The organism is Pseudomonas sp. PARCl1 (assembly GCF_947311875.1).
GTDB classification, from domain to species: Bacteria; Pseudomonadota; Gammaproteobacteria; order Pseudomonadales; family Pseudomonadaceae; genus Aquipseudomonas; species Aquipseudomonas juntendi.
Window position 1 is genome coordinate 56,635 of the sequence record NZ_CAMZMX010000015.1, and the last position, 55,863, is coordinate 112,497.

Genomic DNA, 55,863 nt, shown 5'->3' on the forward strand with positions numbered 1-55,863 from the left:
GGTTGGCCAGGTCCAGTTGGGCGTGGCGCAGGTCGGCGTCGCGCAAGTCGGCGCCGGCCAGGTTCATCTTGCGCAGGTCCTGGTTAGCCAGGTTGGCGCCGCGCAGGTTGGCACCCGGGCACTGGCTGGCTTCGGCGATGACGCAGCCGTTGATGGTCAGTGGGGCATCGTCGCCAGCGTCTTCGGCCTGTGCGGCCAGGGCAGGCGAGAGCGCCAACAGCAGGGCAATGGGCAGGTAGTTCATGGCGAATGGCTCTCGTGGGTGTAAGCACCAGGTGAAGGGGCCGCAACGCGGCCCCGGGTATACGCCACCTCAGGCGATCACCGCTGGGCGGTCTTGTTGTCCCAGCTCGGGATCTTGAACACCCAGAACGAGCCACCCTGGGCAACGGGCTTGGTCAGTTCGGCCATGTCGCCACCCCACAGCGGCACCGCACCGCCGTAGCCGACCGTCACGCCGATGTACTGCTCGCCATCCTGCTCCCAGGTGATGGGCGGGGATACGATGCCGCTGCCGGTCTGGAACTTCCACAGCTCCTTGCCCGTCTTGGCGTCGAAGGCCTTGAAAAAACCATCGCCGGTGCCGGTGAACACCAGGTTGCCCTTGGTTGCCAGCACGCCTGCCCACAGTGGCAGGTGCTCTTTGTGTTCCCACACCAGTTTGCCGGTGGTCGGGTCCATGGCGCGCAGGGTGCCGACGTGGTCGTCGTACATGCGCTTGATGCGGAAGCCCATGCCAAGGTAGGCCGAGCCTTTCTTGTAGTTCACTTCCTCGGTCCAGTATTCCTCCTTCCACTGGTTGCCGGGGATGTAGAACAGGCCGGTGTCCTGGCTGTAGGCCATGGGGTTCCAGTTCTTGCCGCCGAGGAATGGCGGCGAAACCTCGACTGGCTTGCCTTTGGTTTCACCCGGCAGCGGCTTGGCCGGGCGCTGGCCGGGGTTTTCCACCGGCCGCCCGGTCTTCAGGTCGATATGGCTGGCCCAGGTGATGTTGTCGACGAAGGGGAAGGCGTTCTGCAACTTGCCATTGTTGCGGTCGACCACATAGAAGAAGCCGTTGCGGTCGGCGTGGCCGGTGGCCTTGACCACCTTGCCGTCCTTGCCTTTGTAGTCGAACAGCACCAGTTCGTTGTTGCCGGAGAAGTCCCAGGCGTCGTTGGGGGTGTGCTGGTAGAACCACTTGACCTCGCCGGTGCTCGGGTCTACACCGACCTGGCCGGAGGTATACAGGCTGTCGTAGTCGTGCGGGTTGCCGTCTTTCGAGGTACGCGCCCAGGTGTTCCAAGGCCCCGGGTTGCCCGCCCCGACGATGATGGTATTGGTTTCCGGATCGAAGCTGGCGCTTTGCCAAGGGGCGCCGCCACCATGGCTCCAGGCTTCGACCTTGCCGGTTTCGGTGGTGGGGTCATCTGGCCAGGACGGTGCCTTGACGTCGCCGGTCGGGGTGCTGTCCTTGCCATTCAGGCGGCCCATGTGGCCCTCGACGAAAGGCCGCATCCACACTTCTTCCCCGGTATCCGGGTCGCGTGCGAACAGCTGCCCGACCACGCCGAATTCATCCCCCGAGCTGCCGTGGATCAGCAGGACCTTGCCACTGGTCTTGTCCTTGATCAGCACCGGCGCGCCGGTCATGGTGTAGCCGGCACTGTGGTCGCCGAACTTCTTGTTCCAGACCACCTTGCCGGTGTGTTTGTCCAGGGCCACGACCCGCGCGTCGAGGGTGCCGAAGTAGATCTTGTCGCCGTAGATGGCGGCGCCCCGGTTGACCACGTCGCAGCAGGGGCGAATGTTGTCGGGCAGGCGGTGGTTGTAGGTCCACAGGCGTTTGCCGGTTTTGGCATCGAGGGCAAATACCCGTGAGTAAGACCCTGTCACATAGACCACACCGTCGCTGACGATGGCCTGCGATTCCTGGCCGCGCTGCTTCTCGTCGCCGAACGAGTAGGACCACGCCGGGGTGAGCTTGAACACGTTCTTGTCGTTGACCTGGGCCAACGGGCTCCAGCGCTGGGCATTGGTGCCCATGCCGTACTGCAGCACGTCGTTGGTGGTGAGGTGGTCGTTGGCGATGTCTTCCCAGGTGACGTTCTTGGTGGCAGGTGCCGCAGGGGGGGTGGCCGCAGTTGCCACGCTGCCCAAGGCCAGGCTACCGGCCATCAGCAGCACGCGCACGCTCAAGGCCAGAGGGGAAAGGGCGGGTAGCGATCTTATTGTCATGGTTGCAGTTCCCAGTGGAGGTTTTGGCCTGCACAGGGTGAGCCGCCGGGGCGCTCGCCGGATACGGAAAAAATCCCGCCATTGCCGGGAAGAGTTCCCGGTCGGCACCTCATTTGGCCGTTCGCCACAAGCCCTAGTACCAAGGGAGTAAGGCGCGACCACCAAAGCAGCATTCGGCCGTATGCCGGGTGTTTTTAAGATGGCGACACGGCCTCTGTGGTTGAGGCTTTGCGTGCAATGGTGAGGGCATAACAATGACAACAAAACGCAATGTGTGGCTTGCTGCAGGCTTGTTGGCCGGCGCGGTAATGACCGGTACCGCCTGGGCCCATGGCAATGTAGTCCCACAGGCGGTAGAGACCAAGGGGCTGACCCCGGTCAAGGACGCTGGGGTGAGCCTGGACGCAGACGGCTGGGCGGCGGTCAACCCTTACCGTAGCTCGCCGGAACACGACAAGGCAGTCGAGATCGGCGCCTCGGCCTATAACCAGAACTGCGCGGCCTGCCATGGCCTGGAAGCCAAGTCTGGCGGCATTGCCCCGGACCTGCGGCTGCTCGATGCCGGCGACGCCGGCGATGAATGGTTCGTCGAGCGTGTGCGCCATGGCGCGGTGCGCGACGGCCGCGTGTACATGCCGAAAATGGCCGACTACCTGAGCCAGGAGGCTTTGTGGGCGGTGCGCACATACCTGGACAGCGTGCACGTCGAGGAGTAACGGCCATGCGCCTGATGGCGGTGCTGTTCAGTGCCCTGTTGCTGTGCTGTGCGGCGGCCCAGGCGCAAGTGCGCAACTACGACACGATCATCGCCGCCGGGGAGCTCAAGGTAGCGGTGTACAAGGACTTTGCGCCTTACAGTTTCCAGGACCACGGCCAGCCGCGGGGCGTGGATGTGGACCTGGCGCAGGCACTGGCCGAGGCGATGGGCGTGCGCCTGAAACTGATCTGGGCGCCGCCTGGGGAAAAGCTCGACGACGACCTGCGGGACTACATCTGGCGCGGCAGCCCGCTGCGTCATCAGCAATTGGCAGACCTGATGCTGCGGGTGCCCTACGACCACGATTATGCGCAGAGGCGCAACGAGCTGGGCGAGCTGGAAAACGCCCAGGTGGTGATGTTCGGCCCGTATCAGCAAGAACGTTGGCAGGTGGCCTATGACCGCCGCCGGTTGCCTTCGGTGGCCAGTGTCGCGGTATTCCAGCAGCACCCGATTGGGGTAGAGGTCGACAGCGTGCCGTCGTTCTACCTGACCTCGGTGCTCAACGGCATGCTCAGCGCCAAGACCCACCATTACCCCGGCGTGCAGCAAGCCTTCGCCGCCATGCAGGCCGGTGAGGTAGACGCGGTGATGGCCATGCGCGGCGAGGTCGACTGGCAACTGCATGAGGCCGCGAACCCACAGCTGGCGTTGGCGGAAAATGCGTACCCCAACCTGGGCAAGCAGGCCTGGGACATCGGCATGGCCGTGCATGAAAGCAACCGGCAGTTGGCCTATGCGGTCGAGGAGGCGCTAGAGGTGTTGATACGGGAGGGGCGCATGCAGGCGATCTATGCCCAGTACGGCCTGCGTTACCAGGTGCCGGACATGTACCAGTAGCCTGGGCTCGGCAGCCCGGCAAATGGGAGCGGATCATGAACCTCAAAGCAACCTTGCTGCTGGCCTGCTGGCTATCTTGGGCAAGCCAGGCCCTGGCCAGCGAGCCGCCTGCCAACCAGGACCCGGTGCCCTCGGTGATGTGGGACTTCTACCACAAGCAACTGCTCGACCAGGCAGCGTTCGTCTTCGATGAGCGGGTCAAGCTGCTGGCTCCCCCTTTTGCCGAGGACGCACGCCAGGTGCCGTTGGAAATCGATGCACGCGCGTTCACTGGCGAGGTGGTGCGCATCATTGCCTGGGCCGAACTCAACCCGCTGCCGCGCATTGTCGACTTCCAGCCCGGCGAACGGGTACTGCCGTGGTTATCGCTGCGTATCCGTATCGAGCAGGCCACACCACTTCGCGCGGCGGTGCTCACGCGCGACGGCCTGTGGCACGTGGGCTCGACCCTGATCGATGCTGCCGGCGGTGGTTGTACCGCCCCCAGCGTGGTGCGCACCCAGCCCGGCTGGGAAGAGCACCTCGGCGAGGTGCTGGGGGGCCGCTACCCGCGTGGCGACAGCAGCCGCCTGCGCCTGCAGGTGGCGCACCCGATGGACAACGGCCTGGTCAGTGGCATTCCCGAGTTCTACCTCAACCATGCCGAGTTGCAAGGCGCCGATGGCCAGCGCCTGGCCAGCCTGACGCTGTACCCGGCGGTCAGCGAGAACCCGAACCTGAGTTTCGATATCCAGGGCCCCGGGCCGACCCGGCTGTTGTTGCAGGACAACAGCGGTAACCAGTTCGAGGCGGCAGTGCCTTGAGCGCGGTCGCCATCCACCCCTGAACCGAGGCGCCTGCCATGCGTTGGATCCTGCTGTTGCTGTTGTGCCTGGGCCTTCCGGCCCAGGCCAACCTGGATTACCGGCTCGCCCCCCGGCAGATTGCCGAGGGTACTTGGCTGCTGGAGGGCAGTACCGACAATTTCGCCAAGGCCAATGGCGGCAACGTGGTCAACACGGCCTTCATCGTGACCGACGAGGGAGTGGTGGTGATCGACAGCGGGCCGTCCAGACGCTATGGCGAGGCCTTGCGCCAGGCGATTGCCACGGTGACCGACAAGCCGGTGCTGGAAGTGCTGCTGACCCATCATCACCCGGACCATGTGCTCGGCAACCAGGCGTTCACCGACGTGCCCATCGGTGCCCTGGCCGGCACCGCTGCGTTGTTGCGCGAGCAAGGCGATGCCATGGCGGAAAACATGTACCGCCTGGTTGGTGACTGGATGCGAGGCACCGAGGTGGTGCTGCCGACCCGAGTCGTGGAACGGGGTGTGCGCGATGTGGGCGGGCACCGCCTGCGCCTGCTCGGGCTACGCGGGCATACCGGTGCGGACCTGGCGATCCTCGATGAAACGACCGGGGTGCTGTTTGCCGGCGACCTGCTGTTTTATCAGCGTGCCCTGACCACCCCCAACAGCCCGGGCCTCGATGTGTGGCTGCACGACCTCGACACCTTGCAGGCGCTGCCCTGGAAGCAACTGGTAGCCGGCCACGGGCCGCTGGCCAGTGATGCGCAACCCTTTGTCCAGATGCGCGACTACCTCACCTGGCTGGACAACCTGCTGCGCGACGGCGCCGCCCGTGGCGACGATATGGCCGAAATGATCCGCAGCCCGATACCCGAACGCTTCGCCGGCCTGAGCCTGACGCGTTACGAACTTATTCGCAGTGTCAGCCACCTATACCCGCGGTACGAACGCCGGCAACTTCGGCGGGTAGATAGTACGCCCTGAGCCAGACACTACGGCGTGGGAGCGGCCATGCGTCGCGAAAGGGCGGCGCAGCAGCGCCGGCAATTTCCGCTGACACCAACCCAGGGGCCGCTTTGCGCCCCTTTCGTTCAAAAGGCAGCTGCTACCAAGGAACTAGAAATCTCCACACTGCGAGCAATTGTTGGCAAACACCTCGGGACCAAGAATTCCCGGCACACCGGGAAAATTTCCCGGGCACAACAAAAAAACCAAAGGTAGCCGACATGACCCGATCCCCACGTCGTCCCGCGTTCGCCGTGAGCCTGGTGCTCAGCGCCATGTTGCTGGCCGGCGCTGCCCACGCCGCCGTCAGCAATGAAGACATCCTCCAGGACCCGAAGAACCCCCAGCAGATCGTGACCAATGGCCTGGGCGTGCAGGGCCAGCGTTACAGCCCGCTGGACATGCTCAACACCAACAACGTGAAGGAACTGCGCCCGGTCTGGGCGTTTTCCTTCGGCGGTGAGAAGCAGCGCGGCCAACAGGCGCAGCCGCTGATCAAGGATGGGGTGATGTACCTGACCGGCTCCTACTCGCGGGTATTCGCCGTGGACGCGCGAACCGGCAAGAAACTGTGGCAGTACGATGCGCGCCTGCCCGATGACATCCGCCCATGCTGCGACGTGATCAACCGGGGCGTGGCGTTGTACGGCAACCTGGTGTTCTTCGGCACCCTCGACGCCAAGCTGGTGGCGCTGAACAAGGACACCGGCAAGGTGGTGTGGAGCAAGAAGGTGGCCGACCACAAGGAAGGCTATTCGATCAGCGCCGCGCCAATGATCGTCAACGGCAAGCTGATTACCGGCGTGGCTGGCGGCGAGTTCGGTGTGGTGGGCAAGATCCAGGCCTACAACCCGGAAAACGGTGAGCTGCTGTGGATGCGCCCCACCGTGGAAGGCCACATGGGGTATGTGTACAAGGACGGCAAGGCCATCGAAAACGGTATTTCCGGTGGCGAAGCCGGCAAGACCTGGCCGGGCGACCTGTGGAAGACCGGCGGTGCAGCGCCGTGGCTGGGCGGCTACTACGACCCGGAAACCAACCTGATCCTGTTCGGCACCGGCAACCCGGCACCGTGGAACTCCCACCTGCGCCCAGGGGACAACCTGTATTCCTCATCGCGCCTGGCACTGAACCCGGACGATGGCACGATCAAATGGCATTTCCAGAGCACGCCACACGACGGTTGGGACTTTGATGGCGTCAACGAGCTGATCTCGTTCAACTACAAGGACGGCGGCAAAGAGGTCAAGGCCGCTGCCACTGCCGACCGCAACGGCTTCTTCTACGTGCTGGACCGCACCAACGGCAAGTTCATCCGCGGCTTCCCCTTCGTCGACAAAATCACCTGGGCCACTGGCCTGGACAAGAACGGCCGGCCGATCTACAACGAGGCCAGCCGCCCGGGTGCACCGGGTAGCGAAGCCAAGGGCAGCTCGGTGTTCGTTGCCCCGGCGTTCCTCGGTGCGAAAAACTGGATGCCGATGGCCTATAACCAGGACACCGGGCTGTTCTACGTGCCGTCCAACGAGTGGGGCATGGACATCTGGAACGAGGGCATTGCCTACAAGAAAGGGGCGGCGTTCCTGGGCGCCGGCTTCACCATCAAGCCGCTCAACGAAGACTACATCGGTGTGCTACGTGCCATCGACCCGGTCAGCGGCAAGGAAGTGTGGCGCCACAAGAACTATGCACCGCTGTGGGGTGGGGTACTGACCACCAAGGGCAACCTGGTGTTCACCGGTACCCCGGAAGGCTTCCTGCAGGCGTTCAACGCCAAGACCGGCGACAAGGTCTGGGAGTTCCAGACCGGCTCAGGCGTGCTCGGTTCGCCGGTGACCTGGGAAATGGACGGCGAGCAGTACGTATCGGTGGTGTCCGGCTGGGGCGGCGCGGTGCCGCTGTGGGGCGGAGAAGTGGCCAAGCGGGTCAAGGACTTCAACCAGGGCGGCATGCTCTGGACCTTCAAGTTGCCCAAGCAGTTGCAGCAGACCGCCAGCGCCAAACCCTGACTCCTACTACCAAATGACGAGAGCCCCGCTGCCAACGATGCATTCGCCTGGCAGGCGGGGCTTTCTACCATCGGCATATCGCCTGTCGTGGGACAGGCATTGACCTGCAGAGGCTCAGCATGATCTACGCACAACCCGGAACCCCAGGCGCCGTCGTTTCCTTCAAACCGCGCTATGGCAACTTCATCAATGGCGAGTTCGTGGCGCCCTTGGCTGGCCAGTACTTCACCAACAGCTCGCCGGTCAACGGCCAACCGATCGCCGAATTCCCACGTTCTAGCGCACAGGATATCGAGCGCGCCCTGGACGCTGCCCATGCCGCGGCTGACGCGTGGGGCAAGACCTCGGTGCAGGAGCGGGCCCTGGCGCTGCTGAAAATCGCCGACCGGATCGAACAGAACCTCGAAGTGCTGGCGGTCACCGAAAGCTGGGACAACGGCAAGGCCGTACGCGAAACCCTGAATGCCGACGTGCCGCTGGCCGCGGACCACTTCCGTTATTTTGCGGGCTGCATTCGTGCCCAGGAAGGTGGCGCGGCGGAAATCAACGAAACCACCGTGGCGTATCACCTGCACGAACCCCTGGGTGTGGTCGGGCAGATCATCCCGTGGAACTTCCCGTTGCTGATGGCCGCCTGGAAACTCGCCCCGGCGCTGGCGGCGGGTAACTGCGTGGTGCTGAAACCGGCCGAGCAGACGCCGTTGTCGATCACCATTTTTGCCGAGCTGATCGCCGACCTGCTGCCGGCCGGGGTGCTGAACATCGTCCAGGGCTATGGCCGTGAGGCTGGGGAGGCGCTGGCCACCAGCAAGCGTATTGCCAAGATCGCCTTCACCGGGTCCACCCCGGTGGGCTCGCACATCATGAAGTGCGCGGCCGAGAACATCATCCCGTCTACCGTCGAACTGGGTGGCAAGTCGCCGAACATCTTCTTCGAAGACATCATGCAGGCGGAGCCGGCGTTCATCGAGAAAGCCGCCGAGGGCCTGGTGTTGGCGTTCTTCAACCAGGGCGAGGTGTGCACCTGCCCGTCGCGTGCGCTGATCCAGGAGTCGATCTACGAACCGTTCATGGCCGAGGTGATGAAGAAGATCGCCAAGATCAGCCGTGGCAACCCGCTGGACACCGAAACCATGGTTGGCGCCCAGGCGTCGGAGCAGCAGTACGACAAGATCCTCTCGTACCTGCAGATTGCCCGGGAGGAGGGTGCCGAATTGCTCACTGGCGGTGCTGCCGAGCGCCTGCAGGGTGACCTGGCCAGCGGCTATTACATTCAGCCGACCCTGCTCAAGGGCCACAACCGGATGCGCGTGTTCCAGGAAGAGATCTTCGGCCCGGTGGTGGGGGTGACCACCTTCAAGGACGAAGCCGAGGCCCTGGCGATCGCCAACGACAGCGAGTTCGGCCTGGGGGCCGGCCTCTGGACCCGCGACATCAACCGTGCCTACCGCATGGGCCGCGGCATCAAGGCCGGCCGGGTATGGACCAACTGCTACCACCTGTACCCCGCGCATGCGGCATTCGGTGGCTACAAGAAGTCGGGTGTGGGCCGTGAGACGCACAAGATGATGCTCGACCATTACCAGCAGACCAAGAACCTGCTGGTGAGCTACGACATCAACCCGTTGGGCTTCTTCTGACCCCCTGATGAACCTGCGCGGTTGGCGCAGCGGCCTGGTGTCGCGGCCAGGCTGCGCAGCCACCCCTCATTGCTGTAGCGGTGCAGCGAATGCCAGGCCGCCTGCCCAGGCGCCCTGGCTGGCCTGATGGCAATGTGTGGCAACCCCGTTGCTACCAATGCACCCGGCAAACTCGTTCCAAAGTAGCATTCGCCCTCACCACCGCCCATGCATTAATGCCTCTACCGGAATCGCCCGGCACAAGAAGAGGACATGCCCCATGTGGACCAAACCCGCCTACACCGACCTGCGCATTGGCTTTGAAGTGACGATGTACTTCGCCAACCGCTGATGCCTGCCCGGCCACCGTCAAGGTGGCCGGATCCCCACGCCCGGTGCCTGCCGTGAAACTGATCGACCGCCAGCAGACACTGGCCCTGGCCAAGGGCTTGCGGCTACGCTGGGACCCGTTGCAGGCATGCCATGTGCTGCTGTACCCCGGGGGCGTCATCGAGCTCAACGCCAGTGCCGGCTGGGTGCTGGAGTTGCTGGACGGCCAGCGCAGTACGGCAGCGATCATCGACCAGCTGGCACAGCGTTTTCCCGGGGTTCCCGGCCTTGGCGAGGACGTACTGGCGTTCCTGGAGGTGGCCCGCGCCAAGGCGTGGATCGAATGATGACTGTGCCGCTTTGGTCTGGTTGCTTTCGCCGCGGGATGCTTTACGCTGGCGGTTATCTTCCAGAACAATAAGAACAGGCTTTACGATGAGCCAGAGTTTCAGCCCCCTTCGCAAGTTCGTTTCGCCTGAAATCATCTTTGGTGCCGGCTGCCGACATAATGTGGCCAACTACGCCAAGACCTTTGGTGCGCGCAAGGTCCTGGTGGTCAGCGACCCTGGGGTGATTGCCGCTGGCTGGGTGGCCGACGTCGAGGCCAGCCTGCAGGCGCAGGGTATCGACTATTGCCTGTACACGGCCGTCTCGCCCAACCCCCGGGTCGAGGAGGTGATGCTCGGCGCCGAGATCTACCGGCAGAACCACTGCGATGTGATCGTCGCGGTCGGTGGTGGCAGCCCGATGGATTGCGGCAAGGCCATTGGGATCGTGGTCGCCCACGGGCGCAGCATCCTTGAGTTCGAGGGCGTGGACATGATTCGCGTGCCCAGCCCGCCGTTGATCCTGATCCCGACCACCGCCGGTACCTCGGCCGATGTGTCGCAGTTCGTGATCATCTCCAACCAGCAGGAGCGCATGAAGTTCTCCATCGTCAGCAAGGCGGTGGTGCCCGACGTGTCGCTGATCGACCCGCAAACCACGTTGAGCATGGACCCGTTCCTGTCGGCCTGTACCGGCATCGACGCGCTGGTGCATGCCATCGAGGCGTTCGTGTCTACCGGTCATGGCCCGCTGACCGACCCCCATGCGCTGGAAGCCATGCGCCTGATCAACGGCAACCTGGTGGAAATGATCGCCAACCCCGGCGACATCGCCCTGCGCGAGAAGATCATGCTCGGCAGCATGCAGGCGGGGCTGGCGTTCTCCAACGCGATCCTGGGCGCGGTGCATGCCATGTCGCACAGCCTCGGCGGTTTCCTCGACCTGCCTCATGGCCTGTGCAATGCGGTGCTGGTCGAGCACGTGGTGGCGTTCAACTACAGTTCGGCGCCCGAGCGCTTCAAGGTCATTGCCGAGGTCTTCGGCATCGACTGCCGCGGCCTCAACCACCGGCAGATCTGCGGCCGGCTGGTGGAACACCTGATTGCCCTGAAGCACGCCATCGGCTTCCATGAAACCTTGGGCCTGCACGGGGTGCGCACGGCCGATATTCCGTTCCTGTCGCAACATGCGATGGATGACCCGTGCATCCTCACCAACCCGCGCGCGTCGAGCCAGCGAGATGTCGAGGTGGTCTATGGCGAGGCCCTCTGACGAGCAGCAGCGCGCGCTGGCGGGGCTACTAGGCCTGGGCGACCACTCGGCGCGTAAAAGCCACTACCCGGAATTATCTGCCCGGCTGGATGAACTGGAAGCCGAGCGCAACCGCTACAAATGGCTGTTCGAGAACGCCGTGCACGGCATTTTCCAGGCCAGCCTGCAGGACGGCATGCGTGCTGCCAACCCGGCACTGGCCCGCATGCTCGGCTATGACGACCCACAGCAAGTGCTGTTTTCCCTGACCGACCTGGCAACCCACCTGTTCGATGGCGGTGCGCAAGAGCTGCAGGCGATTACCGCGATTCTCGCCCGGGAGCACAGCCTGCATGGCTATGAAACCCGGCTGCGGCGCAAGGATGGCAGCCACCTCGACGTGCTGATGAACCTGCTGCTCAAGCCCGGTCACGAAGGCCTGGTTGAAGGCTTCGTGGCCGATATCACCGAGCGCAAGCAGGCCCAGCAGCGCCTGCAACAGCTCAATGACGAACTGGAGCAACGGGTTGCTGCACGTACCGATGAGCTGATCGAGGCGCGCGATGCTGCCGAAGCCGCCAACCGCAGCAAGGACAAGTACCTGGCCGCTGCCAGCCATGACCTGCTGCAACCGCTGAACGCCGCGCGCCTGTTGATCTCCACCTTGCGTGAGCGGCCGCTGCCAGACGCCGAACATGTGCTGGTGGAGCGTACCCACCAGGCGCTGGAGGGCGCCGAAGACCTGCTGACCGATTTGCTGGATATCTCGCGGCTCGACCAGGCTGCGGTCAGGCCCGATGTGGCGGTTTATCGCCTGGACGAGCTGTTTGCGCCTTTGATTTCAGAATTCCGCTCGGTGGCCGATGCCGCGGGCCTGAAATTTCACGCCAGGGTTCCCGATTATGCCGTCAGCACGGATCTGCGCTTGCTGACGCGCATTCTGCGCAACTTCCTCAGCAATGCCTGCCGCTACACCGACGAGGGCCGCGTTCTGTTGGGGGCAAGGCGCCGCGGCGAACACTTGCGCCTGGAGGTATGGGACAGCGGGCGCGGCATTGCCCAGGACCGGTTGCAAGCCATATTCCTGGAGTTCAACCAGCTGGACGTTGGCCGCGCGGCGGACCGCAAGGGCGTAGGCCTGGGGTTGGCCATCGTCGAGCGGATCGCCAAGATTCTCGGCTACCGGATCGAAGTGCGTTCGTGGCCGGGGCGTGGCTCGGTGTTCAGCATCGAGGTGCCGCTTGGCCAGGCGCTGCCGCCGCTCCTGCAGCCCACGCTGCCCCAGCCCACTGCCGGCAACCCGCTGCCGGGCCGTCGCCTGCTGGTGCTGGACAACGAAGTGAGCATTCTCGAAAGCATGGGCGCGTTGCTGGGGCAGTGGGGCTGCGAAGTGGTCACCGCCACCGATCAGCAGGGTGCCTTGCAGGCGCTTGAAGGGCGCGCCCCGGAGCTGATCCTGGCTGACTTTCATCTGGATCACGGCGTGGTGGGCTGTGATGTGGTGCGGCAGTTGCGCGAACATTACGCCAGCGCCATACCCGCGGTCATCATCACGGCCGACCGCAGTGACCAGTGCCGGCGCTCGTTGCGCAAGCTTGGCGCACCGTTGCTGAACAAACCGGTGAAACCAGGCAAGTTGCGTGCGGTATTGAGCCAGTTGCTGGGCTGAGGGGCATGAGGCGTATTGGGGGGCGGCACCGCCCTTTGAGGGGGCGGGCTCATCCACGAAAAGGCCGGGCATGCTGGCCGGGATTTCCTGGCCATTCCCCCATCAGCCATACGGCGGCGCCGGCAGCTCGGCCAGCAAGGTTTTCAGGCCTTCGCCCCACTGCCGGCGAATCTGCTGGTAATAGGCATCGTCGCTGGCGATGCGGATGGGCTGCGGTGCCTCCAAGGCATCGGCTCGGTACACCAGCAAGTCCAGCGGCATGCCTACCGACAGGTTGCTGCGGATGGTGGAGTCGAACGAGATCAGGCCACAGCGCAACGCCTCATCCAGCGGGGTGCGGTACTCCAGGTTGCGGTCGAGTATGGGCCGACCGTATTTGCTTTCCCCCAACTGCAGGAAAGGCGTGTCGCGCGTGGCCTGGAAAAAGTTGCCCTGGGCATAGACGTTGTAGATCGCCATCGGCCCGCCCGCAATCTGGCCACCGACGATGAACGAGCTGCTCAGGTCGATACCGGCCGTCAGCTTGCTGCGGTCGCGGCACACCACCTCGCGCAAGGTATCGGCCACCAGCACGGTGGCATCGTAGAGCGTGGCGACATTCAGCAGGTGCGGGCCGCTGCCCTGGCTGCGTTGCTGCAGCAGGTTGACCACTGACTGCGAGGTTGCCAGGTTGCCCGCCGTCTGCAGCACGATCAGGCGCTCACCGGGTACGCTGAAGACGAACAACTTGGCAAAGGTGGAGATCTGGTCGATACCGGCATTGGTGCGTGAGTCGCTGATGAAAACCAGCCCGTCTTGCAGGTGCATGGCGACACAGTAAGTCATGCAAGTTCCCTTGTGTGGCAGAGGTAGTGGCCTTGCTGCAGGCGCGCAGCAAGGCTGGCTTGAGGGCCAGGCGTCACTGGCGATGCACGTGAACACTGGCTTGCATGGACTCGGTGCCACCCCCGCGGCGCACGCCCCTGACCGGGCAGGCGTCGAGGTAGTCCAGGCCCACGGCCAGCTTCAGGTGCCGCTCGGGCCGGGTCAGGCGGTTGGTGATGTCGAAGCTGTACCAGGCGTCGTCGACCCAGGCTTCGGCCCATGCATGGCTGGCCAGGTGCTGTTCATCCTCGGTGCACAGGTAGCCGGAAACATAGCGGGCCGGCACCCCCAGGCTACGGGCGCAGGCCAGGAAGGCATGGGTATGGTCCTGGCACACGCCCGCACCGGCATTGAACGCTTCGCTGGCCGTAGTGCCGACGGAGGTCGACCCTGGGCTGTAGGGCATGCGCTCGGCCAGCCCCTGCATCAGGTCGATCAATGCGGCGCGGTCACGGTGCGTGCCGCATTGCTGGGCGGCGAAGGCCACCAGCGCGTCATCGGCCAGGGTCAGGTGGCTGCCACGCAAGAACGGCAGGGGTGACTGGCAGGCTGCCTCCTGTTCGCAGGCCGGGTCGATTTCGACCTGACCGCTGGCAGTGAGGGCCAGGTGCCCATGGGGCTTGTCCAGCGTCAGCACATGCAGGATGTTGCCGTACGGGTCGATCTGGCTCTTCACCTTGCAAGGCAGGTCCAGTTGCCATTCGACGATGCGCTGGCGTTCGCTGCTGCGCGGGGTAAGGCGCAGGAGCTGAATGCTGTTGGACACATCACTGGCGTAGCTGTAGGTGGTGTCGTGGCGGATGGACAGTTTCATACAACCTCCAGGTAGGAGTGATGGACCGCCTGGCCCAGTTGGTTGACGCGGCCGATGAAATCGCTGAGCCAGGGATGCAGCCCGGCGTCGAGGATTTCGTCGATGGCGGTGTAGCGCAGCCGCGCGTTGAGCTCGGCGGCCAGCCGCTGGGCCGCTCGCCCGGTACTGCCAGGCAGGCCGGCCAGGATCTGGTCCAGCTCCTCGATACAGGCATGCAGCGAGCGCGGCACGTCGACGCGCAGCAACAGCAATTCGGAAACCGGCCCGGCACTGGGCGCGGCGCGGTAGATTTCATTGAAGGCTTCGTAGGAGGTCAGGGCGCGCAGCAAGGCACTCCACTGGTAAAAACCCCTGGCCGAGTCGTCGCTGACCTCGTCGGAGGCCTCGCCGAACATTTCATAGCGCGCATCGAGCAGCCGCAGGGTGTTGTCGGCCCGTTCCAGGAAGGTGCCCAGGCGAATGAAGCTGTAGGCATCGTTGCGCATGATGGTACCGGAGGTGGCGCCGCGGAACAGGTGCGAGCGCTCCTTGACCCAGTCACAGAACTGGCTGATGCCGTAGCGGCCCAGCCCGTTGCTGGCAATGTTGCGCATTTCGATCCAGGTGGCGTTGATGTTCTCCCACATGTCGGCAGTGATCCGCCCGCGCACTGCATGGGCGTTGGTCCTGGCCGCCTGCAGGCAGCAGTAGATGCTGCCGGGGTTGGTGGCATCGAGGGCGAAGAAATGCAGCATGCGCTCGGTGTCGAGCTCGGCGTGGCGACGGATGTAGTCGTCGAGCGTGCCCGAGGCCAACAGTGACATGGCCAGTTCGGCATGGCCGTCGCTGCGCCCCGCCTGCGGCATCAGTGACAGCGAGTAGCTGACCTCGAGCATGCGCGCCAGGTTTTCCGCACGTTCCAGGTAGCGGGACATCCAGTACAGATCAGAAGCAGTTCGCGAAAGCATGGTTCAGTCCTCCACCACCCAGGTGTCTTTGGTGCCGCCACCTTGTGACGAGTTGACCACCAGCGAGCCTTCCTTCAGCGCCACGCGGGTCAGGCCGCCTGGCACCAGGCGGGTTTCGCTGCCCGACAGTACGAACGGGCGCAGGTCGATATGCCGCGGCGCGATGCCGCTGTCGACGAAGGTCGGGCAGGTGGACAGGCACAAGGTCGGTTGCGCGATATAGGCATGTGGACGCGCTTTGATGCGGGCGCGGAAGTCCTCGATCTGCGCGGCAGTGGCGGCCGGCCCGACCAGCATGCCGTAGCCGCCAGAGCCCTGGGTTTCCTTGACCACCAGCTCGGGCAAGTTGGCCAGTACATGGGACAGGTCGGCCGGCTTGCGGCACTGCCACGTCGGTACGTTGTTGAGGATCGGCTCCTCGCCCAGGTAGAAGCGGATCATGTCGGCGACATAGGGGTAGATCGACTTGTCGTCGGCTACGCCGGTGCCCACCGCGTTGGCCAGCACTACGTTGCCGGCGCGGTACACCGAAATCAGCCCGGGCACGCCCAGCATCGAGTCGGGGTTGAACGAGAGGGGGTCGAGGTAGTCGTCGTCCAGCCTGCGGTAAATCACATCGACCCGTTGCGGGCCGGCGGTCGTGCGCATGTACACATGCTCGTCGCGCACGAACAGATCGGCGCCTTCGACCAGCTCGATGCCCATTTCGCGGGCCAGGAAGGCATGCTCGAAATAGGCACTGTTGAAGCGCCCTGGGGTAAGCAGCACAGCGGTGGGGTTATCCAGCGGGCTGGCGCTCTTGAGCGTGTCCAGCAGCAGGTTGGGGTAGTGGTCGATGGGCGCGATGCGCTGGGCGGCGAACAGCTCGGGGAACAGGCGCATCATCATCTTGCGGTCTTCGAGCATGTAGCTGACACCACTGGGGGTGCGCAGGTTGTCTTCCAGCACGAAATAGCTGCCATCGCCATCGCGCACCAGGTCCACGCCGGCGATGTGCGCATACAGGCCCCGGTGCAGGTCCAGGCCCTGCATGGCGATCTGATAACCCTCGTTGGCCAGGACCTGCTCTGGCGGGATGATCCCGGCCTTGAGGATGCGCTGGTCGTGGTAGATGTCTTCCAAAAACAGGTTCAGGGCCTGCACGCGCTGGATACAGCCGCGCTCGACCGTACGCCACTCGCTGGCGCGGATGCTGCGCGGGATGATATCGAAGGGGATCAGCCGCTCGGTGTCCTGTTTGTCGCCATACAAGGTAAAGGTGATACCGGCGCGGTGGAACAGCAGGTCGGCCTCGCGCCGGCGCTGCTCCAGCAGCTCCAGCGGGGTGTTCGCCAGCCAGCGGGCGAACTCTTGGTAGTGCGGGCGGCAGCTGCCGTTCGCGTCGTACATTTCATTGAAAAAAGCCCGGGACATACCCACTCCTTGCCGCCGTTACCGGCAGCTTCATTGCCGTTCATCTGCGTCTTTCAGGGTGCTGCCTTGCTGGTAAGTGGGGGTGTCTTCAGCCTCGGTCGCGTTGGGTTGCGGGTGCATTCCGTTCACCAACCAGCATTGCAATGAAAGTGCCGAAAACCCGGTGCAGTGCCGGGCAGGCCAGGGAATGGGCGGTGGGCAGCGGTTTTGCTGGGCGGCGCCTGGTCCAGGCGGGTTGAGGTGGCGGCCGGCTGACCGGCCGGCGTGCATCAAAACAGGGCGCCTGGTGTGCAGCCGCGTTTTTTGAACCGCGTTGGTGCGTACTGCCATGCCGGCCAGGCAGGCGGTTCAACACCTCAACCCGCGTTGGCGGTCAGTTCCTGGCGAACGATGGCAGCCCCGGCGCTCAACGCCTTGAGCTTGCCGCTGGCGACCGCGCGCGGCAGTGGGGCCATGCCGCAGTTAGTGCAGGGGTAGAGCTTGTCGGCATCGACGAACTGCAACGCCTTGCGCAGGGTGTCGGCCACGGCTTCGGGTGTTTCGATGGCAGGGTTGGCGACATCGATGGCACCGACCATGACCTTCTTGCCCCGAATCAGCTCAAGCAGTTCCATCGGCACATGGGCGTTGTGGCACTCCAGCGAAATGATATCGATGCTCGACTGCTGCAACGTCGGGAACACCTGCTCATATTGCCGCCATTGCGCCCCCAGGGTCTGTTTCCAGTCGGTGTTGGCCTTGATCCCGTAGCCATAGCAGATGTGCACCGCGGTTTCGCACTTGAGCCCTTGAACGGCGCGCTCCAGGGCGGCCACGCCCCAGTCGTTGACCTCATCGAAGAACACATTGAACGCCGGTTCGTCGAACTGGATGATATCGACGCCCGCCGCTTCCAGTTCCAGGGCTTCCTGGTTGAGTAGCCTGGCGAATTCCCAGGCCAGTTTTTCCCGGCTTTTGTAATGGCTGTCATACAGCGTGTCGATCATGGTCATGGGGCCCGGCAGCGCCCACTTTATTGGCTGGGCAGTTTGCTGGCGGAGGAACCTGGCATCGTCGACGAACACCGGTGCCTGTCGCGCGACAGCACCCACCACCGAGGGCACGCTGGCGTCGTAGCGATCGCGAATGCGCACGGTCTGGCGTTGCTGGAAATCGACCCCGCTCAGGTGTTCGATGAACGTGGTCACGAAATGTTGGCGGGTCTGTTCGCCGTCACTGACGATATCGATGCCCGCGTGCTGCTGTTCCTGCAAGGCCAGGCGCAAGGCGTCCTGCTTGCCTTCGGCCAGCTGCGCGCCCTGCAATTTCCAGGGTGACCAGAGTGTTTCAGGCTCCGCCAGCCAGGTCGGCTTGGGCAAACTGCCGGCAGTGGAGGTGGGAAGTAGCGTGTTCATCAGCGGTTACCTTGTGCGTTGGGGTGATCAGCTGGCGTATTGAGCGGACCATTGCTCCAGGGTGGCCTGGTACGGTTTGACGAAGCGCTCCTCGGCAAACCTGCCTTGTTCGAGCGCCAGGCGGCTGCGCTCTTCGCGGTCGTAGACAATGCGTGTAAGCGAATAGTCCTGGTGCTGCAGGCTCGGTCGGTAGGCCATTGCGGCTGCCGCATTGGCGTTGTAGATCTCGGGGCGGTAGATCTTCTGAAAGGTTTCCATGGTGCTGATGGTGCTGATCAGCTCCAGGTCGTTGTAGTCGGCCAACAGGTCACCGGCAAAGTAGAAGGCCAATGGCGCCACACTGCCGGGCGGCATGAAGTAGCGCACCTTGAGCCCCATCCTGCTGAAGTATTCGTCGGTCAGCGAGTGGTCGTTCTGGTGATACTCCACGCCCAGCACCGGGTGCTGGTTTTCAGTGCGGTGGTAAACCCTGCTGCTCGACACACTCAGGCAGATGACCGGCGGCTTGTCGAAGTGAGCCTTGTAGGTGGCCGAGTTGATGAAGCACTTGAACAGCTTGCCATGCAGTTCGCCAAAGTTGTCCGGCGTGCTGAAGCTTGGCCGACCCTTGTTGTGTTCCAGCAACAACACACTGAAGTCGTAGTCCCGCACGTACGAGGAAAAGTTGTTACCGACCATGCCGTCGATACGGCGGTTGGTGGTGTGGTCGACGATATGGGTCTGCAACAGCTCGATCAGCGGCAGGCCGCTGCTGCGCTGTTCACTGTGCAGGTGCAGTTCCACCGAAATGATATCCAGCTCTACGCTGTAGCGGTCTGCATAAGCATTGTCCCAGTGCGCCAGGGCGTTGAAGCGGTTGTCGATCATCTGCAAGGTGTTGCGCAGGTTTTCCTGGCGGTTTTCCCCCCGCGCCAGGTTGGCGAAATTGGTGGTGATGCGGGTATTTTCGCCGGGCTGGTAGTGCTCGTCGAAAGCGATGCGCTGCACAGTGAATTGCGGTGCGTAAGCCATGTTGTACGGTGTCCTGATGCCTGCTCGTGCCGTTGGGTAGTGCAAGCAGGCAACTATTGCCATGGCGCGAGCGACGTGATGTCCGTGTTCAGGCCGTATTCTAGGCAGGGGCCCTACATGAATGATATTGAAGATAAATCACTAATGATTTAGAACCGCTCATGATGGTGGGTGTCGGGAGTAGGCAACGGGAAGGAAAGCTTGTGTATGCGGTCGAGCGCGGGCGGTTGGCCCTGTGATCTTGCTCGCAACTTTCCAGACTAAAGGTACGGAATTTTCAAGTTGGCATGAATATCCCATGTTAGTCGGGAGTCCAGTCTCCACCTACTGCACTACCTCCATCACCTCCACGGAAGAACAAGAAAGGGGGCTAACATGAGTTGTCTGATTTGCGCAGGGCACGCGGAATCCGTCGAATGCACCCTTGGATGGGAGGAGCGGCGCTGTGCCCAATGCGGGTGTTACCGAATGTCCCAGTCGCTGATCCTGGCGATGATGGATGAGGGGCAGATATTCGACACCGAGCGCATGCGCGAGTGGCTGGTCGTGCAACGCGGGCAGGTGCCTGTGCCCGACATCGACCATGACCACGCCATATTGCGCTAACGGCCTGCAGCGGTGTAGCGCCACAGGCCATGGTTGTGCCTGGGGTCAGTGCGCGCTGGCCACGGTCTGCGGTTGCCAGCCGCCACCCAGGGCTTTGTAGATAGAAACGATGCCGCGGTACAGCTCGACCTCGCCTTGCGCTTGCGCATCTTCGGCACTCAGCCGTTCGCGTTCGGCATCGAGCAGCACCAGGTAGTCCACGGTCCCCTCGCGATAGCGAATCGAGGCCAGTTGCGCCGCCTTGCGGCTGGCTTCGCTCTGGCGCATCAACGACAGCAGCCGTTGTTGGGTCTTGGCGTAGTCGCTGAAGGCGTTGGCCGACTCTTCCAGTGCCAGCAACACCTGTTGCTCGTAATTGGCCATGGCGCCTTCGGCGTCGGCCTTGGCCCCGCGCAGGCGGGCCCGCACGCTGCCCAAGTCGAACGCCGCCCAGGTAATGCTGGGGCCCAAGGCCCAGGCATTGGCCGCCGATGAGCCGAGCTGCGACCCGCGCGCGGCGGTAAAGCCCAGGAAACCGCTGAGGCTGACCCGCGGGAACAGGTCGGCGGTGGCGACGCCGACGTTGGCCGTGGCGGCTGCCAGTTGGCGTTCGGCGCTGCGAATGTCCGGGCGGCGGCGCAGCAGTTCGCCGGGGTCGCCCACCGGCAGCGCCTTGGCGATGGCCGGCAGCGCCTTGGGCGACAAGTCTATGCTGAGGGCGTCGGGGCGCTGGCCGAGGAGGGTGGCGATGCGATGCCGCGCCCGGGCCTGTTCGGCCTGCAGTTGCGGCACGGTCGCTTCGACCCCGGCCAGGCGGGCATCGGCGCGTACCACGTCGAGGTCGTTGCCGACCCCGGCGTCGCGCAGGGTTTCGGTGATGCTGCGCGATTGCTGCTGGGTCTTGAGGTTGGCCAGGGCAATCTTCTCGCGCAGCTGTGCACCGCGTAATTGCCCATAGGCATCGACCAGTTCGGCGATCAGGCTGACCTGCAACTGCTGCAGGTCGGCGGCAGCGGCCGCTTCCTGCGCTTCACTGGCTTCGATCTGGCGCTGGATGCGGCCGAACAGGTCCAGCTCCCAGGCCATGTCCAGGCCCAGGTCATAGCGTTCGCTGTTCACCCGTTGCTCGGTCTGGCCAGGAACCTGGCCTTTGCCGATATCGCTGCTGGCACGGCTGGTGACCACCGGGAACGGGTCGTTCTCGGCGTCTTCACGGATCGAGCGGGCCGACTTCAGGCGGGCAAAGGCCACGCGCAGATCCCGGTTGCCGGTCAACGAAGCCTGCACCAGCTGGTTCAGTACCGGGTCGTCGAACTGCTTCCACCACAAGCTTTCAAAGTGGCTGCGGTCATAGGCCTTGGCCTGCGCATCGGCGCCCAGCTGGGCAGGTGCGGTGGCGGGGGCCTGGTAGTCCGGGCCGACCGCGCAGGCGGCCAGGGCCAGGGCCAGCAGGCTTGGCGTCAGGGGTTTGAGCAGGTTCATGCGTGGTTCTCCAGCACTTGCACGCGTTCGGCCTTGCGGGCCTGGCGACGCTCGACGAAACGGCGGATCAGGAAGAAGAACACCGGGGTGAGGAACAGGCCGAATACGGTCACGCCGATCATTCCGGAGAACACCGCCACACCCATGGCATGGCGCATTTCCGAGCCTGCCCCCGAGCTGAACACCAGCGGCACCACGCCCATGATGAAGGCGATGGAGGTCATCAGGATCGGCCGCAGCCGCAGGCGGCACGCTTCCAGCACGGCAGCCAGCGGGTCGAGGCCCTTGGCCTGTTCGTCCTTGGCGAACTCGACGATCAGGATCGCGTTCTTGCACGCCAGGCCCACCAGTACGATCAGCCCGATCTGGGTGAAGATGTTGTTGTCGCCACCCGATACGATCACACCGGTGATCGCCGACAGCAGGGTCATCGGCACGATCAGGATCACGGCCAGCGGCAGGCTCCAGCTTTCGTACTGGGCAGCCAGTACCAGGAAGGCCAGCAGCACGCACAGCGGGAACACGAACAGCGCGGTATTGCCCGACAGGATCTGCTGATAGGTCAGGTCGGTCCACTCGAAGGTCATGCCGTTGGGCAGTTCCGCTTTCAGCAGTTTTTCGATGGCCGCCTCGGCCTGGCCGGAGCTGTAGCCAGGGGCTGCGGCACCGTTGATTTCAGCGGTGATGAAACCGTTGTAGTGCATCACACGGTCCGGCCCGGAGGTATCGCTGACCTTGAGGAAGGTCGCCAGCGGTATCATCTCGCCCAGGTTGTTGCGCACCTTCAATTGGCCGATTTGCTCGGCATCGAGGCGGAACTGCTGCTCAGCCTGGACGTTGACCTGGTAAGTGCGGCCAAAGCGGTTGAAGTCGTTGGTGTACAGCGAGCCCAGGTAGACCTGCAGGGTGTCGAAGATGTCGCTGATCGCCACGCCATGGGTCTTGGCCTTTTCCCGGTCGATGGCGGCATCGACCTGCGGCACGTTGACCTGGTAGCTGGTGAACAGGCCCGCCAGCTCCGGCACCTCGTGGCTTTTGGCAATGATGTTCTGGGTTTCCTTGTACAGCGCTTCGTAGCCCAGGTTGCCGCGGTCTTCGATCTGCAGGCGGAAGCCGCCGATGGTGCCCAGGCCTTGTACCGGCGGTGGCGGGAAGATCGCGATGTAGGCGTCCTGAATGTCGGCGAACTGGGCATTGAGCGCGGCAGCGATGGCGGCAGCCGACTGGCTTGGGTCCTTGCGCTCGTCAAACGGCTTGAGTGGAGTGAACACGATGCCGCTGTTCGGGCTGTTGGTGAAGCCGTTGATCGACAGGCCAGGGAAGGCGACCGAGTCGGCCACGCCAGGTTGCTTGAGGGCGATTTCGCTCATGCGCTTGATCACCGCCTCGGTGCGGTCGAGGCTGGCAGCGTCGGGCAACTGGGCGAAGGCCACCAGGTATTGCTTGTCCTGGGCCGGTACAAAGCCGGTGGGGGTAGACGAGAAACCCAGGTAGGTCAGGCCCATCAGGCCAGCGTACACGAACAGGGCGATGCCGCTGGAGCGAATGACCCGGCGCACGCCGCCCACGTAGCGGTGCGAGGCACGGTCGAAAAAGCGGTTGAACGGGGCGAACAGCCAGCTGCCCAGGAGTTTTTCCAGTAACCGCGAGAAACGGTCCTTGGGCGCATGGTGTTCCTTGAGCAGCACGGCAGCCAACGCCGGTGACAGGGTCAGCGAGTTGAATGCCGAGATCACCGTGGAAATGGCGATGGTCAGCGCGAACTGCTTGTAGAACTGCCCGGTCAGGCCGGAAATGAAGGCAGCAGGCACGAACACCGCACACAGGACCAAGGCGGTGGCGATGATCGGCCCGGTCACTTCGGCCATGGCCTTCTGCGTCGCCTCCAGGGGTTTGAGGCCCAAGCCGATATTGCGCTCGACGTTTTCCACCACCACGATGGCGTCGTCCACCACGATACCGATGGCCAGCACCAGGCCGAACAATGACAGCGCGTTGAGCGAGAAGCCGAACAGGTGCATGACCGCAAAGGTGCCGATCAGCGATACCGGCACCGCCAGCAACGGGATGATCGAGGCGCGCCAGGTTTGCAGGAACAGGATGACCACCAGCACCACCAGCACCAGCGCTTCGAACAGGGTGTGCACCACCGCCTCGATGGAGCCGCGCACGAACACGGTCGGGTCATAGACGATGCTGTAGTCCATGCCTTCGGGGAAGTCCTTCTTCAGCTCGGCCATTTTTGCCCGTACTTCGTCGGAGATCTCGATGGCGTTCGAGCCTGGGCGCTGGAAGATCGGCAGTGCCACTGCCGGCTGGTTGTTCAGCAACGAGCGCAGGGCATATTGGCTGGAGCCGAGCTCGACCCGGGCGATGTCTTTCAGCCGGGTGATTTCGCCGTCGGCGCCGGCGCGGATGATGATGTTCTCGAACTCTTCCTCGTTGACCAGGCGACCCTGGGTGTTGATCGACAACTGGAAGCTGGTCGAACCCGGGGCGGGCGGGGCGCCCAACTGGCCGGCGGCGACCTGGCGGTTCTGTTCACGAATGGCTGCGACCACGTCACTGGCGGTGAGGTTGCGCGAGGCGGTCTTGTTCGGGTCGAGCCAGACGCGCAGCGAGTAGTCGCCCATGCCGAACAGCTGCACATCACCCACGCCGCCAAGGCGTGCCAACTCGTCCTTGATATTGAGGATGGCATAGTTGGACAGGTAGAGCATGTCGTAGCGGTTGTCCGGCGAGGTCAGGTGCACGACCATGGTCAGGTCGGGCGAGGCCTTGTCGACGGTGATACCGATGCGGGTCACTTCTTCCGGCAGCTTGGGCTGGGTGCGGGTGACGCGGTTCTGCACCTGCACCTGGGCGTTGTCCAGGTCGGTGCCCAAGGCGAAGGTGATGGTGAGCGTCAGCTTGCCGTCAGCGGTGGACTGGGAAGACATGTACAGCATGTTCTCCACACCGGTAATGGCTTGCTCCAGCGGCGCAGCCACGGTTTCGCCGATGACTTTCGGGTTGGCACCCGGGAAGTTGGCGCGTACCACCACGGTTGGCGGCACTACCTCGGGGTATTCGCTGATGGGTAACTGGAACAGCGAGATCGAGCCGGCAATCAGCAGCACCAGCGACAGCACGGCGGCGAAGATCGGCCGGGTTATGAAGAATTTGGAGAAGTTCATCGGTCTGGTCCCTTAACCGCGTGGCGCCTGGGCGCTGGCGTTTTTCACGTTGTTGCCCGCCACTTTGGGCGCCGGGTTGCTGGCCTCCAGGGCCTGGCGCTGTTGGGCGAGGGCGGCGAGGGTCTGCTCGCTGGCCATCTGGGTTTCCTGCGGCGTCACCGGCGAACCCGGGCGTACGCGCTGCAGGCCCTTGACCACGATGCGCTCGTCCTTGCCCAGGCCGCTGCGCACGATGCGCAGGCCTTCGAGTTTCGGCCCCAGTTCCACGGCGCGGTAGGCGGCCTTGTTGTCCTTGTCCATGACCAGCACGAACTTCTTGCCAAGGTCGGTGCCCACGGCCTCGTCGTTGATCAGTACGGCGTCGTACTGGGCGCTGCCCACCAGCTTCAGCCGGGCATACAGGCCCGGGGTGAATTGGCCGTCGCGGTTGTCGAACACGGCGCGGCCACGGATGGTGCCCGTGCGCGGGTTGACCTGGTTGTCGACGAAGTTCATCTGGCCCAGGTGAGGGGTGCCGGTTTCATTGGTCAGGCCGAGGTACACCGGGGTGCTCTGGCCGCGTTGGCCTTCGCGCGCCAGCTGGGTGTACTTGAGGTACACGCGCTCGTCGGCGTCGAAGTAGGCGTAGACCTTGTCGGTGGAGACCACGCTGGTCAGCGGGGTCACGTCGGCGCTGACGATGTTGCCGGCCGTGAACGCGGCGCGGCTGACCCGGCCGCTGATCGGCGCGGTAACCCGGGTAAAGCTGAGGTTCAGGCGGGCGAGGTCCAGTTGTGCCTGGATGGCGTCGACCCCGGCCCGGGCTTCGGCAGCGGCGCTGCTGCGCGATTCGGCCAGCTCGGCGGAAATGGCGTTGCTGTCGCGCAGGCGCTCACCACGGCGGGCTTCATTGGCGCTGCGGATGGCGGTGGCCTTGGCTTGTTGCAACTGGGCTTCGAGGCGGCGGACTTCAGCCTGGAACGGGCGCGGGTCGATCTGGAACAGCAGGTCGCCTTTCTTGACCTGGGCGCCCTCGGTGAAGGCGACCTGGTCGATCTGGCCGGACACCCGCGGGCGCACCTCGACGGTTTCCGGGGCTTCGAGGCGGCCGGTGAACTCGTCCCATTCATTGATCGGTTGCTCGATCACCTTGGCCACGGTGACCTTCGGCGCGGCGGGAGCCTGCACGGCGTCGGGGGTTCGGCCGCAAGCGCTGATCACCACCACAGCCAGGGCTGCGAGGGGGAAGCGCAAGGGTTTGAGTGATTGTTCCATGGAGAACTCCGCCAATGTATTAGTGATGGGCGGAGTGTGAGTGTCTTGCGCGAGAGGCACGAATCGAACGGGCCGAAATGTATTATCACGCTGAATGATAGGTGGGGATCAGCGGGTGGTGAATCGAGGGTGCGGGCCTGCACCCGAAGCCGGTGCCAGGGCCCGCTGCCACGGGCTTAGCGTTGGCTGCCGCCAGCGCCGCCTGCGTCGGCACCACCGGTCCCTTCGGACCCTGTGCCGTCCATGCCTGGCAAGTCGCGGTTGTCGTTCTGCTGGGTGGGCGGGCTGTCCGGGTCATTGCCCTTGATGCGCGGGTCGGTATCGCGCGGCATGGGTTTTTCGATCGGGTTGAGGGTGCTGTCCACGCCGGGCTGGGGCGCGTTGTTGTGCGGGTCGTCGGGGTAGGTCGGGCCAGTGCCGGCGGCAAGCGCCAGTGGCGAGGCGAGCAGGGCAATCAGCAGCACGCTTGAGCGGTTCATGGCAGTCTCCATTGCGTCGGGTGGGGCGTACTCCTTTTCGGCCCCACCCGTGGCGCTAACGTGCCATTACTCTGTTCATTCTTCCGATCAGCGGTTACACCACCAGCGACAACAACATGATGAAGATGATGCCGACGATGGAAAGAATCGTCTCCATCATGCTCCAGGTCTTGAAGGTTTCGGCCACGGTCATGTTGAAGTACTGCTTCACCAGCCAGAAGCCGGCGTCGTTCACATGCGACAGGATCAGCGACCCGGCGCCGGTGGCCAGCACCAGCAACTCACGGTTCACGCCCGGTACCAGGTCGATCACCGGTGCCACGATACCCGCGCCGGTGATGGTCGCGACGGTGGCCGAACCGGTGGCGATACGGATCACCGCCGCCACCAGCCAGGCCAGCAGGATCGGCGAAATTTCCGCTTGCACGGCCATTTGCCCGATCACGTTGCCCACCCCGGTGTCCACCAGCATCTGCTTGAAACCGCCGCCAGCACCGACGATCAGCACGATCGCAGCGGTTGGCGCCAGGCTCTGGTCGAGCATTTTCATGATTTGCTGGCGGTTGAAACCGCGGGCCGAGCCGAAGGTGTAGAAGGCCAGCAGCAAGGCAGCGAGCAGGGCGGTGATCGGGTGGCCGATCAGGTCCATCCACTGGCGCACAATGTGCTCGGCAGGCAGCACCACGTCGGCGAAGGTTTTCAGCAGCATCAAGGCCACCGGCAGCAGCACGGTGATAAGGGTGATGCTGAAGCTCGGCAGGTTGCCCTGGTCGGACTCCTTGGCGATCTGGTCCATCAGCTCCTGCGACGGGTTGCCGGGAATGTAGCGGGAGATGAAGTTACCGAACAGCGGGCCGGCGATGATGGCGGTAGGCAGCGCCACGATCAGGCCGTAGAAAATGGTCTTGCCGATGTCGGCGTGGAAGATGCCGATCGCCAGCAACGGGCCCGGGTGCGGCGGTACCAGGCCGTGCACGACCGACAGGCCGGCCAGCAGTGGAATGCCGATTTTCACCAGTGAAACCCCGGAGCGCCGGGCCACGATGAACACCAGTGGAATCAGCAGCACGAAGCCGATTTCGAAGAACAGCGGAATGCCCACCAGGAAAGCGGCGAACATCATGGCCCAGTGCACGTTCTTCTTGCCGAAGGCGCGAATGAGGGTTTGCGCGATCTGGTCGGCGCCGCCGGAGTCGGCCATCAGTTTGCCAAGCATGGTGCCCAGGGCGAGCACGATGCCGACAAAGCCCAGCACACCGCCAAAGCCGTCCTGGAACGACTTCATGACCTTGGCCACCGGCATGCCGGAGGTCAGGCCCAGAAAGCCGGCCGCCAGGGTAAGGGCGACGAAGGGGTGAACCTTGAAGTGGGTGATCAGCAGGATCAGCCCGACGATCGTCACGAGCGCGTCGAGCAACAGGAAGGTATCAGTAGCCAGTCCGAACATGGTTTTAAGGCCTCGGTCTTATCGTTGTTTTGGGCGTAGCGTTGTGGGAACTTTTCGCGCTTTCGCGGGGTCGGGTAGCGCTGTCTTTGGTGAGCCGGGAAACCGCTGGGTCAGGCGGTCTGCGCCAGGCCCTGCTCACCGCGGCTCTTTAGCCAGCGGTCTACCGCTTCGGCCAGGGCTTCGATGGGCTGGGTAGCGTCCAGGGCCAGGGTCAGGGGCTCGCCACGGGGCGATTCCAGGGCGGCGAACTGGCTGTCGATCAGGCTGGCCGGCATGAAATGCCCAGGGCGTGCCAGCACGCGCTTTTCGGCTTCGGCAGGCGACAGTTCGAGGAAAACGAACACCAGCCCAGGCATGGCCTGGCGCAGGGTTTCGCGGTAGCGGCGTTTAAGCGCCGAGCAGGTCAGGATCGGGCGTTCGCCGGCCTGGCTGATGGTTTGCAACTCTTCGCCCAGGCGCACCAGCCAGCCGGCGCGGTCGGCGTCGTCCAGGGGGATGCCCGCGCTCATCTTGCGGATGTTTTCGGCAGGGTGGAAAGCGTCGCCTTCGATCAGGCGACCGCCGCTTCGGGCAGCGATGGCAGCACCGATGCAGCTTTTGCCGCAACCGGCCACGCCCATCACCACGATGGCGGACAGGGGAGAATTCATCAGTACCTCCTGCGGGGTGAGGTAGCGCTGTCTCGTCGCTGACGAACAGCCACCTCCCCGGTGTTATTGGTCTTGTCCTTACGCAGTATGGACGCCTGGCAGCACGCGTGTAGCGGCAGCTACCAAAGATTACATTGCCTGCATCCTGAGACAGCGCTACCTTAGTGGCCGTTCCCCATCCTTGCAAGTAGTAAAATTACAACATCCATGTCCCGCACCGGCTCCCGTACCACAGGTCGTCCTACCCTGGCTGAAGTCGCCAGGCTTTCCGGGGTTTCCCCGATCACCGCTTCGCGCGCGCTGCGCGGCGTGAGCACGGTCGCGCCAGAGCTGGCCGCAAAGGTCATGGCTGCCGCCGCCAGCCTGGGCTACGTGGCCAACCCTGCGGCCCGGGCGTTGGCTTCGGCGCGCAGCCAGTCTGTCGTGGTACTGATCCCGTCGCTGTCCAACCAGCTGTTCATCGATACCCTGGAGGCCATCCACGACGTCATGCGCCCGCGTGGGCTCGAGGTGCTGATCGGCAACTATCACTATGACCTGGCCGAAGAAGAGAACCTGATCCGCAATTACCTGGCCTATCAGCCCTGCGGCATGTTGCTGACCGGGTTCGAGCGCAGCGATGCGGCCCGCCAGATGCTGGCCGCCAGCGGCGTACCCTGCGTGCACATGATGGAGCTCAAGGGCGAGCCGGGGGCGGTATCGGTCGGTTTTTCCCAGGAGCAGGCGGGGCGGGCTGCCGCGCGGCACCTGCTCGAGCGCGGGCGCAAGCGCCTGGCATTCATAGCCGCGCAACTCGACCCGCGGGTGATGCAGCGGGCCGAGGGCTTCCGCCAGGCCCTGGCCGAGGCGGGCCTGCACGCTGCAGAACTGGAAGTGTTGGCCCCGGAGCCTTCTTCGATTGCCTTGGGCAGCACACTGTTCCGCCGCCTGATGCAGCAGGCCCCGGATGTGGACGGCATCTTCTTCTGCAACGACGACCTGGCCCAGGGCGCTGTCTTGCAGGCGTTGCGCCAAGGTGTGGAGGTGCCTCGCCAGGTGGCCATGGTGGGCTTCAACGACCTGCCGGCTTCGGCGCACATGGTGCCGCGCCTCACGTCTATCCGTACCCCGCGGGCTGCCGTCGGTCGGGGCGCGGCCCAGGCCCTGCTCGCGTTGCTGGACGGCAAACGGGTGGCCAGTGCCCAACAGGACCTGGGTTTTGAGCTGATGGTGCGGGAAAGTACCTGATTCGCTTCCCTGTGCAATGGCGTTGACCACGCCCTGGCGGCCTGCCGGCGTAACAGAAATGGAGTAATCACAAAGCGATGGCACTGTGCTTGCACCGCGCATACGGCCATCTATGCTCATGAAACCGCGCATAAAGGAGGCCCGGCGTCATGTTCGATTTCCATCGCAAATCCGATTTGGTCGAGATCCAGCGCAGCCATCAGGCATTGGCCGACGCACAGGCCAAACTGGCTGCCATCAGTCGCTCCATGGCAATGATCGAATTCGCCCCGGATGGCACCATTCTCGACGCCAACGACCGCTTCTGCCAAGCCATGGGTTACAGCGCTGAAGAGCTGCGCGGCAAGCACCACCGGCTGTTCTGCGCGCCGGACTATGCCCAGAGCGCCGAGTACCAGCAGTTGTGGCATGAGCTCGGTCAGGGCAAGGCCATCAGCGGGACGTTCGAGCGCGTCGACAAGGCCGGCCGTGAAGTCTGGCTGGAGGCCAGCTACATGCCCGTGCTGGATGCCCAGCGCCAGGTCAGCAGCGTGATCAAGGTGGCGTCCGACATCAGTCAGCGCGTCGCCCTTGAGCATGAAAGCGAAAGCCTGCTGAAGGCGATCAGCCGCGCCATGGCGGTGATCGAGTTCACCCCGCAAGGGCGGGTGATCAAGGCCAACCAGAATTTCCTGGACACCATGGGTTACCGGCTCGACGAGGTGGTAGGCCGCCACCATGGCCTGTTCTGCCTGCCGCACGAGCGTGAGTCGGCCGAGTACCGCCAGTTCTGGGCCTCGCTGAACCGTGGCGAATACCACTCGCACCGCTTCGAGCGGGTGAACAAGCAAGGCCAGACGGTGTACCTGGAAGCCTCCTACAACCCGATCTTCGACAGCAAGGGCCGCCTGTACAAGGTGGTCAAGTTCGCCAGCGACATCACCCACCAGGTCTGTACCCAGCAAAGTGCCGCCGATGCGGCCCATGCCAGTTCTGTGCAGACCGATGCCTGCGCGCGAAAAGGCACCGAAGTGGTTCAGCAGACCGTGCAGGTGATCGAGCAGATTTCCGTGGAGCTCAACGACGCAGCGCGCAGCATCGATGCGGTGAGCAAACAGTCGGATGTGATCGGGCAGATTGTGCTGACCATTCGTGGTATCGCCGACCAGACCAACTTGCTGGCGCTGAATGCGGCCATCGAAGCCGCCCGTGCCGGCGAACACGGGCGCGGTTTTGCCGTGGTCGCCGATGAGGTGCGCAACCTGGCCGCGCGCACCAGCAAGGCTACCCTGGAAATCGTCGATGTGGTGCGGCAGAACCACGACCTGTCGCTGTTGGCCGTAGCCAGCATGCAGTCAAGCCTGAACCGCACCGGCCATGGCGTGGCGCTGGCCAATGAAGCCGGCACGGTGATCATGGAGATTCAGCAAGGCTCAAGGCACGTGGTCGATGCCATCAGCCAGATCAGTTCGACGCTGCAATTGCATTGAGCGCAGCACGCATATCGTCCAGCAGGGCCTGCAGGCTGGCTTGCAGCCGTGCGCGCGGCTCGTCGGTCGGCGAGCCTTGCGCCTGGGCCGCTTCGATCGCTTCGCAATCCTGGACCACGGCGCGTACCCTGATCATCTTGGCACCGCCCTTGATGCGGTGGGCCAAGGCACGCAGCGCCTCTTCGGGCGCGTCCGCCGCCAGCGCATGCAGGACCGCCAGGTCTTCACCAACGCTGATCGACAGTTGCTCGAGCAAATGCCTGGTGAGCTGCGCGTCGTCCTGAGTCAGGTGGCGTAGCTCATCCAGGTTCAAGCCGCCCGCGCGCGTTGTTGGCGCAGGTGGGCGGGCCTGGGGCAGGTGGGCTTTGAGGGCTCGCAAACCTATCGGCTTGAACAGGCAAACGTCCATCCCGCTGGCCAGGCAGCGGGTACGTTCCTCGGCCTGGGCATTGGCGGTGATGCCCAGAATCCGGCACCTGGGCAGGCTGCGCTCGGCCTCGAACTGGCGAATGCGCCGGGTGAGTTCATGGCCATCCATGACCGGCATGCTGCAATCGGTGATCACCACATCGAAGCGCCCCGCTTGCCAGCGGCCCCAGGCGACTTCACCGTTCTGCGCCAGGCTCACCTGGTGCCCAAGGGTGTGCAATTGCCGCTCCAGCAATAGCAGGTTGGCAGGGTAGTCGTCGACGATCAGCACATTCAAAGGGCCGTCGCTGTTTTCCAGTTGGGCCGGGTCCTCAGGCACGGCTGCCGGGGGGGCGCAGGTGGGCAGTTGCAGGTTCACTTGCACCCGGGTGCCGACGCCTTCGACACTTTGCAGCTTCAGCGTGCCGCCCATCAGCGCGGCAAGCGTGCGGCTGATGACCAGGCCCAAGCCTGCGCCCTGGCGGGCCCTGGGGCCGTCGGCCTGGACAAAGGCATTGAACAGGCGGGCCTGGTCGGCAGGGCTGATACCGATGCCGGTGTCGCGCACATCCAGCTCCACCGGCAACACGTCATGGCCGGCGATAACTGGCAGAAGCAGGCTGGCCTGCACCTCGCCACGGTCGGTGAACTTGATGGCGTTGCTGATCAGGTTCGACAGGATTTGCTTGAGCCGCAGCGGGTCCGCCAGCACCCAGGCCGGTTCAGCGGGCAGTTCGCCGTGCAGGTGCAGGCCCTTGGCCCGGGCGTTGCCTTCGAACACGCGCAAGGTGGCGCGCACCAGTTCGCGCAGGTCCGTGGGCACGGGTTGCAGGGTGATGTGCCCGGACTCGATCCGGGAAATATCGAGAATGTCGCCAATCAGTTCCAGCAGGCCAAGCGCTGAATCATGGGCCGTCTGCAGCGTATGGATATCGCTGCGGCCGCTACGGCAGTCCTCCAGCGCCAGTTCCAGCAAACCGATCACGGCATTCATCGGGGTGCGGATTTCATGGCTCATGGTGGCCAGGAACGTGCTTTTGGTCTGGCTGGCCTGTTCAGCGTCGTCCTTGGCCTGGCGCAGTTGCTCCAGCAGCTCGCGGCTCAGTGCCAGCTGGTCCTGCAGGGCATGTTGCGCCTCGGTGCGCTGGTTGATCAGCTTGCGCAGGTAGCTGTTCCAGAACACCACGCCGGCCAGCAGCAGCGCCGACAGCACCAGCACTTGCAGGGCGAGGGTGCGGTAGTCGCGCCACGGGCTGTCGCTGACCAGGGAGCTGGTGCGCCAGCGGTTGATCAACTGCGCCAGTTCTTCAGGCGGAATGCTCAGCAGCGCCTTGTCGAGAATGGCCTGGAGCTGGGGCTGGTCGGCGGCCACGGCGAAGGCGGCCAGGGCCGGGTCTTCATCGAGCACACTGGCAATGCGCAGGCGGTCCTTGAATACATGGCTGATGTAGTACGCCGCATTGATGTGGTTGCTCAGGGCGACGTCGGCACGGCCATTGGCCACGGCTTCCATCAGGCCCAGCGGGTTGTCCACCTCGACCAGGCGGGCCTGTGGGTAGCGTTGCTGCAGCAAGGCGCGTTGCGGCGAGCCTTTGACCACCGCGATACGCTGGCCGTCCAGAGCCTTCAAAGGGGCGGGTGCGGTGATGTCGCTGCGGGTGACCAACACCCTTGGGCTGACCAGGTAAGGCCGGGTGTAGCGCAGTTGCCTGGCGCGGTCTGCGCCGTAGCCCAAGGCGCCGATCATCAGCGCATCACCTTGGTTCAGCCGCTCGACCATGTGGTAGGCCGATGTGCTTTCAACGGTCTTGAACTGCAGCCCGGTGCGCAAGCCGATCTGCTTGAGCAGATCCAGGGTGATGCCGTTGGCGTTGTCCTGGGCGTCGTTGAAGGTCAAGGGCGCCAGTGATGTGTTGATCAGCACGTTGACCACCGGGTGCTCGGCGATCCAGGTTTCCTCTTCGGCACTGAGGGCCGTCAGGTGTCGCTGCAACAACAGGCTGGTATTGCCACCGCTCCAGCGGCGCAGGATGTTCAGCCGTTCGCTTTCACTGATGCGGGCCAGTGCCTTGTCGACCAGCTGGCGCAAGTGCAGGTTGTCGCTGGACAGGGCGAACGCGAACGCTTCGGGGGCGGCCGGGGAAAAGTGGTCGATCTTCAACGTGCCCTGGAAGCTTTTGCCGATCATGAAGTCGGTACTGATGGCGTCGCCCAGGTAGGCGTCGGCCTCGCCCAGTTCGACAGCGGCCAGCCCGGCCAGGGTGGAGCGGTACAGGCTCAGTTGCGCCTTGGGGTACAGGCTGCGTACGGTATTGGCGGGCAGGTAGTGATCAACCATGGCCAGGCGCAGGCCGGCCAGGTCGGGCGTACCCTTCAGGCTGCTCCCCTCCCGGGTCACGACCACCGGCAGGTCGTCGGCATAGGGTGAGCTCAGGCTGAGGTGGGCGTCTGCTGCCTCGAAGGCGTTGGAGCTGCCCAGCAGGTCGATGCGCCCCTCATGCAGGGCAGTGATGGCCTCGTGGCGGCTGGCAAAACGGCGCACTTCGATGCCAATGCCAAGCTGCTCGCCGATCAGGCCGGCGTAATCGGCGCTCAGGCCTTCGTAGTCACGGGGGCTGACATTGATCTCGAAGGGCGGGTAGTCCGGCCGCGAGCTGCCCAGCACCAGTTACCGGTGCTGCTGCAGCCACTGGCGGTCTTCGGCCGAGAGCGCCAGCGGCGCGGCAGCACTGACCGAGCGCGCCAACAACTGCCGGGGTTCGCTGCTGGCCTGCAACCCGCTGGCATTGGCCAAGCCGATGATCATGAAGGCGCTCGCCAGCAGGAACTTCATGCTCGCCAGCCGCTCAGTAGACGCTATTGCGCTTGGCCAGGTCGACCATCTCGACCAGCGATTCGGTCTTGAGTTTTTCCATGATGCGGCCCCGGTAGGTGCTGATGGTCTTGGCGCTCAGGTTCATGCAGGTTCCAATGTTCTTGTTGTTTTCGCCGCGTGCCAGGCGCCGCAGCACTTCCATCTCACGGTTGGAAAGGCTGGCCAGGCGCACCGGTTCGCTCTCCAGGGAGTTGCTGTTGACCGACATCTGCGGAAACGTCGAATAGCCCTTCACCAACGCCTTGAGGGCGAACAGCAGGGCCTCGTGGTCCTCTTCCTTGGTGACGAACGCGCCGATACCGGCATCCAGGCAACGGCGCACGTACAAGTCGGTGGCCTGGCCAGTGAGCACCATGATCTTGGGGGTTGGCTCCAGGCACTGAAGGCGCTTGATGACCTCCATGCCGTCCAGGCCAGGCAGGCCGATATCCAGCACCACCACGTCCGGGCGCAGTTCACGGGCCACCTGCGCCACCTCGCTGCCATTGCCGACTTCGCCGACGACATGGAAGCGCTCACGCTCGAGCAGTAGGCGCAACGACAACCGCACGATAGGGTGGTCGTCGACGATCAGCACGGTTGTCATGGGGAAAACTCCTGTCAGGATGTGGTCCGCTTCCTGGAACACTCAGGAATACGTTTGCAAGCGGGTTAATCGGGAGCGCAGCACCATACGGCCAAACCTGACGTTTGGTAATCCCGAGTATAGAAGTGTTGAAATTTTCCGGACTACTTGTCGAAAATTCCTACAAGTAGTGGAAAAACATCACCACTGCCACAGTGGTGATGTCAGACAGGAAAGGGCGCTCAGGCGCAGCCAGAGGGGTTTCGACCCTGCGCAGGGGCAAGCCTGGGCGTGCTCAGTCGCCAGGCCGATACAGGTGGGCGTGACCGGCACGGTACAAGGCGGATTCGGCGAACGGCGCATCCCCCAGTACATGGCCTACCAGGATCAGTGCCGTGCGCCGGAAGTGCTTGGCGGCGCTGCGCTCGACGATGTTGCCCAGCGTGCCGCGCACCCAGTCCTGGTCTGGCCAGGTGGCGCGGTGCACCACGGCCACCGGGCACTCGGTGCCGTAGTGGGGCAGCAACGCTTCAACGATCCGTGGCAGGTGCTTGACCCCCAGGTGAATCGCCAGGGTGCTGCCGTGGCGGGCCAGGTCGGCCAGCTGTTCCCCGGGTGGCATAGGCGAACTGTCGCCGTAGCGGGTCAGAATCACGGTCTGCGCCACTTGCGGCAGGGTCAGTTCACAGCCGAGCAGGGCCGCGCTGGCGGCCGTGGCAGTGACCCCGGGGATGATCTGGTAGTCGATACCCAGTGCCTTGAGGTGGCGGATCTGCTCGCCGATGGCGCCGTACAGGCTGGGGTCGCCGCTGTGTACCCGGGCGACATCCTGGCCGTGTTCGTGGGCGGTGCGCATCGCTGCGATGATCTGCTCCAGGTGCAGTTCGGCGCTGTTGATCACGGTACTGGCCTGGTGGCCTTCGAGCACGGCAGCGGGCACCAGCGAGCCTGCGTAGATGATCACCGGGCATTGGCGGATCAGCCGCTGGCCCTTGACCGTGATCAGTTCGGGGTCGCCGGGGCCGGCGCCGATGAAGTAGACGGTCATGCAATGTCCTTGCAAAAAAAGGGTATGGCGCGTTCAGCAGGCCAGGGCGAGTGTCGCCGGGCCGAGCACCTGGCGCTTGAGCAACAGTCGTGGGCTGCCTCGTTGCCGATCGGCCAGGGCCAGTGCGGTGCTCTCCGCCACGCCCCAACACCCGGTGTGGGCATGGGCGGCGGCGGAGCGGTGGCTGAGCAGTGGCTGGTAAGCATGCAGTTGCTGGCTATGGTACAGCACCAATGGCACACCCAGGTGCTCGGCCAGCTGCTGCAAACCCGGCTCGTCAGCCTTCAGGCTGATGCTGGCGATGCCGCGCAGGTCTGCCAGTGCCAGGCCGTGGTTGGCCAGTGCCTGGCACAACAGGGTGTGCAGGGTGGCCGCCGGGCAACCCCGGCGGCAGCCAAAACCGGCATAGAAAGTGCCCATCAGGCCTGGCTGGAACGGCGGAACAACCAGGCGCTGAGCAGGCCCAAGGCCAGCCAGAAGGCCGCATTGGTCAGCCACGAGGCCAGCTTGAACTGGGTTTCCAGGGCCTGCGGGGCCAGGCTTTGGTGAACCTCGGGCTGCGGGGCGCCGAGCACATGCGGGATCACCAGCAACGCCGCGCCCAGCACTTTCAGCAGCCCGTGGCGGGCGAACACCAACAAGGCCAGGCCGAGCGCGGTGGCGCTGGCGGTGCCGACCCACCAGGCCTGGCGTTGCCCCAGGTCTGCTGCAGCGGTGCCTGGCAGTTCGGGCGGCAAGCCCAAGGTCGGGGCCAGGCAGAACACGGCGAACCCGGCCAGCCCCCACCAGGCACCGGTACTGGCGCGGGTGGGCGCGCGCAAGCTGTACAGCGCGGCGAGAACAAGGGCGAAGCCGACGGCAACCACCAGGTTGCCGCCCGTGGTGGCGAGCACTCGTTGCCAGCCATCTTCCGGCGACCAGGCCTCGGCGCTGTGTTCATGGGCAGGCACTTCACTGCCATGCTCATGGTGCGCGGCAGGTGCCGAGGACTCGTAGGTTTCCGCCTGAAGAATCAGCGGGGCCACCCAGAAGCTTTGCAGCAAGGTCAGCAGCAGGGCGGCGAGCAGCCCGCTGAAACCCGCGGTGCGGGCAATGCGCATGATCATGGGGGCGTACTCAGTGGCAGGGGAAGGCGGCGCTGTGGCGGGTGTCGTGGGCGGCGTTATGCACCGCCTCGATGTGCGAGAACCCGGCGAAGTAGACCAGGCACAGGCCCAGCAAGCTGGCACCGACGGCAATGATGACGCGCTGGCTGAGGGTAGCGGGGGTGGCAAGGCTGTGTGGCTTGGTGCTGGCGACGGGCATGACGCGTTCCTCTGCTTTTTGTGGGCAATGGGCAGGCGCGGCAGCCCCGGGCGCGGTTACCCAGGGGAATGCAACAGCGCCCGCCCACCGCGGGTTGTTCATGAACGCCAGGCCGGTCTCCGGGCTTGCGAGGAGGAGCAGGGCTCCTGGCAAGCGTCACCTTCCCATGCCGCACTACATGGCACAGTGGTACAGACGCTTCGCTCGCTTACCGTTGCGGGGGCAGCACCGGCATTGTCGGGCCCTGGTCAGGGCCTGCGACGCACCGGTTTCCCGTTTCACCCCATGAAGGGGCACCTGAACGTGAGGCGTAAGGAGAGCATGGGGCGGCCCTGGCGTCAATTACCCGGTGGGCTGCGCATGTGCCGGGGCCGGGTGGAGCAACCGTTAGCCCCGCGCGAATGCCGCCAGCTTGTCCCCGTCCAGGCGGTAGCGTACCCACTCATCCTGGGCCTCGGCGCCCAGCTTCTGATAAAAGCCGATTGCCGGCTCGTTCCAGTCCAGCACGCTCCACTCCAGGCGCCCACAGTTGTTGGCCACCGCCTCGCGGGCGATGTGCTGCAGCAATTGGCGGCCAGCCCCGTCACCGCGCTGTTCGGGGGTGATGTACAGGTCTTCCAGGTAGATGCCGTTGCGCCCCAGCCAGGTGGAATAGCTGTAGAAATACACGGCAAAGCCGATCGCCTGGCCATCGCGTTCGCAGATCAGGCTGTGCACGGTACTGCCTGCACCGAACAGGCTGTGCTCGATATCGGCCAGGGTGGCGACCACCTCGTGGCGCGCGCGCTCGTACTCGGCCAGCTCGGTGATGAAGTTGAGGATCTGCGCGGCATCGGCAGGCGCGGCAGGGCGAATGGAAAGGCTCATGAGACGGCTTCCTTGATCCAGAATGGCAGCACAGTAATGTGTATCTGCATAATTTGTTGTAACTGTAGTGGTCGCCTAGGAGGGCGACTCCGGTAGTGTGACAGCACCCTCACTGAAAGTGGAATGCCCGCCATGCCTGCTGCAGAACCCCCGCTGGCTGATGCTGTTCAATGTCCTGATGGCCCTGCTGCTGGTGATTTCACTGTACCCGCTGCTGTTTGTAGAATCGGTGTTTCCCTAGCATTGCGAGTGCCGTGAACCCATGCAGTTGATCCCCTGGTCCCATGAATGCGCCGAAGGCTTCACCTTGCGTGGTTGGCGAACCCCGGCCAGCGGCAAGCCACTGCTGCATTTCTTGCATGGCAACGGTTTTTGCTGTTTGGCCTACCAGCCGTTGCTGATGCACCTGGGTGAACATTTCGACCTGTGGCTATGTGATGTGCAAGGGCACGGTGACAGTGACCATGGCGGGGCGTTTCTGGGTTGGAACCGCACGGCGGCGCTGGCCGTAGAAGCGTTTGAAGCGGGCCGTGGCGAATACGGCGAAGTGGCCCGCTTTGCCGTGGGCCACAGCTTCGGCGGCGTGTTGACCGGGCTGATGTTGGCCAGTGACCCGCAGTTGTTCGGCCGTGCTGTGCTGCTCGATCCGGTGTTGTTCAGCCGCCGGATGCTCGGCGTGATGGGCGCCGCGGCGCTGGTTGGCCTGCACCAGCGTCATGCCTTGGCGCGCAAAGCCGCCAGCCGCCGCAGCCATTGGCCTGATCGCACAGCGGCGCTGGCTTCGCTGCAGGGCCGGGGCATCTTCAAAGGCTGGGCCGATGCGGCGTTGCAGGCGTATGTCGAGCATGCCATCGGCGATTGCGGCGAGGCCGTGGTGCTCAAGTGCCGACCCAGCCGCGAAGTGGAAATCTTCAGCTCGTTCCCCAAGCGCATGTGGGCCAGCCTGTGTGCAATCAATACCCCGACCCACGTGATCTATGGCAAGCACACCTATCCATTCGTGCCACGCTCGGTGCAGCGCCTGGTGTCGCTGAATGCCAGCATCAGCGCGCAGGAGGTCGCCGGTGGGCACTGCTTCATGCAGGAAGACCCGGCGATGGCAGCCGAGCAGGTGCTGGCTTTCTTGCAGCGGTGATTGTTCTGTAGGTGGAACGATGTGGGCCGTTAAAGCCCTCTACCGGCAGATTGTCATCATTGATAAGGTGATCCAAACCGAAACAGGAGCCTTCTCATGAAAACCATTCTGGGTATCCACCATAGCCCCCACGCCCATTGGGTGGGTGATGGCTTCCCGGTCCGCAGCCTGTTCACCTATGACCACCTGGCCAGCCATATCAGCCCGTTCCTGCTGCTGGACTATGCCGGCCCGCATGCGTTCACCCCAACCCAGGCCCGGCGCGGCGTTGGGCAGCACCCGCACCGTGGTTTCGAGACTGTGACCATTGTCTACCAGGGCGAGCTGGAGCACCGCGATTCCACGGGTGCCGGGGGCCTGATCGGGCCGGGCGATGTGCAATGGATGACCGCCGCCAACGGCATCATCCATGAGGAATTCCATTCGCCAGCCTTTGCCGAGCGGGGCGGCATGCTGGAGATGGTGCAGCTGTGGGTCAACCTGCCCGCTCGCGACAAACGTGCGGCGGCGGGCTACCAGACACTGCTGGCCAGCGATATCCCGGTGGTGGCGCTGGATGACGGGGCCGGCAGTGTGCGGGTGATCGCCGGGGATTACCAAGGCCGCCAGGGGCCGGCGCGCACTTTCACGGCCATGGATGTCTGGGACCTGCGCCTGAACAACGGCGCTGCCTTGCAGTTGCCGGTGGCCGCCGGGCGCAACGCGGCGCTGGTGGTATTGCGCGGCCGCGTGCGGGTCAATGGTGAGCGCGAAGCCGGGCCGTCCAGCCTGGTGCTGTTCGACCGCGAGCAGGCGGATGTACGGGTCGAAGCGCTCGAAGGTGCCAGCGTGTTGCTGCTCAGCGGTGAGCCGATCGACGAGCCGATCGTGGGTTACGGCCCATTCGTGATGAACAGCCAGGCGGAGATTGCCGAGTCGTTCGACGACTTTCATGCCGGGCGGTTTGGCCAGTTGCAGCAGTAGAAGAGCGCGGGGCCGGTGCCGGCCCCCACTGAAGCCCTGCGCAACCATTCGTCGTGAAGTTCGCTGCTGCGACCGAACACCCGATCCTGGCAGGCGATCTTCCACTAAGGTGCTAGAGGATTCCCCGCATCATCATTGCCCCGGCGCATGGACGCCCGCCGTGGCATGCGCATTATCAATTGGCACCCAGCCCCACGAGGGCGTACTTCCTCACAACAGGCCATCCCACCGAGAGGGTCGTACCATGTCGTTGATAGGAGTTTCCATGCTCGAGCTGCGGCAGTTAATCGAGCATGCTTGCCTGCCAGATCGCTGTGAAATCAGCTGTACCGATGGTCACAACCTGACCATCCGCCTCGGTCAGGGCCAGAGCCTCGATGAGTGCTGCACCCTCAGCGGGGTGCCATTGCGCAGCCTCAACAGTTGCCGCGATGTGCTGAACCTGGTGGAGCAATTACATACCCTGCGTGACCGCCCGCCTGCACCGCTAAAATCCATCGCCTGATGCGAGTGCGCGAACCCCGTCCAGCCCCTGGCTGGCGGGGAAGGCCCGTGCGCTGTCGCCAGCCGTTGATTGCCTACTGAAGTTCCACCAGCAGGTTCAATCCACCATCGCCACACTTGCCCTTGTCGCGAACGACCCCATGGTAGCTGCGACCATCCCACATGAATGCCACGCTATGGGCGCGCTCGACCTTGTGCGGGAGCGGTGGGCAGATGTGTACACGCAGCGCCGCGCGGCCCTGCAGATTCAAGGGGGCAAGTTGGCACTGGCATTCCACCGACTGCGCAACCGGCCCGAACAGGGTGTCGCGAACGTAGTCCAGTTGCAGCGCGGTATTGGGCGAACGGCCGGGCATCCTCATAGGGATTCGACTCGTTGATTACGGCAAGGACGGCAGGTCTGGCAAGGCATGACGGACTCCTGGCGGGCGGCAGTATAATTATTCTCTGAACCCTGGGGTGGGCAGTCGTTCAACCTGTTTCATGCCTGTGTTGCACAGGCCTGACAAAGCCTAGCCGCCCGCCTTGCGCAAGGTGAGGTTGATGCGCCGCTCGCCCATGCGCGGGTGCACGCCGGGCTTGATCGGCAGTACGCCATGAAAGCGCAGGCGGTCTTCGCCGCCCCACACCAGCACATCGCCGTGGCTGAGGGCAATGCGCTGGGTTTTGTCGGCCCGCTGCAACCCGCCGAACAGGAACACCGCCGGCAGGCCCAGCGACAGTGAAACGATCGGTTGGCCAAAATCGTGCTCGTCGCGGTCCTGGTGCAGGCTCAAACGTGTGCCCGGCAGGTAATGGTTGATCAGGCAGGCGTCCGGGGTGAAACCGTCGAAACCGGCCATGGCGGCAGCGCGGTTGGCCAGGGTGAGCAATATCGGCGGCAAGGCAGGCCAAGGCTGGCCGGTCAGCGGGTCCGAACGGCTGTAGCGGTAACCCTGTGCATCACTGACCCAGCCCAATGTGCCGCAATTGCTCAGCGCCACCGCCATGCGCAGGCCGCCGGGCGTGTGCATGTGCCGAAACGGTGCGGCACGCAGCACCGGGCGCAACGCGTCGAGCAGTGGTTCGACATCGCCCAGGGCAAACCCGGGCAACAGCACGGTTTCGCTTGCCAGGCGTTGTGGCTGAGGGCCGAACAGGTCGAGGTCGGACTGAATCATGGCCTGGGTATCGAATGGGGTAGGCCCATTGTAATGGGCTTCGTCGCCCAGGCCTATGCGCGGGTCAATACCCGTGATCGCAATGTCAAGACTGAAACCGGTTTCAAAAGATTTCTGAACGCGCTAGATTACTTGGCTGTCTTTTTGAAGGGCCAACAAGACTCGCCCGCACAACACTAGATGGCGCTTATAAGGCCGCCCGCAGCCGATGAGGATTCACCATGCCCGAACATGCTCCCGACAACCCGCGCAGGGACTTTCTGCGCAAGACCTTGACCTTGATCCCCGTGGTGACCGTCGCCAGCACCGGGCTCGGGGCAGGTGCCAGCCAGCTGCTGGCCGCGCCGCAGCAGGAACCGAAGGTGCCGGCAGCGCCACCGGCGGGCACGTACCAGCCAACCTTCTTCAGTGCCGAGGAATGGGCCTTCGTGCAGGCCGCCGTAGCGCGCATCATCCCTGCCGATGCCCTCGGGCCCGGTGCGCTCGAAGCCGGGGCCGCCGAGTTCATAGACCGGCAGATGAATACCCCCTACGCGACCGGGGCCCAGTGGTACATGCAAGGCCCGTTCAACGCCGACGCCCCACCCGAACTGGGCTATCAACTGCAGTTGAACCCGCAGCAGATCTACCGCCTGGGCATCGCCGCAGTGGATGGCTGGTGCAAGGCCAACAGTGGGCAAGTGTTCGCTGCCCAAGACAGCGCTACCCAGGACCGGATACTCGGCAAAGTCGAGGCGGGTGAGCTGGCATTCGAGGCAGTACCGGCCGCGGTATTCTTCAGCCTGCTGGTGCAGAACACCCGTGAGGGGTTCTTCTGTGACCCGATTCATGGCGGCAACAAGGGCATGGTCGGCTGGACCCAGATCGGCTTTCCGGGCGCGCGCGCCGACTTCATGGACTGGGTGGAGCGCAACGAGCCGTACCCGTTCCCGGCTGTATCGATCCGCGGCGAGAGGGCCTGAGGCATGGCGACTGTTTTGAAAAAGGTGGATGCCGTCATCGTCGGTTTTGGCTGGTCGGGTGCGATCATGGCCAAGGAGTTGACCGAAGCCGGCCTGCAGGTGGTGGCCCTGGAGCGCGGGCCGATGCAGGACACCTACCCGGAGGGTAGCTACCCGCAGGTAATCGACGAGCTGACCTACAGCGTGCGCAAGAAGCTGTTCGTCGACGTGTCGAAAGAAACCGTCACCATTCGCCATAGCGTGAACGACGTGGCACTGCCCAACCGCCAACTGGGCGCCTTCCTGCCTGGCAAGGGCGTAGGTGGGGCAGGCTTGCATTGGTCGGGTGTGCATTTCCGGGTAGACCCGGTGGAGTTGCGCCTGCGCAGCCATTACGAGGAGCGCTACGGGCGCAAGTTCATCCCCGAAGGCATGACGATCCAGGACTTCGGCGTCAGCTACGAAGAGCTGGAACCGTATTTCGACTTTGCCGAGAAAGTGTTCGGCACGTCCGGCCAGGCCTGGACGGTCAAGGGCCAGCTGGTAGGTGAGGGGCGGGGTGGCAACCCTTATGCACCCGACCGTTCCAACCCGTTCCCGCTGCCGGCGCAGAAGAACGTGGTGTCGGCCAGGCTGTTCGAAAAGGCCGCCAGCAGCCTGGGCTACAAGCCCTACAACCTGCCTTCGGCCAACACGTCAGGGCCTTACACCAACCCCTACGGCGCGCAGATGGGGCCGTGCAACTTCTGTGGTTTCTGCAGCGGCTACGTGTGCTACATGTATTCCAAGGCATCGCCGAATGTGAATATTCTGCCAGCGCTGCGCCAAGTGCCGAATTTCGAGTTGCGGGCCAACGCCCATGTGCTGCGGGTGAACCTGGACGACAGCAAGCGCAAGGCTACCGGCGTGACCTACATCGACGCCCAGGGGCGCGAGGTGGAGCAGCCGGCCGACTTGGTGATCCTGGCGGCGTTCCAGTTCAACAACGTGCGCTTGATGCTGCTTTCCGGTATCGGCAAACCCTACGACCCGGTGAGCAACGAGGGTGTGGTCGGGCGCAACTTTGCCTACCAGAACATGGGCACGGTCAAGGCGTTCTTCGACAAGGACACCTACACCAACAACTTCATCGGCGCCGGTGGCAATGGCATTGCCATCGATGACTTCAACGCCGACAACTTCGACCATGGCCCGCACGGCTTCGTCGGTGGCTCGCCAATGTGGGTGAACCAGGCTGGCAGCCGTCCGATCGCCGGTACTGCCAACCCGCCTGGCACCCCGGCCTGGGGCAGCGCCTGGAAGAAGGCCACGGCCGACTATTACACCCATCAGGTGTCGATGGACGCCCACGGCGCCCACCAGTCCTACCGTGGCAATTACCTGGACCTGGACCCGACCTACCGGGACGCCTACGGCCAGCCACTGTTGCGCATGACCTTCGACTGGCAGGAAAACGACATCAGGATGAACCAGTTCATGGTCGACAAGCTGAGCAAGATTGCCCAGGCGATGAACCCCAAGGCCATTGCCGTGCTGGGCAAGAAGGTCAAGGACCACTTCAACACCGCCAGCTACCAGACCACCCACCTGAACGGCGGCGCGATAATGGGCACCGACCCGAAAACCAGCGCGCTCAACCGTTATCTGCAGTGCTGGGATGTACACAATGTGTTCGTTCCGGGGGCATCTGCATTCCCCCAGGGGCTGGGTTACAACCCCACCGGGCTGGTGGCGGCGCTGACCTACTGGTCGGCTCGGGCCATCCGTGAGCAGTACCTGAAAAACCCCGGCCCGCTGGTCCAGGCTTGAGGAGCGATGAGCATGAAGACAATGTTGATCGCAACCCTGCTACTGGGCGCCGGTGTGGCTGGCCAGGCCGTAGCCGCTGAGGATGCGCAGGTGCGCCAGGGTGAATACCTGGCCCGCGCCGGTGACTGTGTGGCCTGCCACACCGCCAAGGGAGGCAAGCCCTTCGCCGGTGGCCTGCCGATGCAAACACCTATCGGCACGGTGTACTCCACCAATATCACCCCGTCCGCCAGTGGCATTGGCCATTACAGCTTCGAAGACTTCGACCAGGCTGTACGCAAAGGCATCGGCAAGGACGGCAGCACCCTGTACCCGGCCATGCCATACCCTTCGTATGCGCGCATCACCGAGCAGGACATGCAGGCGCTGTACGCCTATTTCATGAAGGGCGTCGAGCCGGTGGAGCAGCCCAACCAGGCTACCGATATTCCCTGGCCGCTGAGCATGCGTTGGCCGTTGGCCATCTGGCGTGGCCTGTTCGCGCCTGCGGCAACGCCCTGGCAAGCCTCGGCAGCGGCTGACCCGGTGGTCGACCGTGGCGCGTACCTGGTCGAAGGCCTGGGGCATTGCGGTGCCTGCCACACCCCGCGGGCGCTGACCATGCAGGAAAAGGCGCTGAGCCCGGCCGAGGGCAAGCAGTTCCTTGCCGGCAGCGCGCCATTGGAGGGCTGGATCGCCAAGAACCTGCGCGGCGATCACAAGGACGGCCTGGGCAGTTGGAGCGAAGCCGAGCTGGTGCAGTTTCTCAAGACCGGGCGCAGTGACCGCAGTGCGGTGTTCGGCGGCATGAGCGACGTGGTCGAGCACAGCATGCAGTACATGACCGATGCCGACCTGACGGCGATTGCCCGTTACCTGAAGACCCTGCCGCCCAGCGACCCGAACGACCAGCCGCATGTCTACGACAAGCAGGTGGCCGATGCCCTGTGGCGCGGTGACGACAGCAAGCCTGGCGCCGCGGTGTACATCGACAACTGTGCGGCTTGCCACCGAACCGATGGCCAGGGCTACACCCGTGTGTTCCCGGCCCTGGCCGGCAACCCGGTGGTGCAGACGGCGGACGCCACCTCGCTGATCCATGTGGTGCTGGCAGGTGGCACGGTGCCGGCGACGCACACCGCACCGTCGAACTTCACCATGCCAGCGTTTGGCTGGCGCCTGAGCGACCAGGAAGTTGCCGAGGTGGTGAACTTCATCAGGACCAGCTGGGGTAACCAGGCGGGGGCGGTTACCGCCGGGGATGTGAAGGCATTGCGCTGAGAGGGGGTTGCCTCAGGTTCGGCGAAGGCATTGTGTCGCCGAACCTGGCCTTGCCCGGCTGGCCAGCCCGGTCGCTTCGGCCGACCAACGGCATATTGACGAAAGTACCAAGTTTTGGTGTATTGAAACCGGTTTCATCGTCCACCTAATAATCATAAGGACACCCATGACCGACGCGCCTGCCCATGCCCGCGAACGGGTCACCATCAGCGAAGTCGCGCGAGTGGCTGGCGTTTCCAAAGCCACCGTCTCGCGCTACATCGGTGGCGATCGCCAGTTGCTGGCCGACGCCACCGCCAAGCGCCTGGCCGAGGTCATCGAACGCCTTGGCTACCGCCCCAACCAAATGGCCCGTGGCCTCAAGCGCGGGCAGACGCGCCTGATCGGCATGCTGGTTGCCGATATTCTCAACCCCTATTCCGTAGCGGTGATGCATGGCGTGGAAACCGCCTGCCGCCAGCATGGCTACAGCCTGGTGGTGTGCAACACCAACCGTGACGACGACCAGGAGCGCCACCACCTGGTCGCCCTGCAGAGCTACAACGTCGAAGGCCTGATCGTGAACACGCTGGGGCACCACCCGGGCGAACTGCTCAACCTCCAGCGCGACCTGCCCATGGTGCTGGTCGACCGTCAACTCCCTGAACTGAACGCCGACCTGGTCGGCCTGGACAATGCCGACGCCGTCGAGCAGGCCCTGGACCACCTGCAGGCACGCGGCTACCGGGATATCCTGGCGGTGAGCGAGCCGCTCGATGGCACCAGCTCGCGCCTGGAGCGGGTGCAGGCGTTCGGGGCCTCGGTCAGCCGCCGCCCAGGCATGCGCCAGCAGGTGCTGGAAACCGGCGCTGGCCTGGCAGGGCGGTTGGCCGCGTTCCTGGCTGACCGGGGTCATGGCCCGCAAGCCATTTTTACCTGCAACGGTGTTGCCACCCTGGCCGTGACCCGTGCCCTGCATGACGCCGGGTGCAATCTGTTTGCCGATGTCGGCCTGGTCGCACTAGACGATCTGGACTGGTACCCCCTGGTCGGCACTGGCATCACGGCATTGGCCCAGCCTACCGAACGCATCGGCATAGCAGCCTTTGAAAGCCTGCTCGGCCGGCTTCGTGGCGATGGCGCAGCGGCACGGCGCATCGAATTCAAGGCCAACCTGGTCATCCGCGGCTCGACCCGACCCCAGTGAGCAACGGCAGGCCTTGTGCCTGACGCTGCCGTATAAAAATGAAACCGGTTTCAAAAGGATAAAAACAATGTACCCGAACCCCGTTTCCATCAGCCTCTCCAGCTATGGCGCCGACTTTGTCCGGCAACGTGGCCAGGAGCAGTTTCTCGACCTGCTGGCCGCCGCAGGCGTCAGCCGGGTGGAGTTGCGTGAAGAATTGTTCGCCAGTGCACCCGATACCGCGGCACTGGGTGCCGTGATTGCCGGGTTGGGCATGGAGTGCCTGTATTCGACCCCTCTGGAGCTGTGGACGGCGCAGGGCGTGCCCGACCCTTCGCTGGTGCACAAACTGGACACCGCGCGGGCGCTGGGCGCGGTGGCGCTGAAAGTGTCCTTGGGCCATTTCGATGAACACTGCGACCTTTCGGCCTTGGCGGCGCTGCTGCCAGCGCAGGGGCCGTTGCTGTTGGTGGAAAACGACCAGACCCTGCAAGGCGGCAGAATCGAGCCCCTGCAGCGCTTCTTCGAGCAGGCCGATGCATGCGGCCTGAACCTGGGCATGACGTTCGATATCGGTAATTGGCACTGGCAGGGCGAGGTGGCGTTGCACGCTGCCCGGCAACTTGGCCGGTGGGTGCGCTATGTGCATTGCAAGGGCGTACAGCGCCGTGCCGACGGCCGCCTGGTCGCCGTGCCGCCGCAAGCATCAGACCTGCGCGCCTGGGCCGAGCAACTGGCCGAATTCGCCCCTGGGGTGGTACGCGCCGTCGAGTATCCCCTGGCCGGCGACGACCTGTTGGCCCTGACCCGGGCCCAGGTGCACAGCCTGTCGCTGCTGGGTGCTGACCAGGAGGTGGCCCATGCATGAGCATGACGTGCTGTGCTTTGGCGAAACCATGGCCATGTTCGTCGCCGAGCACTGCGGCGACCTGGCCAGTGTCGGGCAGTTCGGCAAGCGTATCGCCGGCGCGGACAGTAACGTGGCCATCGGCCTTGCACGGCTGGGCTTCAAGGTGCGCTGGCTGAGCCGGGTAGGTGACGACTCGCTGGGGCGCTTCGTGCTCGACAGCCTGCGCCGTGAAGGCCTGGACTGTTCGGCGGTGGAAGTGGATGGCCACTGCGCCACCGGCTTCCAGCTCAAGGCCCGTTGCGATGATGGCAGCGACCCCGCGGTCGAATACTTCCGCCGGGGGTCGGCAGCCAGCCGGCTGTCGCCTGCGCTGCTGCAACCTGGCTTGCTGCAAGCGCGCCACCTGCATGCCACGGGCATCCCGCCGGCGCTGTCGGACAGCTGCCGGGCACTGTCGCACGGGCTGCTCGACGCCATGCGTGCAGCCGGGCGCAGCATCTCGTTCGACCCCAACCTGCGGCCCTCGCTATGGCCGGACCAGGCCAGCATGGTGCGCGAAATCAATGCCCTGGCGAGCAAAGCCGACTGGGTCTTGCCAGGCCTGGAAGAGGGCCGCCTGCTGACGGGCCAGCACAGCCCCGCCGATATCGCAGCGTTCTACCTCGACCAAGGCGTGGAACTGGTGGTGATCAAGCTGGGCGACGCCGGGGCCTACTGGCGCAATGGCAACGGCGAGGGCCAGGTCGCCCCTGTAGCCGTCAGCCGTGTGGTGGACACCGTCGGCGCCGGTGATGCGTTCGCCGTGGGCGTGCTCAGCGCACTGCTCGAGGGCCGCCCAGTGGCAGAGGCGGTGGCGCGAGGCAACTGGTGCGGCAGCCGCGCCGTGCAATCGCGCGGCGACATGGAAGGGCTGCCGCTGCGTCACGAACTGGAGGCCTACGACCTGCGCAGAAGTGCCTGAATGCTTTAACCGGAATCACCTGTTGCCACAAAAACAACAAGCTCAGGAGTCACAGACCATGCAAAGCCAAAAACTGGCACCGCGTCGCTGGTGGTACATCATCCCGATCGTGTTCTTCACCTACAGCCTGGCTTATCTGGACCGCGCCAACTACGGCTTCGCCGCCGCCTCGGGCATGGCCGAAGACCTGCACATCACGCCCGTGCTGTCGTCCTTGCTGGGGGCGTTGTTCTTCCTTGGCTACTTCTTCTTCCAGGTACCTGGGGCCATCTACGCTGAAAAACGCAGCGTGAAGAAGCTGATATTCGTCTGCCTGATCCTCTGGGGCGGTTTGGCCACGCTTACCGGGATGGTCAGCAATGTCTACATGCTGATCGGCATCCGCTTCCTGCTGGGCGTGGTCGAGGCCGCAGTGATGCCCGCCATGCTGGTGTACTTGTGCCACTGGTTCACCCGTGCCGAGCGCTCCCGCGCCAACACCTTCCTGATGCTGGGCAACCCGGTCACCATCCTGTGGATGTCGGTGGTGTCGGGTTACCTGATCAAGCATTACGACTGGCGCTGGATGTTCATCATCGAGGGCCTGCCGGCGGTGATCTGGGCGTTCTTCTGGTGGCGCCTGGTGGATGACCGCCCAGCCCAGGTCAGCTGGCTGAGCGCCCAGGAAAAAGCAGACCTGCAACAGGCGCTGGCAGCCGAGCAGCAGGGCATCAAGCCGGTCAAGAACTACCGCGAGGCATTCCGCTCGCCGCAGGTGATCATCCTGGCGCTGCAGTACTTCTGCTGGAGCATTGGCGTGTACGGCTTCGTGCTGTGGTTGCCGTCGATCCTCAAGCAGGCGGCCAACGTCGACATTGTGCAGGCCGGCTGGTTGGCCTCGGTGCCCTACCTGGCGGCGGTAGTGGCCATGGTGGGCGTGTCCTGGGCCTCTGACCGCATGCAAAAGCGCAAGCGCTTCGTGTGGCCGCCGCTGCTGATCGCTGCCGTGGCGTTCTATGGCTCTTATGCCCTGGGCACCGATCACTTCTGGTGGTCGTACGCGCTGCTGGTGGTCGCTGGCGCCTGCATGTACGCGCCCTATGGCCCGTTCTTCGCCATCGTGCCCGAGATACTGCCGGCCAATGTCGCCGGGGGTGCCATGGCGCTGATCAACAGCATGGGGGCGCTGGGCTCTTTCGGCGGCTCCTGGCTGGTGGGCTACCTCAATGGCGCCACGGGTGGTCCTGGCGCCTCGTACCTGTTCATGTGCGGTGCGCTGCTGACTGCCGTGGCGCTGACGGCCGCCCTCAATACTTCCCAGACCTCCGGCCGGGCCAAACGCAATGGCACGCGCCTGGCGCTGAACCCTTAGGAATGACTGCAATGAAAAAACGAATCGTCTTGTACAAGCGCCTTTCCGATGACCTGATGGCGCGCCTGCACGCCCAGGTGGACGTGACCTGGGTGGACATTGCCCAGCCCGATGGCCTGGCGCGCCTGCGCGATGCCTTGCCAGGGGCGCACGGGTTGCTGGGCGCCAGCCTGCGCCTGGACGCCAGCCTGCTCGATTTGGCGCCGCAGCTGGAGGTTGTGTCCAGCGTTTCGGTCGGGGTGGACAACTACGACGTTGCGCAGCTCAGCCGCCGTGGCGTGATGCTGACCAATACCCCGGACGTGCTGACCGAAACCACGGCGGACACCGGTTTCGCCCTGATCCTGGCGACCGCCAGGCGGGTGGTGGAGCTGGCCAACTGGGTGCGTGAAGGCCATTGGCAGGCCAACCTGGGGCCGGCGCATTTTGGCTGTGATGTGCATGGCAAGACGCTGGGCATCGTCGGCATGGGCCGCATTGGCGAAGCGTTGGCCCGGCGTGCTGCCGCAGGCTTTGGCATGCGCGTGCTGTACCACAGCCAGCGCGCCAAGCCCGACGTGGAAGCACGCCACGCTGCGCGCCAGTGCAGCCTGGACGCGCTATTGCAGCAAGCGGACTTCGTCTGCCTGACGGTGCCGCTCAGTGCCAGTACTGAAGGGCTGATCGGTGCGCGTGAGCTGGGGTTGATGAAGCCCGAGGCGATTCTGGTGAACATTTCCCGCGGGCGGGTGGTGGACGAGGCTGCGCTGATCGACGCGTTGCGCGCCAAGCGTATCCGTGGTGCAGGGCTGGATGTGTTCGTGCAGGAGCCGTTGCCGATAGACTCGCCACTGCTGCAGTTGGACAACGTGGTAGCAACCCCGCACATCGGCTCTGCGACCCAGGAAACACGCCAGGCCATGGCGCGCTGTGCAGTGGACAACCTGCTCAGCGCGCTGGCGGGCGAGCGGCCTGCGAACCTGGTAAACGGCTGATAGAAGGCGGCGCTGTGGCGCGCCCGCGCGCCGTCAGCGGCAGTTACCGGCCTTGCGGTAACCTGCCGCCTGCGCCTCACCTTCGTTGGCGAAACTGACCTGGTTCTTGGCCGCTACCTGGGTGTAGCCGGGGCAGCCCACTGCCAGGTGGTAGACGTGGCTGTTGCGGTTGCCCAGCACCGAACCCGGCGCCCCGGCATTGGCCTGGCCCGGCTTGCCTGGTGCCTGGGCGGGCGCCGCTTGCGCCACGCCAACCCCGCTGGGTTTGTAATCAGCCGTCCACTTGCGCTGGCCGCTGACGAAAGGGTTGGCATGCCCCATGATCGCGGCGATGCGGCGGTCGCGCTCCTTTTCCCACGCTGACACCGGGTACTGCTTGTCCCAGGCCATCAGCACTTGTTGCTGCTGGCGCGACATGTTCAGGCGATAGCGGTCGTACATGTAGAAGGTGGTACGGGCCACCAGGCCTTTGACTTCGTCACGAGGCTCGGCGGCGCGCTGGGCAAAATCCACCTTGGTGGTGCACTGGCCGTATTCGCCGGCGTTGCCGCTGACCATGCCGTAGTTGAAGTTGCTGCGGTCGCCATTGACCTCACCCACGGCCGGGTACAGGTTGAACAGGTCGGCCTCCATGGCGCGGAACACGGGGTCGCTGTCCACACAATGCTCGCGCCCACCGTTCTTCCAGCATTGGCGCTGGTTGCCGAAGGTATAGGCCGGCACGATGTGTTCCCATTCGGTGCGCTCGGCGCGATTTTGCTGCTTGCGCGTCTGATAGCCGCACGACGCCGCATCGACCCGCCCACCGGACTTGCCGACCCAGGTCCACTTGCAGCCGCAATACAGGTCGCCCATGGCGCTGCTGGCTTGGTCCAGGTACACCTTCTGCTTGGCCACGACCTTGGCCTCGGTGAAGGTGGCAGGGGGTGTGGCCCACGCTGGCAAGCTAAAGGAAAATAGTAGAGTTACGGCATAAAGCAGTGATTTCATGAGAGAAAATATTCAAATGCGAGGACGCGCATTGTAATACTTTCATCGTCATTGGCCAGCACGCCGGGCATACCCGGCGTGCAGGCAAAGGCCCACGCTACTTGAAGCCTGCCACCGCGTGCGGGATATACGGCGCCTGCAGCCGTGCCACTTCATCGGCACTGAGCTGCACCGACAGCGCGGCCAGCGCATCGTCCAGATGGGCGGGTTTGGAGGCGCCGACGATCGGTGCGCTTACGCCGTTTTTGCCCAACACCCATGCCAGCGCGACCTGGGCCATTGGCACCCCCCGTTCGCCGGCAATCTGCTCGACGACATCGATGACCCGGCCATCTTCGACCTCGGTAGCTTTATAGAACGACTGCCCGGACAGGTCGCTACGGGTGCGGTCGGTCTGCTGGCCGTTGGGGCGCGTGAGGCGGCCGCGGGCCATCGGGCTCCAGGGCAACAAGCCCACGCCTTGGTCCAGGCACAGAGGGATCATCTCGCGTTCTTCTTCGCGGTACAGCAGGTTGAGGTGGTTCTGCATCGAAACGAAGCGGCTCCAGCCGTTGTTGGCCGCCACCTGCTGAGCCTTGGCGAACTGCCAGGCGTACATCGACGAAGCGCCGATGTAGCGCGCCTTGCCAGCCTTGACCACGTCGTGCAGGGCTTCCATGGTTTCCTCGATGGGCGTGTGGTAGTCCCAGCGGTGAATCTGGTACAGGTCCACATAGTCGGTGCCCAGGCGCGTGAGGCTGGCGTCGATGCTGGCCATGATCGCCTTGCGGGACAAGCCCTGTTCATTGGGCCGGTGGGTGCCTTGCCCCATGTTCGGTGGGTAGAACACCTTGGTGGCGATGACCGTTTCTTCACGGCGCGTGAAGGCCTTCAGCAGTTTGCCGACGATCACTTCCGACGTGCCGGCAGAGTAGCTGTTGGCAGTGTCGAAGAAGTTGATGCCTTGCTCGACGGCATGGCGAATGATCGGCCGGCTGGCCTCTTCGCCCAAGGTCCAGGGGTGGGTGCCGGCATCCGGATCGCCGAACGTCATGCAACCCAGGCACAGCCTGGAAATATCCAGGCCGGTGCTACCCAGCTTTACGTATTGCATCGTGATCTCCTAGGAAGGGGAAGGAATGAACCCAGCCTGCGGCTGGTGCTGATGGTAGTGAGTTCAGCAATGGGGGAGGTTCATCGAACGCCGTGTGACGCTGAACCTACCCCTGCCCAGCACCGCTGCCGGGTCAATGCCCACCACGCATCCGCCGGGCGAGCAGGTAGATGCCCAGCCCGACCAGCGCGGTCGCCGCGCCGATGTAGCCGGTGCTGGTCCAGCCCATGCCGGCGGTAATCGCCATACCGCCCAGCCAAGGCCCCAGTGCATTGGCCAGGTTGAACGCGGCATGGTTCGACGCTGCGGCCAGGCTTGGCGCTTCATGGGCAATGTCCATCAAGCGGATCTGCAACGGTGCCGCCAGGGCGATCATGGTGCCCACCAGGCCGATGCCCAGCAGCAGGCTCCAGAGCGCCTGCGCGGCGACGGTGAAGAACAGCAGCACGGCGATCGACCAAACCAGCACCAACCCCACCGCACGGAACTGCAACCGGTCGAACAGCTTGCCACCTGCAATGTTGCCAACGATACCGCCCACACCGAAGGCCGCCAGGCCGAACGGAATCCACTGCGGCGCGACCTGGGTCACCTGCAGCATGGTCGGCGCCAGGTAGCTGAATACACAGAACATGCCGGCAAAGCCAATGGCCGCGATGCCCAGTGCCATCCACACTTGCGGCAGGGCAAAGGCGCGCAGTTCCTTGCGTGGGTCGCTGCGCACCTCATCGTGCGGCTGGGGCACGAAGCGCCAGACCAGGGCAATGGTGCACAGGGCGATCACGCCGACCAGCACGAACGCCGAGCGCCAGCCAAAGTACTGGCCGAGGAAGGTGGCTACAGGGTTGCCCAGCAGCATGGCCAGCGTCAGGCCCAGCATCACCCGGGCCACGGCCCCGGCACGCTGGTCCTTGGCAACCATGCTCGAGGCCACCACCGCGGCGATGCCGAAATAGGCACCGTGGGGCAGGCCGCTGATGAAGCGGAAAGCCACCAGGCCGCTGAAGGAAGGGGCGAGGGCGGTGGCCAGGTTGCCCAGCGCATACAGCAGCATCAACAGCAGCAGCATGTGCTTGCGCAGCAGTTTGGCGCCCAGAATCGCCAGGGTCGGCGCACCGACCATGACCCCCAGCGCATAGGCACTGATGGCGTGGCCCACTTGCGGTTCGCTCAACTGCAGGTTGCTGGCAATGTCGGGCATCAGGCCCATGATGGAAAATTCACCGGTACCGATGGCGAAGCTGCCCAGCGCCATGGCGGCTTCCATCTTGGCGACGGCGCTTTTGCTGGGCGGCGGGGGGAGTTGCTGGACTGACATCTGAATCCCTTGTTGGGCCTATGTTGAAACATGCTGAAACGTTCAAGGCGGGATGATAGTCAATCGGTGGGCGCAACGTCGAGGCAGCGCCGCCGCTCAAACCAGGAGCCAAGCGCCGATCAGCGCTCCAGATAATGCGTTTGTGCGGCGAAATCGATGAAGCGTTTGCTGGCCAGCGACAGGTATTCCCCTGAACGCCAGCACAACCTGAAGCTCATCTGCTGTGCCGGGCGGAAGGGTACGCCGACAATGCCCGGTGTACGCTGCTGCACCGAGCGCAGCAGGGTGGCCACGCCCATGTTGTCCAGTGCTGCCTGCACCACCAGCGAGACGAAATTGCTCTGCAGGGCCACTTGGTAGGTAATGCCGTGTTCGGCGAAAAATGCGTCCAGCAGGTGGCGCTGCACGAAGGTCCGGTCGAATACCACCATGTCGGTATTGCGCAGGTCTTCGGCGGTGAGAAATGCCTTGCCGGCATAAGGGTGGTCGGGGTGCATGCATGCCAGCATCTCGTCGCTGCCCAGCAGGATCGACTCCTTGTCCTGCGGTACGCGCCGCGATTCCAGCAACGCCAGGTCGATTTCCCGTTGTTCGAGGCGCTGGCCGATGTCGGCGGCGCTGCCCTCGAACACGGTCATGGCGATACCGGGGTACGACTGACGGAACGCGTTCATCAAGCCTGGCACATAGTGCAGGCCGAACATTGGCGGGATACCCAGGCGCACTTCGCCGCGCTTGAGGTCCGCCATGTCGCGCAGCTCCTGCCGGGCCACATCCATTTCGCGCAGGGCAGAGGCTATGCGTGGCAGGAACTGCTCGCCCTCGGCCGTGAGCAGCACCTTGCGGGTGGTGCGGTTGAACAGGGTCACGCCCAGCTCTTCCTCCAGCCGGGTAACCGCCATGCTCAACGCAGGCTGGGCTATGTGCAGGTGTTGCGCTGCTTTGGTGAAGCTGCCTTGGCGGACGATTTCGACGCAGCAACGCAGTGCCTTGAGGTTCATTGGGGCGTACGACCTTTCGTAGTCATTGCATTTATAACGAACTGTGATGCCACGCATCATAACAATATATTTATTATTATTAACCAGAGGGCCTACGATGCGCGGCACTGAGACATCCTGCAACATCTCAGTCACGCAGCCGATCTCGCTGCAATCCCCCAAAGATTTTGAGGTAGTACCCTAAATGGCCAAGGCCGCCGATGTCGTTGTGCAATGTCTGGAAAACGAAGGTGTCGAGTATGTATTCGGCATTCCTGGTGAGGAAAACCTCGACCTGCTCGAATCCCTGCGCAA

The 55,863-nt window shown here is 64.1% G+C and carries 51 protein-coding genes, 2 pseudogenes and 1 riboswitch (1 of these 54 only partly in view); of the genes and pseudogenes, 26 read left to right on the forward strand and 27 right to left on the reverse strand.

The window, feature by feature from the left end; genetic code table 11:
- Both QME24_RS11010 and exaA read right to left on the reverse strand, forming a co-directional pair.
- Positions 1-244, reverse strand: the 5' end (the start) of a protein-coding gene (locus QME24_RS11010) for a pentapeptide repeat-containing protein (protein WP_154211533.1). 416 nt of this gene lie to the left of the window's left edge; only the first 244 of its 660 coding nucleotides appear in the window; its start codon is at positions 242-244; the stop codon falls past the left edge of the window.
- A gap of 77 nt (positions 245-321) precedes the next feature.
- Entirely contained in the window at positions 322-2,217 is a 1,896-nt protein-coding gene (gene exaA, locus QME24_RS11015; RefSeq protein ID WP_054905457.1) for a quinoprotein ethanol dehydrogenase, read from the reverse strand.
- A 254-nt stretch (positions 2,218-2,471) separates the two neighbouring features.
- Between exaA and pedF the strand changes: the two genes are divergently transcribed.
- From pedF to QME24_RS11065, 10 genes are all read left to right on the forward strand, one after another.
- Entirely contained in the window at positions 2,472-2,933 is a 462-nt protein-coding gene (gene pedF, locus QME24_RS11020; RefSeq protein ID WP_009682327.1) for a cytochrome c-550 PedF, read from the forward strand.
- Positions 2,934-2,938: 5 nt separating this feature from the next.
- The gene (locus QME24_RS11025; protein ID WP_054905455.1) at positions 2,939-3,814 is read left to right on the forward strand and encodes a transporter substrate-binding domain-containing protein; all 876 of its coding nucleotides are present in this window, start codon (positions 2,939-2,941) and stop codon (positions 3,812-3,814) included.
- Between the two features lie 35 nt (positions 3,815-3,849).
- Positions 3,850-4,617: a quinoprotein dehydrogenase-associated SoxYZ-like carrier gene (locus tag QME24_RS11030; protein ID WP_280091917.1), complete on the forward strand. Its 768-nt coding sequence runs from the start codon at positions 3,850-3,852 to the stop codon at positions 4,615-4,617.
- Positions 4,618-4,655: 38 nt separating this feature from the next.
- Positions 4,656-5,588, forward strand: a complete 933-nt coding sequence (locus tag QME24_RS11035) for a quinoprotein relay system zinc metallohydrolase 1 (RefSeq protein ID WP_281690844.1) — start codon at positions 4,656-4,658, stop codon at positions 5,586-5,588.
- Between the two features lie 242 nt (positions 5,589-5,830).
- Positions 5,831-7,618 (forward strand): PQQ-dependent alcohol dehydrogenase PedH, encoded by a 1,788-nt coding sequence (gene pedH, locus QME24_RS11040; protein WP_029885145.1) that lies wholly within the window; start codon positions 5,831-5,833, stop codon positions 7,616-7,618.
- 119 nt (positions 7,619-7,737) lie between these two features.
- Positions 7,738-9,258 carry an aldehyde dehydrogenase family protein gene (locus QME24_RS11045; RefSeq protein ID WP_054912999.1) on the forward strand — a complete coding sequence of 507 codons (1,521 nt, stop codon included), beginning with the start codon at positions 7,738-7,740 and terminating at the stop codon, positions 9,256-9,258.
- A 259-nt stretch (positions 9,259-9,517) separates the two neighbouring features.
- Positions 9,518-9,589 (forward strand): pyrroloquinoline quinone precursor peptide PqqA, encoded by a 72-nt coding sequence (pqqA, locus tag QME24_RS11050; protein WP_003243383.1) that lies wholly within the window; start codon positions 9,518-9,520, stop codon positions 9,587-9,589.
- A 52-nt stretch (positions 9,590-9,641) separates the two neighbouring features.
- The gene (gene pqqD, locus QME24_RS11055) at positions 9,642-9,914 is read left to right on the forward strand and encodes a pyrroloquinoline quinone biosynthesis peptide chaperone PqqD (RefSeq protein WP_029885144.1); all 273 of its coding nucleotides are present in this window, start codon (positions 9,642-9,644) and stop codon (positions 9,912-9,914) included.
- An 88-nt stretch (positions 9,915-10,002) separates the two neighbouring features.
- Positions 10,003-11,166, forward strand: a complete 1,164-nt coding sequence (gene ercA, locus QME24_RS11060) for an alcohol dehydrogenase-like regulatory protein ErcA (RefSeq protein WP_009682320.1) — start codon at positions 10,003-10,005, stop codon at positions 11,164-11,166.
- The gene (locus tag QME24_RS11065) at positions 11,150-12,814 is read left to right on the forward strand and encodes a NahK/ErcS family hybrid sensor histidine kinase/response regulator (RefSeq protein WP_192439996.1); all 1,665 of its coding nucleotides are present in this window, start codon (positions 11,150-11,152) and stop codon (positions 12,812-12,814) included. Before ercA ends, QME24_RS11065 begins: the two co-directional genes overlap by 17 nt.
- Before the next feature lie 102 nt (positions 12,815-12,916).
- On the opposite strand, the gene QME24_RS11070 is transcribed toward QME24_RS11065, so the two are convergent.
- From QME24_RS11070 to QME24_RS11095, 6 genes are all read right to left on the reverse strand, one after another.
- Entirely contained in the window at positions 12,917-13,639 is a 723-nt protein-coding gene (locus QME24_RS11070) for a proteasome-type protease (protein ID WP_029885142.1), read from the reverse strand.
- Between the two features lie 73 nt (positions 13,640-13,712).
- Positions 13,713-14,492: a transglutaminase family protein gene (locus tag QME24_RS11075; RefSeq protein WP_280091345.1), complete on the reverse strand. Its 780-nt coding sequence runs from the start codon at positions 14,490-14,492 to the stop codon at positions 13,713-13,715.
- Positions 14,489-15,439, reverse strand: coding sequence for an alpha-E domain-containing protein (locus tag QME24_RS11080; RefSeq protein ID WP_009682316.1), 951 nt, complete (start codon positions 15,437-15,439; stop codon positions 14,489-14,491). The genes QME24_RS11075 and QME24_RS11080 overlap by 4 nt, the downstream gene beginning before the upstream one ends.
- Positions 15,440-15,442: 3 nt before the next feature.
- Complete coding sequence (locus QME24_RS11085) at positions 15,443-16,852, reverse strand: circularly permuted type 2 ATP-grasp protein (RefSeq protein WP_029885140.1); 1,410 nt, start codon at positions 16,850-16,852, stop codon at positions 15,443-15,445.
- Positions 16,853-17,208: 356 nt separating this feature from the next.
- Entirely contained in the window at positions 17,209-18,246 is a 1,038-nt protein-coding gene (locus tag QME24_RS11090) for a methionine synthase (protein ID WP_029885138.1), read from the reverse strand.
- Between the two features lie 27 nt (positions 18,247-18,273).
- Positions 18,274-19,257, reverse strand: coding sequence for a DUF1852 domain-containing protein (locus QME24_RS11095; protein WP_280091346.1), 984 nt, complete (start codon positions 19,255-19,257; stop codon positions 18,274-18,276).
- 468 nt (positions 19,258-19,725) lie between these two features.
- Here QME24_RS11095 and QME24_RS11100 point away from each other — a divergent pair, with 468 nt between their 5' ends.
- A complete protein-coding gene (locus QME24_RS11100) occupies positions 19,726-19,863 on the forward strand; it encodes a hypothetical protein (RefSeq protein ID WP_166524972.1) in 138 nt (45 codons plus the stop codon).
- 45 nt (positions 19,864-19,908) lie between these two features.
- Here the strand turns inward: QME24_RS11100 and QME24_RS11105 are convergent, their stop codons facing one another.
- The 6 genes from QME24_RS11105 to QME24_RS11130 form a co-directional block, all read right to left on the reverse strand.
- Positions 19,909-21,324 carry a TolC family protein gene (locus QME24_RS11105; protein WP_054905447.1) on the reverse strand — a complete coding sequence of 472 codons (1,416 nt, stop codon included), beginning with the start codon at positions 21,322-21,324 and terminating at the stop codon, positions 19,909-19,911.
- A complete protein-coding gene (locus QME24_RS11110; protein ID WP_029885133.1) occupies positions 21,321-24,500 on the reverse strand; it encodes an efflux RND transporter permease subunit in 3,180 nt (1,059 codons plus the stop codon). The genes QME24_RS11105 and QME24_RS11110 overlap by 4 nt, the downstream gene beginning before the upstream one ends.
- Before the next feature lie 12 nt (positions 24,501-24,512).
- Positions 24,513-25,754 carry a multidrug efflux RND transporter periplasmic adaptor subunit MexE gene (mexE, locus tag QME24_RS11115; protein WP_009682303.1) on the reverse strand — a complete coding sequence of 414 codons (1,242 nt, stop codon included), beginning with the start codon at positions 25,752-25,754 and terminating at the stop codon, positions 24,513-24,515.
- 176 nt (positions 25,755-25,930) lie between these two features.
- On the reverse strand, positions 25,931-26,233 hold the full coding sequence (locus QME24_RS11120; protein WP_280091347.1) for a hypothetical protein: 303 nt from the start codon (positions 26,231-26,233) through the stop codon (positions 25,931-25,933).
- Positions 26,234-26,327: 94 nt separating this feature from the next.
- Entirely contained in the window at positions 26,328-27,680 is a 1,353-nt protein-coding gene (locus QME24_RS11125; protein WP_054905444.1) for a GntP family permease, read from the reverse strand.
- Between the two features lie 110 nt (positions 27,681-27,790).
- The gene (locus QME24_RS11130; protein WP_054905443.1) at positions 27,791-28,330 is read right to left on the reverse strand and encodes a gluconokinase; all 540 of its coding nucleotides are present in this window, start codon (positions 28,328-28,330) and stop codon (positions 27,791-27,793) included.
- 207 nt (positions 28,331-28,537) lie between these two features.
- Between QME24_RS11130 and QME24_RS11135 the strand changes: the two genes are divergently transcribed.
- Positions 28,538-29,557, forward strand: a complete 1,020-nt coding sequence (locus QME24_RS11135) for a LacI family DNA-binding transcriptional regulator (RefSeq protein WP_280091348.1) — start codon at positions 28,538-28,540, stop codon at positions 29,555-29,557.
- Between the two features lie 149 nt (positions 29,558-29,706).
- Entirely contained in the window at positions 29,707-31,026 is a 1,320-nt protein-coding gene (locus QME24_RS11140; RefSeq protein ID WP_054905441.1) for a PAS domain-containing methyl-accepting chemotaxis protein, read from the forward strand.
- Here the strand turns inward: QME24_RS11140 and QME24_RS11145 are convergent.
- The 7 genes and pseudogenes from QME24_RS11145 to QME24_RS11175 all read right to left on the reverse strand — a co-directional run bounded on the left by QME24_RS11145 (position 31,001) and on the right by QME24_RS11175 (position 38,094).
- Positions 31,001-34,267: pseudogene (locus QME24_RS11145) on the reverse strand (transporter substrate-binding domain-containing protein). The gene QME24_RS11140 and the pseudogene QME24_RS11145 sit on opposite strands and share 26 nt — an antisense overlap.
- A gap of 13 nt (positions 34,268-34,280) precedes the next feature.
- Positions 34,281-34,895, reverse strand: a complete 615-nt coding sequence (locus tag QME24_RS11150; protein ID WP_009682293.1) for a response regulator transcription factor — start codon at positions 34,893-34,895, stop codon at positions 34,281-34,283.
- A 274-nt stretch (positions 34,896-35,169) separates the two neighbouring features.
- The gene (cobM, locus tag QME24_RS11155) at positions 35,170-35,922 is read right to left on the reverse strand and encodes a precorrin-4 C(11)-methyltransferase (RefSeq protein WP_029885125.1); all 753 of its coding nucleotides are present in this window, start codon (positions 35,920-35,922) and stop codon (positions 35,170-35,172) included.
- A gap of 33 nt (positions 35,923-35,955) precedes the next feature.
- On the reverse strand, positions 35,956-36,342 hold the full coding sequence (locus QME24_RS11160; protein ID WP_054905438.1) for a cobalamin biosynthesis protein: 387 nt from the start codon (positions 36,340-36,342) through the stop codon (positions 35,956-35,958).
- Positions 36,342-37,028 carry a CbtA family protein gene (locus QME24_RS11165; protein ID WP_054905437.1) on the reverse strand — a complete coding sequence of 229 codons (687 nt, stop codon included), beginning with the start codon at positions 37,026-37,028 and terminating at the stop codon, positions 36,342-36,344. Before QME24_RS11165 ends, QME24_RS11160 begins: the two co-directional genes overlap by 1 nt.
- Before the next feature lie 10 nt (positions 37,029-37,038).
- Positions 37,039-37,227 carry a CbtB-domain containing protein gene (locus QME24_RS11170; protein ID WP_009682288.1) on the reverse strand — a complete coding sequence of 63 codons (189 nt, stop codon included), beginning with the start codon at positions 37,225-37,227 and terminating at the stop codon, positions 37,039-37,041.
- Positions 37,228-37,319: 92 nt separating this feature from the next.
- Positions 37,320-37,543, reverse strand: a riboswitch (cobalamin riboswitch).
- Between the two features lie 71 nt (positions 37,544-37,614).
- Positions 37,615-38,094: a GNAT family N-acetyltransferase gene (locus tag QME24_RS11175; RefSeq protein WP_029885123.1), complete on the reverse strand. Its 480-nt coding sequence runs from the start codon at positions 38,092-38,094 to the stop codon at positions 37,615-37,617.
- 136 nt (positions 38,095-38,230) lie between these two features.
- Between QME24_RS11175 and QME24_RS11180 the strand changes: the two are divergent.
- From QME24_RS11180 to QME24_RS11195, 4 genes and pseudogenes are all read left to right on the forward strand, one after another.
- Positions 38,231-38,335 (forward strand): annotated as a pseudogene (locus tag QME24_RS11180) (LysE family translocator); the annotation flags it as partial.
- A 21-nt stretch (positions 38,336-38,356) separates the two neighbouring features.
- Positions 38,357-39,229 carry an alpha/beta hydrolase gene (locus tag QME24_RS11185; RefSeq protein WP_154211535.1) on the forward strand — a complete coding sequence of 291 codons (873 nt, stop codon included), beginning with the start codon at positions 38,357-38,359 and terminating at the stop codon, positions 39,227-39,229.
- A 96-nt stretch (positions 39,230-39,325) separates the two neighbouring features.
- Complete coding sequence (locus QME24_RS11190; protein WP_192440000.1) at positions 39,326-40,192, forward strand: pirin family protein; 867 nt, start codon at positions 39,326-39,328, stop codon at positions 40,190-40,192.
- Between the two features lie 244 nt (positions 40,193-40,436).
- Entirely contained in the window at positions 40,437-40,697 is a 261-nt protein-coding gene (locus tag QME24_RS11195) for a DUF1652 domain-containing protein (RefSeq protein WP_054906071.1), read from the forward strand.
- 73 nt (positions 40,698-40,770) lie between these two features.
- Here the strand turns inward: QME24_RS11195 and QME24_RS11200 are convergent, their stop codons facing one another.
- Positions 40,771-41,058: a hypothetical protein gene (locus tag QME24_RS11200; protein WP_054906070.1), complete on the reverse strand. Its 288-nt coding sequence runs from the start codon at positions 41,056-41,058 to the stop codon at positions 40,771-40,773.
- A 150-nt stretch (positions 41,059-41,208) separates the two neighbouring features.
- A complete protein-coding gene (gene alkB, locus QME24_RS11205) occupies positions 41,209-41,856 on the reverse strand; it encodes a DNA oxidative demethylase AlkB (RefSeq protein ID WP_054906069.1) in 648 nt (215 codons plus the stop codon).
- 221 nt (positions 41,857-42,077) lie between these two features.
- Here alkB and QME24_RS11210 point away from each other — a divergent pair, with 221 nt between their 5' ends.
- From QME24_RS11210 to QME24_RS11245, 8 genes are all read left to right on the forward strand, one after another.
- The gene (locus QME24_RS11210) at positions 42,078-42,818 is read left to right on the forward strand and encodes a gluconate 2-dehydrogenase subunit 3 family protein (protein ID WP_054906068.1); all 741 of its coding nucleotides are present in this window, start codon (positions 42,078-42,080) and stop codon (positions 42,816-42,818) included.
- A gap of 3 nt (positions 42,819-42,821) precedes the next feature.
- A complete protein-coding gene (locus QME24_RS11215) occupies positions 42,822-44,606 on the forward strand; it encodes a GMC family oxidoreductase (protein ID WP_009682279.1) in 1,785 nt (594 codons plus the stop codon).
- 12 nt (positions 44,607-44,618) lie between these two features.
- Positions 44,619-45,866, forward strand: a complete 1,248-nt coding sequence (locus tag QME24_RS11220) for a cytochrome c (protein WP_009682278.1) — start codon at positions 44,619-44,621, stop codon at positions 45,864-45,866.
- A 166-nt stretch (positions 45,867-46,032) separates the two neighbouring features.
- Positions 46,033-47,052 carry a LacI family DNA-binding transcriptional regulator gene (locus tag QME24_RS11225; protein ID WP_154211536.1) on the forward strand — a complete coding sequence of 340 codons (1,020 nt, stop codon included), beginning with the start codon at positions 46,033-46,035 and terminating at the stop codon, positions 47,050-47,052.
- 67 nt (positions 47,053-47,119) lie between these two features.
- A complete protein-coding gene (locus QME24_RS11230) occupies positions 47,120-47,899 on the forward strand; it encodes an AP endonuclease (RefSeq protein ID WP_054906066.1) in 780 nt (259 codons plus the stop codon).
- On the forward strand, positions 47,892-48,842 hold the full coding sequence (locus tag QME24_RS11235; RefSeq protein ID WP_192440003.1) for a sugar kinase: 951 nt from the start codon (positions 47,892-47,894) through the stop codon (positions 48,840-48,842). Before QME24_RS11230 ends, QME24_RS11235 begins: the two co-directional genes overlap by 8 nt.
- Before the next feature lie 58 nt (positions 48,843-48,900).
- Positions 48,901-50,193: an MFS transporter gene (locus QME24_RS11240; protein WP_054906064.1), complete on the forward strand. Its 1,293-nt coding sequence runs from the start codon at positions 48,901-48,903 to the stop codon at positions 50,191-50,193.
- 11 nt (positions 50,194-50,204) lie between these two features.
- Positions 50,205-51,167, forward strand: a complete 963-nt coding sequence (locus QME24_RS11245) for a D-glycerate dehydrogenase (protein WP_280091350.1) — start codon at positions 50,205-50,207, stop codon at positions 51,165-51,167.
- 33 nt (positions 51,168-51,200) lie between these two features.
- Here the strand turns inward: QME24_RS11245 and QME24_RS11250 are convergent, their stop codons facing one another.
- The 4 genes from QME24_RS11250 to QME24_RS11265 all read right to left on the reverse strand — a co-directional run bounded on the left by QME24_RS11250 (position 51,201) and on the right by QME24_RS11265 (position 55,569).
- Positions 51,201-52,157, reverse strand: coding sequence for an endonuclease (locus tag QME24_RS11250; protein ID WP_054913492.1), 957 nt, complete (start codon positions 52,155-52,157; stop codon positions 51,201-51,203).
- 97 nt (positions 52,158-52,254) lie between these two features.
- Positions 52,255-53,250, reverse strand: a complete 996-nt coding sequence (locus tag QME24_RS11255; protein WP_192440006.1) for an aldo/keto reductase — start codon at positions 53,248-53,250, stop codon at positions 52,255-52,257.
- 133 nt (positions 53,251-53,383) lie between these two features.
- Positions 53,384-54,568, reverse strand: coding sequence for an MFS transporter (locus QME24_RS11260; protein ID WP_054906060.1), 1,185 nt, complete (start codon positions 54,566-54,568; stop codon positions 53,384-53,386).
- 119 nt (positions 54,569-54,687) lie between these two features.
- Positions 54,688-55,569, reverse strand: coding sequence for a LysR family transcriptional regulator (locus tag QME24_RS11265; protein ID WP_009682269.1), 882 nt, complete (start codon positions 55,567-55,569; stop codon positions 54,688-54,690).
- 184 nt (positions 55,570-55,753) lie between these two features.
- On the opposite strand from QME24_RS11265, the gene QME24_RS11270 reads away from it, so the two are divergent.
- The coding region (locus tag QME24_RS11270) for a thiamine pyrophosphate-binding protein (RefSeq protein ID WP_232862216.1) at positions 55,754-55,863 on the forward strand (110 nt) is incomplete at its 3' end.

Bases quoted from the DNA above. Each gene is read 5' to 3' on its own strand.
- exaA (WP_054905457.1), bottom strand. From the start codon at position 2,217: ATGACAATAAGATCGCTACCCGCCCTTTCCCCTCTGGCCTTGAGCGTG.
- pedF (WP_009682327.1), top strand. From the start codon at position 2,472: ATGACAACAAAACGCAATGTGTGGCTTGCTGCAGGCTTGTTGGCCGGC.
- QME24_RS11025 (WP_054905455.1), top strand. From the start codon at position 2,939: ATGCGCCTGATGGCGGTGCTGTTCAGTGCCCTGTTGCTGTGCTGTGCG.
- QME24_RS11030 (WP_280091917.1), top strand. From the start codon at position 3,850: ATGAACCTCAAAGCAACCTTGCTGCTGGCCTGCTGGCTATCTTGGGCA.
- QME24_RS11035 (WP_281690844.1), top strand. From the start codon at position 4,656: ATGCGTTGGATCCTGCTGTTGCTGTTGTGCCTGGGCCTTCCGGCCCAG.
- pedH (WP_029885145.1), top strand. From the start codon at position 5,831: ATGACCCGATCCCCACGTCGTCCCGCGTTCGCCGTGAGCCTGGTGCTC.
- QME24_RS11045 (WP_054912999.1), top strand. From the start codon at position 7,738: ATGATCTACGCACAACCCGGAACCCCAGGCGCCGTCGTTTCCTTCAAA.
- ercA (WP_009682320.1), top strand. From the start codon at position 10,003: ATGAGCCAGAGTTTCAGCCCCCTTCGCAAGTTCGTTTCGCCTGAAATC.
- QME24_RS11065 (WP_192439996.1), top strand. From the start codon at position 11,150: ATGGCGAGGCCCTCTGACGAGCAGCAGCGCGCGCTGGCGGGGCTACTA.
- QME24_RS11070 (WP_029885142.1), bottom strand. From the start codon at position 13,639: ATGACTTACTGTGTCGCCATGCACCTGCAAGACGGGCTGGTTTTCATC.
- QME24_RS11075 (WP_280091345.1), bottom strand. From the start codon at position 14,492: ATGAAACTGTCCATCCGCCACGACACCACCTACAGCTACGCCAGTGAT.
- QME24_RS11080 (WP_009682316.1), bottom strand. From the start codon at position 15,439: ATGCTTTCGCGAACTGCTTCTGATCTGTACTGGATGTCCCGCTACCTG.
- QME24_RS11085 (WP_029885140.1), bottom strand. From the start codon at position 16,852: ATGTCCCGGGCTTTTTTCAATGAAATGTACGACGCGAACGGCAGCTGC.
- QME24_RS11090 (WP_029885138.1), bottom strand. From the start codon at position 18,246: ATGAACACGCTACTTCCCACCTCCACTGCCGGCAGTTTGCCCAAGCCG.
- QME24_RS11095 (WP_280091346.1), bottom strand. From the start codon at position 19,257: ATGGCTTACGCACCGCAATTCACTGTGCAGCGCATCGCTTTCGACGAG.
- QME24_RS11100 (WP_166524972.1), top strand. From the start codon at position 19,726: ATGTCCCAGTCGCTGATCCTGGCGATGATGGATGAGGGGCAGATATTC.
- QME24_RS11105 (WP_054905447.1), bottom strand. From the start codon at position 21,324: ATGAACCTGCTCAAACCCCTGACGCCAAGCCTGCTGGCCCTGGCCCTG.
- QME24_RS11110 (WP_029885133.1), bottom strand. From the start codon at position 24,500: ATGAACTTCTCCAAATTCTTCATAACCCGGCCGATCTTCGCCGCCGTG.
- mexE (WP_009682303.1), bottom strand. From the start codon at position 25,754: ATGGAACAATCACTCAAACCCTTGCGCTTCCCCCTCGCAGCCCTGGCT.
- QME24_RS11120 (WP_280091347.1), bottom strand. From the start codon at position 26,233: ATGAACCGCTCAAGCGTGCTGCTGATTGCCCTGCTCGCCTCGCCACTG.
- QME24_RS11125 (WP_054905444.1), bottom strand. From the start codon at position 27,680: ATGTTCGGACTGGCTACTGATACCTTCCTGTTGCTCGACGCGCTCGTG.
- QME24_RS11130 (WP_054905443.1), bottom strand. From the start codon at position 28,330: ATGAATTCTCCCCTGTCCGCCATCGTGGTGATGGGCGTGGCCGGTTGC.
- QME24_RS11135 (WP_280091348.1), top strand. From the start codon at position 28,538: ATGTCCCGCACCGGCTCCCGTACCACAGGTCGTCCTACCCTGGCTGAA.
- QME24_RS11140 (WP_054905441.1), top strand. From the start codon at position 29,707: ATGTTCGATTTCCATCGCAAATCCGATTTGGTCGAGATCCAGCGCAGC.
- QME24_RS11150 (WP_009682293.1), bottom strand. From the start codon at position 34,895: ATGACAACCGTGCTGATCGTCGACGACCACCCTATCGTGCGGTTGTCG.
- cobM (WP_029885125.1), bottom strand. From the start codon at position 35,922: ATGACCGTCTACTTCATCGGCGCCGGCCCCGGCGACCCCGAACTGATC.
- QME24_RS11160 (WP_054905438.1), bottom strand. From the start codon at position 36,342: ATGGGCACTTTCTATGCCGGTTTTGGCTGCCGCCGGGGTTGCCCGGCG.
- QME24_RS11165 (WP_054905437.1), bottom strand. From the start codon at position 37,028: ATGATCATGCGCATTGCCCGCACCGCGGGTTTCAGCGGGCTGCTCGCC.
- QME24_RS11170 (WP_009682288.1), bottom strand. From the start codon at position 37,227: ATGCCCGTCGCCAGCACCAAGCCACACAGCCTTGCCACCCCCGCTACC.
- QME24_RS11175 (WP_029885123.1), bottom strand. From the start codon at position 38,094: ATGAGCCTTTCCATTCGCCCTGCCGCGCCTGCCGATGCCGCGCAGATC.
- QME24_RS11185 (WP_154211535.1), top strand. From the start codon at position 38,357: ATGCAGTTGATCCCCTGGTCCCATGAATGCGCCGAAGGCTTCACCTTG.
- QME24_RS11190 (WP_192440000.1), top strand. From the start codon at position 39,326: ATGAAAACCATTCTGGGTATCCACCATAGCCCCCACGCCCATTGGGTG.
- QME24_RS11195 (WP_054906071.1), top strand. From the start codon at position 40,437: ATGTCGTTGATAGGAGTTTCCATGCTCGAGCTGCGGCAGTTAATCGAG.
- QME24_RS11200 (WP_054906070.1), bottom strand. From the start codon at position 41,058: ATGAGGATGCCCGGCCGTTCGCCCAATACCGCGCTGCAACTGGACTAC.
- alkB (WP_054906069.1), bottom strand. From the start codon at position 41,856: ATGATTCAGTCCGACCTCGACCTGTTCGGCCCTCAGCCACAACGCCTG.
- QME24_RS11210 (WP_054906068.1), top strand. From the start codon at position 42,078: ATGCCCGAACATGCTCCCGACAACCCGCGCAGGGACTTTCTGCGCAAG.
- QME24_RS11215 (WP_009682279.1), top strand. From the start codon at position 42,822: ATGGCGACTGTTTTGAAAAAGGTGGATGCCGTCATCGTCGGTTTTGGC.
- QME24_RS11220 (WP_009682278.1), top strand. From the start codon at position 44,619: ATGAAGACAATGTTGATCGCAACCCTGCTACTGGGCGCCGGTGTGGCT.
- QME24_RS11225 (WP_154211536.1), top strand. From the start codon at position 46,033: ATGACCGACGCGCCTGCCCATGCCCGCGAACGGGTCACCATCAGCGAA.
- QME24_RS11230 (WP_054906066.1), top strand. From the start codon at position 47,120: ATGTACCCGAACCCCGTTTCCATCAGCCTCTCCAGCTATGGCGCCGAC.
- QME24_RS11235 (WP_192440003.1), top strand. From the start codon at position 47,892: ATGCATGAGCATGACGTGCTGTGCTTTGGCGAAACCATGGCCATGTTC.
- QME24_RS11240 (WP_054906064.1), top strand. From the start codon at position 48,901: ATGCAAAGCCAAAAACTGGCACCGCGTCGCTGGTGGTACATCATCCCG.
- QME24_RS11245 (WP_280091350.1), top strand. From the start codon at position 50,205: ATGAAAAAACGAATCGTCTTGTACAAGCGCCTTTCCGATGACCTGATG.
- QME24_RS11250 (WP_054913492.1), bottom strand. From the start codon at position 52,157: ATGAAATCACTGCTTTATGCCGTAACTCTACTATTTTCCTTTAGCTTG.
- QME24_RS11255 (WP_192440006.1), bottom strand. From the start codon at position 53,250: ATGCAATACGTAAAGCTGGGTAGCACCGGCCTGGATATTTCCAGGCTG.
- QME24_RS11260 (WP_054906060.1), bottom strand. From the start codon at position 54,568: ATGTCAGTCCAGCAACTCCCCCCGCCGCCCAGCAAAAGCGCCGTCGCC.
- QME24_RS11265 (WP_009682269.1), bottom strand. From the start codon at position 55,569: ATGAACCTCAAGGCACTGCGTTGCTGCGTCGAAATCGTCCGCCAAGGC.